At 56.3% G+C, this 54,810-nt stretch carries 67 protein-coding genes, 1 tRNA gene and 1 pseudogene (1 of these 69 only partly in view); 54 read left to right on the top strand and 15 right to left on the bottom strand.

The window, feature by feature from the left end:
- A partial coding sequence (locus tag ACR0BD_RS18525) for an EF-Tu C-terminal domain-related protein (protein WP_480829390.1) occupies window positions 1–137 on the top strand: 137 nt, incomplete at its 5' end.
- Window positions 138–302: 165 nt separating this feature from the next.
- Here ACR0BD_RS18525 and ACR0BD_RS18530 read toward each other — a convergent pair.
- Complete coding sequence (locus tag ACR0BD_RS18530; protein WP_480832674.1) at window positions 303–1,115, bottom strand: hypothetical protein; 813 nt, start codon at window positions 1,113–1,115, stop codon at window positions 303–305.
- Window positions 1,116–1,402: 287 nt separating this feature from the next.
- Here ACR0BD_RS18530 and rpsJ point away from each other — a divergent pair, with 287 nt between their 5' ends.
- The 13 genes from rpsJ (at window position 1,403) to rplP (ending at window position 10,478) form a co-directional block, all read left to right on the top strand.
- Window positions 1,403–1,717, top strand: a complete 315-nt coding sequence (gene rpsJ / locus ACR0BD_RS18535) for a 30S ribosomal protein S10 (protein ID WP_008756422.1) — start codon at window positions 1,403–1,405, stop codon at window positions 1,715–1,717.
- Window positions 1,718–1,732: 15 nt separating this feature from the next.
- Window positions 1,733–2,458 carry a 50S ribosomal protein L3 gene (gene rplC / locus ACR0BD_RS18540; protein WP_008758167.1) on the top strand — a complete coding sequence of 242 codons (726 nt, stop codon included), beginning with the start codon at window positions 1,733–1,735 and terminating at the stop codon, window positions 2,456–2,458.
- Window positions 2,455–3,072 carry a 50S ribosomal protein L4 gene (gene rplD / locus ACR0BD_RS18545; protein ID WP_170429267.1) on the top strand — a complete coding sequence of 206 codons (618 nt, stop codon included), beginning with the start codon at window positions 2,455–2,457 and terminating at the stop codon, window positions 3,070–3,072. Before rplC ends, rplD begins: the two co-directional genes overlap by 4 nt.
- Window positions 3,069–3,365 (top strand): 50S ribosomal protein L23, encoded by a 297-nt coding sequence (locus tag ACR0BD_RS18550; protein WP_008757532.1) that lies wholly within the window; start codon window positions 3,069–3,071, stop codon window positions 3,363–3,365. Before rplD ends, ACR0BD_RS18550 begins: the two co-directional genes overlap by 4 nt.
- A 170-nt stretch (window positions 3,366–3,535) precedes the next feature.
- A complete protein-coding gene (locus ACR0BD_RS18555; protein WP_480832676.1) occupies window positions 3,536–4,564 on the top strand; it encodes a fatty acid desaturase in 1,029 nt (342 codons plus the stop codon).
- 112 nt (window positions 4,565–4,676) lie between these two features.
- Window positions 4,677–5,696: an aldose epimerase family protein gene (locus tag ACR0BD_RS18560; RefSeq protein WP_480832678.1), complete on the top strand. Its 1,020-nt coding sequence runs from the start codon at window positions 4,677–4,679 to the stop codon at window positions 5,694–5,696.
- A 338-nt stretch (window positions 5,697–6,034) separates the two neighbouring features.
- Window positions 6,035–6,583 (top strand): ImmA/IrrE family metallo-endopeptidase, encoded by a 549-nt coding sequence (locus ACR0BD_RS18565; protein ID WP_480756074.1) that lies wholly within the window; start codon window positions 6,035–6,037, stop codon window positions 6,581–6,583.
- 12 nt (window positions 6,584–6,595) lie between these two features.
- On the top strand, window positions 6,596–7,648 hold the full coding sequence (locus tag ACR0BD_RS18570) for a hypothetical protein (protein WP_480832680.1): 1,053 nt from the start codon (window positions 6,596–6,598) through the stop codon (window positions 7,646–7,648).
- A 185-nt stretch (window positions 7,649–7,833) separates the two neighbouring features.
- Window positions 7,834–8,676 (top strand): 50S ribosomal protein L2, encoded by an 843-nt coding sequence (gene rplB, locus ACR0BD_RS18575; RefSeq protein ID WP_480699734.1) that lies wholly within the window; start codon window positions 7,834–7,836, stop codon window positions 8,674–8,676.
- A 3-nt stretch (window positions 8,677–8,679) separates the two neighbouring features.
- Window positions 8,680–8,958 (top strand): 30S ribosomal protein S19, encoded by a 279-nt coding sequence (rpsS, locus tag ACR0BD_RS18580; protein ID WP_005980699.1) that lies wholly within the window; start codon window positions 8,680–8,682, stop codon window positions 8,956–8,958.
- A 3-nt stretch (window positions 8,959–8,961) separates the two neighbouring features.
- The gene (gene rplV / locus ACR0BD_RS18585; protein ID WP_039538267.1) at window positions 8,962–9,342 is read left to right on the top strand and encodes a 50S ribosomal protein L22; all 381 of its coding nucleotides are present in this window, start codon (window positions 8,962–8,964) and stop codon (window positions 9,340–9,342) included.
- The gene (gene rpsC, locus ACR0BD_RS18590) at window positions 9,342–10,052 is read left to right on the top strand and encodes a 30S ribosomal protein S3 (RefSeq protein ID WP_008758042.1); all 711 of its coding nucleotides are present in this window, start codon (window positions 9,342–9,344) and stop codon (window positions 10,050–10,052) included. Before rplV ends, rpsC begins: the two co-directional genes overlap by 1 nt.
- Window positions 10,053–10,064: 12 nt before the next feature.
- A complete protein-coding gene (rplP, locus tag ACR0BD_RS18595) occupies window positions 10,065–10,478 on the top strand; it encodes a 50S ribosomal protein L16 (protein WP_058283513.1) in 414 nt (137 codons plus the stop codon).
- Window positions 10,479–10,562: 84 nt separating this feature from the next.
- Here the strand turns inward: rplP and ACR0BD_RS18600 are convergent, their stop codons facing one another.
- Window positions 10,563–11,027, bottom strand: a complete 465-nt coding sequence (locus ACR0BD_RS18600; protein ID WP_480832682.1) for a hypothetical protein — start codon at window positions 11,025–11,027, stop codon at window positions 10,563–10,565.
- A 170-nt stretch (window positions 11,028–11,197) separates the two neighbouring features.
- Here ACR0BD_RS18600 and ACR0BD_RS18605 point away from each other — a divergent pair, with 170 nt between their 5' ends.
- From ACR0BD_RS18605 to ACR0BD_RS18775, 35 genes and pseudogenes are all read left to right on the top strand, one after another.
- A complete protein-coding gene (locus ACR0BD_RS18605) occupies window positions 11,198–11,746 on the top strand; it encodes an amino acid synthesis family protein (protein WP_480832684.1) in 549 nt (182 codons plus the stop codon).
- Between the two features lie 40 nt (window positions 11,747–11,786).
- Entirely contained in the window at window positions 11,787–12,407 is a 621-nt protein-coding gene (locus ACR0BD_RS18610; RefSeq protein WP_480832686.1) for a 2OG-Fe(II) oxygenase family protein, read from the top strand.
- Between the two features lie 635 nt (window positions 12,408–13,042).
- Window positions 13,043–13,249 (top strand): 50S ribosomal protein L29, encoded by a 207-nt coding sequence (gene rpmC / locus ACR0BD_RS18615; protein ID WP_010437082.1) that lies wholly within the window; start codon window positions 13,043–13,045, stop codon window positions 13,247–13,249.
- 4 nt (window positions 13,250–13,253) lie between these two features.
- Window positions 13,254–13,484 (top strand): 30S ribosomal protein S17, encoded by a 231-nt coding sequence (rpsQ, locus tag ACR0BD_RS18620; RefSeq protein WP_170356682.1) that lies wholly within the window; start codon window positions 13,254–13,256, stop codon window positions 13,482–13,484.
- Between the two features lie 76 nt (window positions 13,485–13,560).
- A complete protein-coding gene (gene rplN, locus ACR0BD_RS18625) occupies window positions 13,561–13,929 on the top strand; it encodes a 50S ribosomal protein L14 (RefSeq protein ID WP_008757934.1) in 369 nt (122 codons plus the stop codon).
- A 2-nt stretch (window positions 13,930–13,931) separates the two neighbouring features.
- The gene (gene rplX, locus ACR0BD_RS18630; RefSeq protein ID WP_170356681.1) at window positions 13,932–14,243 is read left to right on the top strand and encodes a 50S ribosomal protein L24; all 312 of its coding nucleotides are present in this window, start codon (window positions 13,932–13,934) and stop codon (window positions 14,241–14,243) included.
- Window positions 14,236–14,796 carry a 50S ribosomal protein L5 gene (gene rplE, locus ACR0BD_RS18635; protein ID WP_480699729.1) on the top strand — a complete coding sequence of 187 codons (561 nt, stop codon included), beginning with the start codon at window positions 14,236–14,238 and terminating at the stop codon, window positions 14,794–14,796. Before rplX ends, rplE begins: the two co-directional genes overlap by 8 nt.
- Before the next feature lie 19 nt (window positions 14,797–14,815).
- Window positions 14,816–15,121 (top strand): 30S ribosomal protein S14, encoded by a 306-nt coding sequence (rpsN, locus tag ACR0BD_RS18640; RefSeq protein ID WP_068340744.1) that lies wholly within the window; start codon window positions 14,816–14,818, stop codon window positions 15,119–15,121.
- Between the two features lie 13 nt (window positions 15,122–15,134).
- Entirely contained in the window at window positions 15,135–15,527 is a 393-nt protein-coding gene (rpsH, locus tag ACR0BD_RS18645; protein ID WP_068340741.1) for a 30S ribosomal protein S8, read from the top strand.
- An 11-nt stretch (window positions 15,528–15,538) separates the two neighbouring features.
- Window positions 15,539–16,072 carry a 50S ribosomal protein L6 gene (gene rplF / locus ACR0BD_RS18650; protein WP_170456135.1) on the top strand — a complete coding sequence of 178 codons (534 nt, stop codon included), beginning with the start codon at window positions 15,539–15,541 and terminating at the stop codon, window positions 16,070–16,072.
- 11 nt (window positions 16,073–16,083) lie between these two features.
- The gene (gene rplR, locus ACR0BD_RS18655; RefSeq protein WP_170356678.1) at window positions 16,084–16,443 is read left to right on the top strand and encodes a 50S ribosomal protein L18; all 360 of its coding nucleotides are present in this window, start codon (window positions 16,084–16,086) and stop codon (window positions 16,441–16,443) included.
- Window positions 16,444–16,559: 116 nt separating this feature from the next.
- On the top strand, window positions 16,560–17,129 hold the full coding sequence (rpsE, locus tag ACR0BD_RS18660) for a 30S ribosomal protein S5 (protein WP_155148691.1): 570 nt from the start codon (window positions 16,560–16,562) through the stop codon (window positions 17,127–17,129).
- A 13-nt stretch (window positions 17,130–17,142) separates the two neighbouring features.
- Entirely contained in the window at window positions 17,143–17,331 is a 189-nt protein-coding gene (gene rpmD, locus ACR0BD_RS18665) for a 50S ribosomal protein L30 (RefSeq protein ID WP_008757946.1), read from the top strand.
- 196 nt (window positions 17,332–17,527) lie between these two features.
- Entirely contained in the window at window positions 17,528–18,232 is a 705-nt protein-coding gene (locus tag ACR0BD_RS18670) for a TylF/MycF/NovP-related O-methyltransferase (protein ID WP_480832689.1), read from the top strand.
- Between the two features lie 299 nt (window positions 18,233–18,531).
- Window positions 18,532–18,747, top strand: coding sequence for a DUF1127 domain-containing protein (locus ACR0BD_RS18675; RefSeq protein WP_480832690.1), 216 nt, complete (start codon window positions 18,532–18,534; stop codon window positions 18,745–18,747).
- Window positions 18,748–18,930: 183 nt separating this feature from the next.
- Entirely contained in the window at window positions 18,931–19,758 is an 828-nt protein-coding gene (locus tag ACR0BD_RS18680; protein WP_480832691.1) for a hypothetical protein, read from the top strand.
- A gap of 153 nt (window positions 19,759–19,911) precedes the next feature.
- The gene (gene rplO / locus ACR0BD_RS18685) at window positions 19,912–20,385 is read left to right on the top strand and encodes a 50S ribosomal protein L15 (protein ID WP_480699725.1); all 474 of its coding nucleotides are present in this window, start codon (window positions 19,912–19,914) and stop codon (window positions 20,383–20,385) included.
- Between the two features lie 109 nt (window positions 20,386–20,494).
- Window positions 20,495–21,859 (top strand): preprotein translocase subunit SecY, encoded by a 1,365-nt coding sequence (gene secY / locus ACR0BD_RS18690; RefSeq protein ID WP_480699724.1) that lies wholly within the window; start codon window positions 20,495–20,497, stop codon window positions 21,857–21,859.
- Window positions 21,856–22,500, top strand: coding sequence for an adenylate kinase (locus tag ACR0BD_RS18695; protein WP_480699722.1), 645 nt, complete (start codon window positions 21,856–21,858; stop codon window positions 22,498–22,500). The genes secY and ACR0BD_RS18695 overlap by 4 nt, the downstream gene beginning before the upstream one ends.
- A 79-nt stretch (window positions 22,501–22,579) precedes the next feature.
- Window positions 22,580–23,596, top strand: coding sequence for a DUF1254 domain-containing protein (locus ACR0BD_RS18700; protein ID WP_480832693.1), 1,017 nt, complete (start codon window positions 22,580–22,582; stop codon window positions 23,594–23,596).
- A gap of 208 nt (window positions 23,597–23,804) precedes the next feature.
- On the top strand, window positions 23,805–24,173 hold the full coding sequence (gene rpsM, locus ACR0BD_RS18705; protein WP_170332212.1) for a 30S ribosomal protein S13: 369 nt from the start codon (window positions 23,805–23,807) through the stop codon (window positions 24,171–24,173).
- Window positions 24,174–24,188: 15 nt separating this feature from the next.
- Window positions 24,189–24,578 carry a 30S ribosomal protein S11 gene (gene rpsK / locus ACR0BD_RS18710; protein WP_008757289.1) on the top strand — a complete coding sequence of 130 codons (390 nt, stop codon included), beginning with the start codon at window positions 24,189–24,191 and terminating at the stop codon, window positions 24,576–24,578.
- 115 nt (window positions 24,579–24,693) lie between these two features.
- Complete coding sequence (locus ACR0BD_RS18715) at window positions 24,694–25,710, top strand: DNA-directed RNA polymerase subunit alpha (RefSeq protein WP_058276312.1); 1,017 nt, start codon at window positions 24,694–24,696, stop codon at window positions 25,708–25,710.
- Window positions 25,711–25,828: 118 nt separating this feature from the next.
- Complete coding sequence (rplQ, locus tag ACR0BD_RS18720; protein ID WP_480832694.1) at window positions 25,829–26,251, top strand: 50S ribosomal protein L17; 423 nt, start codon at window positions 25,829–25,831, stop codon at window positions 26,249–26,251.
- Window positions 26,252–26,369: 118 nt separating this feature from the next.
- Window positions 26,370–27,665, top strand: a pseudogene (locus ACR0BD_RS18725) (DUF3300 domain-containing protein).
- A 1-nt stretch (window position 27,666) separates the two neighbouring features.
- Complete coding sequence (locus ACR0BD_RS18730; protein WP_480832696.1) at window positions 27,667–28,557, top strand: DUF2950 family protein; 891 nt, start codon at window positions 27,667–27,669, stop codon at window positions 28,555–28,557.
- 171 nt (window positions 28,558–28,728) lie between these two features.
- Window positions 28,729–30,114: a trypsin-like peptidase domain-containing protein gene (locus ACR0BD_RS18735; protein ID WP_480832698.1), complete on the top strand. Its 1,386-nt coding sequence runs from the start codon at window positions 28,729–28,731 to the stop codon at window positions 30,112–30,114.
- Complete coding sequence (locus tag ACR0BD_RS18740) at window positions 30,111–31,421, top strand: replication-associated recombination protein A (protein WP_480832700.1); 1,311 nt, start codon at window positions 30,111–30,113, stop codon at window positions 31,419–31,421. Before ACR0BD_RS18735 ends, ACR0BD_RS18740 begins: the two co-directional genes overlap by 4 nt.
- Window positions 31,422–31,543: 122 nt before the next feature.
- Window positions 31,544–32,587, top strand: a complete 1,044-nt coding sequence (locus tag ACR0BD_RS18745; protein WP_480832702.1) for an RluA family pseudouridine synthase — start codon at window positions 31,544–31,546, stop codon at window positions 32,585–32,587.
- Window positions 32,584–33,255 carry an HAD-IA family hydrolase gene (locus tag ACR0BD_RS18750; RefSeq protein WP_480832704.1) on the top strand — a complete coding sequence of 224 codons (672 nt, stop codon included), beginning with the start codon at window positions 32,584–32,586 and terminating at the stop codon, window positions 33,253–33,255. Before ACR0BD_RS18745 ends, ACR0BD_RS18750 begins: the two co-directional genes overlap by 4 nt.
- 4 nt (window positions 33,256–33,259) lie before the next feature.
- A complete protein-coding gene (locus ACR0BD_RS18755; protein WP_480832705.1) occupies window positions 33,260–33,967 on the top strand; it encodes an ATP12 family chaperone protein in 708 nt (235 codons plus the stop codon).
- A 207-nt stretch (window positions 33,968–34,174) separates the two neighbouring features.
- Window positions 34,175–35,191, top strand: a complete 1,017-nt coding sequence (locus ACR0BD_RS18760) for an amino acid ABC transporter substrate-binding protein (protein WP_480699704.1) — start codon at window positions 34,175–34,177, stop codon at window positions 35,189–35,191.
- Window positions 35,192–35,316: 125 nt separating this feature from the next.
- Entirely contained in the window at window positions 35,317–36,552 is a 1,236-nt protein-coding gene (locus tag ACR0BD_RS18765; protein WP_480832707.1) for an amino acid ABC transporter permease, read from the top strand.
- A gap of 3 nt (window positions 36,553–36,555) precedes the next feature.
- Window positions 36,556–37,854, top strand: a complete 1,299-nt coding sequence (locus tag ACR0BD_RS18770) for an amino acid ABC transporter permease (RefSeq protein WP_480832709.1) — start codon at window positions 36,556–36,558, stop codon at window positions 37,852–37,854.
- A gap of 12 nt (window positions 37,855–37,866) precedes the next feature.
- Complete coding sequence (locus tag ACR0BD_RS18775) at window positions 37,867–38,658, top strand: amino acid ABC transporter ATP-binding protein (RefSeq protein ID WP_480699698.1); 792 nt, start codon at window positions 37,867–37,869, stop codon at window positions 38,656–38,658.
- 48 nt (window positions 38,659–38,706) lie between these two features.
- Here the strand turns inward: ACR0BD_RS18775 and ACR0BD_RS18780 are convergent, their stop codons facing one another.
- The 12 genes from ACR0BD_RS18780 to rpmH form a co-directional block, all read right to left on the bottom strand.
- Window positions 38,707–39,204: a SixA phosphatase family protein gene (locus ACR0BD_RS18780; RefSeq protein WP_480832711.1), complete on the bottom strand. Its 498-nt coding sequence runs from the start codon at window positions 39,202–39,204 to the stop codon at window positions 38,707–38,709.
- Window positions 39,201–39,857 carry a ferredoxin gene (locus tag ACR0BD_RS18785; protein WP_480832713.1) on the bottom strand — a complete coding sequence of 219 codons (657 nt, stop codon included), beginning with the start codon at window positions 39,855–39,857 and terminating at the stop codon, window positions 39,201–39,203. Before ACR0BD_RS18785 ends, ACR0BD_RS18780 begins: the two co-directional genes overlap by 4 nt.
- Before the next feature lie 48 nt (window positions 39,858–39,905).
- Window positions 39,906–40,769 carry an acetylglutamate kinase gene (gene argB, locus ACR0BD_RS18790; RefSeq protein WP_480832715.1) on the bottom strand — a complete coding sequence of 288 codons (864 nt, stop codon included), beginning with the start codon at window positions 40,767–40,769 and terminating at the stop codon, window positions 39,906–39,908.
- A gap of 59 nt (window positions 40,770–40,828) precedes the next feature.
- A complete protein-coding gene (gene yihA, locus ACR0BD_RS18795) occupies window positions 40,829–41,482 on the bottom strand; it encodes a ribosome biogenesis GTP-binding protein YihA/YsxC (RefSeq protein WP_480832717.1) in 654 nt (217 codons plus the stop codon).
- On the bottom strand, window positions 41,479–42,216 hold the full coding sequence (locus ACR0BD_RS18800; protein ID WP_480832719.1) for an MOSC domain-containing protein: 738 nt from the start codon (window positions 42,214–42,216) through the stop codon (window positions 41,479–41,481). Before ACR0BD_RS18800 ends, yihA begins: the two co-directional genes overlap by 4 nt.
- Window positions 42,213–44,042, bottom strand: a complete 1,830-nt coding sequence (gene yidC, locus ACR0BD_RS18805; protein WP_480832720.1) for a membrane protein insertase YidC — start codon at window positions 44,040–44,042, stop codon at window positions 42,213–42,215. The genes ACR0BD_RS18800 and yidC overlap by 4 nt, the downstream gene beginning before the upstream one ends.
- 123 nt (window positions 44,043–44,165) lie before the next feature.
- Window positions 44,166–45,707, bottom strand: a complete 1,542-nt coding sequence (locus tag ACR0BD_RS18810; protein ID WP_480832722.1) for a putative bifunctional diguanylate cyclase/phosphodiesterase — start codon at window positions 45,705–45,707, stop codon at window positions 44,166–44,168.
- Between the two features lie 70 nt (window positions 45,708–45,777).
- On the bottom strand, window positions 45,778–46,671 hold the full coding sequence (ttcA, locus tag ACR0BD_RS18815) for a tRNA 2-thiocytidine(32) synthetase TtcA (RefSeq protein WP_480832724.1): 894 nt from the start codon (window positions 46,669–46,671) through the stop codon (window positions 45,778–45,780).
- Window positions 46,672–46,694: 23 nt separating this feature from the next.
- Window positions 46,695–48,332, bottom strand: a complete 1,638-nt coding sequence (locus ACR0BD_RS18820) for an acyl-CoA dehydrogenase family protein (RefSeq protein ID WP_480832725.1) — start codon at window positions 48,330–48,332, stop codon at window positions 46,695–46,697.
- Window positions 48,333–48,380: 48 nt separating this feature from the next.
- Window positions 48,381–48,620: a membrane protein insertion efficiency factor YidD gene (yidD, locus tag ACR0BD_RS18825; RefSeq protein WP_480832727.1), complete on the bottom strand. Its 240-nt coding sequence runs from the start codon at window positions 48,618–48,620 to the stop codon at window positions 48,381–48,383.
- Window positions 48,617–49,042 carry a ribonuclease P protein component gene (rnpA, locus tag ACR0BD_RS18830; RefSeq protein ID WP_480832729.1) on the bottom strand — a complete coding sequence of 142 codons (426 nt, stop codon included), beginning with the start codon at window positions 49,040–49,042 and terminating at the stop codon, window positions 48,617–48,619. Before rnpA ends, yidD begins: the two co-directional genes overlap by 4 nt.
- Before the next feature lie 26 nt (window positions 49,043–49,068).
- On the bottom strand, window positions 49,069–49,203 hold the full coding sequence (rpmH, locus tag ACR0BD_RS18835) for a 50S ribosomal protein L34 (RefSeq protein WP_005980833.1): 135 nt from the start codon (window positions 49,201–49,203) through the stop codon (window positions 49,069–49,071).
- A 296-nt stretch (window positions 49,204–49,499) separates the two neighbouring features.
- Here rpmH and ACR0BD_RS18840 point away from each other — a divergent pair, with 296 nt between their 5' ends.
- From ACR0BD_RS18840 to ACR0BD_RS18855, 4 genes are all read left to right on the top strand, one after another.
- Entirely contained in the window at window positions 49,500–50,231 is a 732-nt protein-coding gene (locus tag ACR0BD_RS18840; RefSeq protein WP_480832750.1) for a TVP38/TMEM64 family protein, read from the top strand.
- A 4-nt stretch (window positions 50,232–50,235) separates the two neighbouring features.
- Entirely contained in the window at window positions 50,236–51,654 is a 1,419-nt protein-coding gene (locus tag ACR0BD_RS18845) for a dihydrolipoyl dehydrogenase family protein (protein ID WP_480832731.1), read from the top strand.
- An 18-nt stretch (window positions 51,655–51,672) separates the two neighbouring features.
- Window positions 51,673–53,055 carry a sensor histidine kinase gene (locus ACR0BD_RS18850; RefSeq protein WP_480832733.1) on the top strand — a complete coding sequence of 461 codons (1,383 nt, stop codon included), beginning with the start codon at window positions 51,673–51,675 and terminating at the stop codon, window positions 53,053–53,055.
- A 64-nt stretch (window positions 53,056–53,119) separates the two neighbouring features.
- Window positions 53,120–53,196, top strand: a tRNA-Arg gene (locus tag ACR0BD_RS18855).
- 222 nt (window positions 53,197–53,418) lie between these two features.
- Here the strand turns inward: ACR0BD_RS18855 and ACR0BD_RS18860 are convergent.
- A complete protein-coding gene (locus tag ACR0BD_RS18860) occupies window positions 53,419–54,300 on the bottom strand; it encodes a LysR family transcriptional regulator (protein WP_170379999.1) in 882 nt (293 codons plus the stop codon).
- Window positions 54,301–54,404: 104 nt separating this feature from the next.
- Between ACR0BD_RS18860 and ACR0BD_RS18865 the strand changes: the two genes are divergently transcribed.
- On the top strand, window positions 54,405–54,810 hold the 5' portion of the coding sequence (locus ACR0BD_RS18865; protein ID WP_480832735.1) for a VOC family protein. It continues 389 nt past the right edge of the window; only the first 406 of its 795 coding nucleotides appear in the window; the start codon lies at window positions 54,405–54,407; the stop codon falls past the right edge of the window.

A 54,810-nucleotide genomic window follows, 5' to 3' on the forward strand; every position in this document is an offset into this window, starting at 1 on the left:
TGGTCATGCCTGGCGACAACGTGTCGTTCGGCGTTGAGCTGATCGCACCGATCGCGATGGAAAACGGTCTGCGCTTCGCGATCCGCGAAGGCGGCCGCACCGTCGGCGCCGGCGTTGTGTCGAAAATCATCGAGTAATCGGCGACGGTGCTGAGATTATTCGTCGAATAATCTCGGACCCAACCGGTTGAACTAAAGAAGGCCGTCCCACATGGGGCGGCCTTCTTTCATTTCCAGGCGGATGTGGCTCGTATACATCTAACTTTCAGCATGCATTCGTTGCTTCTCAAGAAAGTGCACAATTCATTTCGTTTCATTTGTTCCATTAAGCATGCGATCAACCTCGTCAAATCGTATGGCAGCGCCTGATCTGCCTGGTAGCGTCGCGACATTCTGAAGATAGTTCAGATAAACTCCGCAATACTTAGGATCTCTCCAAGCGTCTGTGTACAGTGGTTCTAGCTCTAGATCAGTTGCGCCGTCGTCCTTTATTCTCGTTATCAACCGATCGTAATCCTCATCGGTCGGCGGAATAGGTGCATCTGCCTCGTTGGATTCTGCCGCACGTGCATCAAGGAGGTGCGAGGTCATTGCTGCCATAAACTGATCGAGTTCTAAATATACGAGCGAAAGCTGATCATAACTAAGTTGAACCGCGCCATGACGCGCTACAAGTGAGCAAGTCGCTGGGTTCTCGAAAGTCTGTAGAAATCGGATACGAGCGCTTATGATGTCGGCTCTTTGCTTGTCTGAAAGTGCCTTCGAGTATTTTGCCAATCGCAGTCTGTATGCCAGCAACTCGCGGTCCAGTTTGTTTCGTACATCTTCGCTTGTTCGAAGACTCGATCTTACCTCGAAAAAGCGGTTGATGACGTAATCCAGATCTTCCGGAGCCTTTTCGTCAACGACTTGCCAGAACGTCGCCAGTTTACCACGCAGCATCAATTCACGCGTTTCGGGTGCGCCGACGGGTATATCTCGTATGTCTGCCATAGCTGTGCCGCTGCTACGAGCATCCGGAACATTCTCACTCGCGGCACCTCCACGAAGTAGCATGAAGACCGCCAGCGAAGCACAGATCGTAGCTGCACCAAAAGTAAAGAACTGCATTTTCATTGTGGCTGCTTCCAGAGTCTGCTTATTCTACCTATGGTGGAAGATGGTCTATGTGTCCTCAGATGTCGATGGGGGTTGCGCAACACTGGACTGGAGAAAACCCACCCAATACTCTCTTTCGCAGGGCAAGCATTTCCCCCTTGCCAAACCCCACCAACCCCACTAATACGCGCGGGTTCTCAACAAGAACGTCAAGGCGGGGTGATTCCCGCCTTTTGGGTTCGAAGAGGGTTGGCGATGCGCGTCTGTCCTCCTCTCAACCTCAACGCCTAAAAAAGGCTGTTAATATGCAAAGCCAAAACATCCGTATTCGGCTGAAGGCATTTGACTATCGCGTTCTGGATGCCAGCACGCAAGAGATCGTCAACACTGCCAAGCGGACCGGCGCGAACGTGCGCGGCCCGATCCCGCTGCCGAACAAGATTGAGAAGTTCACGGTTCTCCGTGGCCCTCACGTTGACAAGAAATCCCGCGACCAGTTCGAGATCCGCACGCATAAGCGTCTGCTCGACATCGTTGATCCGACCCCCCAGACCGTTGACGCGCTGATGAAGCTCGACCTCGCTGCTGGTGTGGACGTCGAGATCAAGTTGCAGTCGTAATCGGAGGGTATGAGAATGCGCTCTGGTATTATCGCAAAAAAAGTTGGCATGACCCGCCTGTTCATGGAAGACGGCAAGCAGATTCCTGTGACCGTTCTTCACCTGGACAACTTGCAGGTTGTTGCACAGCGCACCGCTGACAAAGACGGCTACACCGCCGTTCAGCTGGGCGCCGGTGCAGCCAAGGCAAAACGCACCTCGAAAGCCATGCGCGGGCACTATGCCGCTGCAAAGGTTGAGCCCAAGCGTAAGCTGGCCGAGTTCCGTGTCTCCGAAGATGGCCTGATCGATGTGGGCGCCGAGATTTCGGCAGAACACTTCCTGGAAGGTCAGAAGGTTGACGTTTCGGGCACCTCGATCGGTAAAGGCTTTGCCGGTGCTATGAAGCGTTGGAACTTTGGTGGTCTGCGCGCCTCGCACGGTGTTTCGATCAGCCACCGTTCGCACGGTTCGACCGGTCAGTGTCAGGACCCGGGCAAGGTGTTCAAAGGCAAGAAGATGGCCGGTCACATGGGTGCTGCCCGTGTAACCACCCAGAACCTGGAAGTCGTCAAAACCGACGCTGACCGGAACCTGGTCTTCATCAAAGGCGCCGTTCCCGGACCGAAATCGGGCTGGGTCACCGTCAAGGACGCCGTGAAGAAGAAAGCACCGGAAGGCCTGCCTTTCCCGGCTGCTGTGAAATCGGCTGCAACCGAAGCACCTGCGGAAGAAGCGCCCGCGGAAGGTGGTGAAGCATGAAACTTGATGTAATCAAACTGGACGGCGGTAAAGCCGGCGACATCGAGCTGAACGCCGATCTGTTCGGCCTTGAGCCGCGTGCGGACATCCTGCACCGTGTGGTCCGTTGGCAGCGCAACAACGCGCAGGCCGGCACCCACAAGGTCAAGACCCGCTCGGAAACCAGCTACTCGACCAAGAAGATCTATCGCCAGAAGGGCACCGGTGGCGCACGCCATGGTGACCGCAACGCGCCGATCTTCCGTGGTGGTGGTATCTACAAAGGCCCCGTCGTGCGTTCGCACGGCCACGACCTGCCCAAGAAGTTCCGCAAGCTTGGCCTGCGCCACGCTCTGTCGGCCAAAGCCAAGGCAGGTGAGCTGGTCGTGATCGAGAGTGCCGAAGCCGAAGGCAAGACCGCCGCTCTGGCCAAACAGGTTGCAAACCTGGGCTGGAAACGCGCTCTGGTCATCGACGGCGCGACCGTGAACGAAGGGTTCCTTAAAGCGTCCAAGAACATCGAAGGTCTGGATATCCTGCCGTCGATGGGCGCAAACGTCTATGACATCCTCAAGCGTGACACCCTGGTGCTCACCAAAGCGGCTGTCGAAGCACTGGAGGCTCGTCTGAAATGAGCGCGAAGGCAGAACATTACGACGTGATCCGCAAGCCGATCATCACCGAGAAGTCGACCATGGCGTCCGAAAACGGCGCGGTTGTCTTTGAAGTGGCGATCGACAGCAACAAACCGCAGATCAAAGAGGCCGTTGAGGCGCTGTTTGGTGTGAAGGTCAAAGCGGTGAACACCACCGTGACCAAAGGTAAGGTCAAGCGGTTCCGCGGCCAGCTGGGCCGTCGGAAAGACGTCAAAAAAGCATATGTGACCCTGGAAGAGGGTAACACCATCGACGTGAGCACCGGTCTCTGATCGAACCCGTCTTTGGAGAGAATGGCAGAACCCCCGCGAAAGCGGGGGTTTTTCTTTGCAGGCGACACTGAAAATTGAACGTGAAAAATACGTTCTGGCCAGAATTCGCTTGCTATGACCGGGGGGTAGTCTATCCGGGTTGAAACAAACAAAAACGACGTGGCAGGTGCATGGCGGAACCTTCTCTATTGAACCAGGACGGCGCGACGGCGGCGCGCGACTGGGTGTCGACGCTTGCCAAGTATCGCGAGCCGAACCAATGGCGCAGCCTGTTTGAGCTTGGCGTGAGCATTGTCCCCTTCTTCTTGCTATGGGCTTTGTCCTGGTGGTCGCTTTCTATCAGCTACTGGTTGGCGTTTGCGATTTCCGTTTTGAACGCGGGTTTTCTTTTGCGGTTATTCGCGATCCAACATGATTGCGGACATGGGGCGTTTTTCAAAAACCGCGCATTGAGCGACTGGGTGGGACGATTGATTGGCGTGCTTACCCTGACCCCTTATGACGTCTGGCGTCGTACGCATTCCACGCATCACAACAGCTCGGGCAATTTGGACAAGCGCGGGATGGGTGATGTTCACACCCTTACCGTGGCCGAATACCAGTCGATGTCACCAGCCAATCGCTTTTGGTACCGTGTCTACCGGCATCCGATTACGCTTTTTGGCTTTGGGCCCGGGTATCTTTTTCTGTTTCAGAACCGTCTGCCACTTGGCCTGACCGACAGTTTTAAGTTCTGGGTCAGCGCGATGGTCACCAACGCGGCTATTCTGGGTGCACTCATGGCCGTCTATTACTTTGACGGCATAATGCCGGTTTTGCTTGTATTCCTGCCTTCCACATTGATCGCCGCGACAGCTGGCGTTTGGCTGTTCTACGTGCAGCATCAGTTCGAGGACACACATTGGGACACAGACAGCAACTGGCAATTGCACGAAGCGGCATTGCATGGAAGCTCACATTACGTTCTGCCGAAAGTATTGAATTGGTTCAGTGCCAATATCGGAATTCATCATGTACATCATCTGTACAGCCGCATTCCGTTTTATCGCCTGCCAGAAGTGCTGCGGGATCACGATGAGCTGGCAAACAGCAACCAAATGACAATCCGCCAAAGCTTAGCCAACGCGAAACTCCATCTTTGGGATGAAAAGACCCGCCGGTTGCTGTCCTTCTCTGAAGCACGTGCTCTTTATGGCTGAAAAGCCAGTCATCGATCCGTGACCACGTGGGCTAGCAATTGCTTTGCCGTTTACGTGTAAAGTTGTGTCTAAGTCGGTTATCCCTGTTGAAAGCTTCGATAGTGGAGAGCCAATGACGGGCCAAAAATCAATAGAGCCGCAAATTCGCGAATTTGGCGAAACTAACGCAGGGCAGCAAGTACACAGCATTGACCTCGCGCGCGGGGGTCTCTCTGCCAGTGTGCTGACCTATGGTGCAGCGCTGCAGGATCTGAGATTGGCCGCCCATGCGCATCCGTTGGTACTGGGGTGGACGCATCTGCAAGGATATGAACGCAGCGCGTGCTATCTGGGCGTTCTGGCCGGGCGGGTGGCCAACCGGATCGCAGGTGGGACCTACCAATTAGGCGGCCAGACTTTCCACACCGATCGCAACTTTCTGGGTAAGCATACCTTGCACGGTGGTCGCGATGGAATGGACAGACAGGTTTGGGAAATCGTGGATTGCGCTGGCGACGCGGTGACACTGGGGCTCAGCCTGCCGGACGGGCATATGGGGTTTGAAGGGGATTTGGACACCACCGCGACCTTTCGAATTGAACCCGACGCCACGCTGAGTATTGAGATCAAAGCCCAAACCAAAACGCGCAGTCTTTGCAATGTGACACCGCATATCTATTTTAACCTTGATGGTTCGGGTGACATTTCACAGCACAGCCTGACAGTTCACGCTGATCATTATACGCCCGTGGACGATGAGGGTATCCCGACCGGAGAAGTAAGCGCGGTGGCGGATACACCGATGGGCCTCAGGTCACCGAGGCTATTGGGCCGACAGGGTTTCGATCACAATTACTGTGTGTCTGATCGCAGAGAGGATTGCCGGGAAATCGCGGTCTTAACGGGAGCGAAATCCGGGATATCGATGCATCTGGCAACGACCGAACCAGGGCTGCAAGTTTATTCAGGCGCTTATCTGGACGAAGATGGGGAGTGTCACACAGGCACATCTTATCGACCATTCGATGGGGTCGCCTTAGAGCCTCAGGTGTGGCCCGATGCCCCGAACCATCCGAATTTCCCCAGTGCTGTGCTGCATAAAGGTGAGGTGTATCACCACATCTCGAGATATTCGTTTCGACTTGGAAATTGAGAGGTCCAGAGGACTGACTTGCAAAACGATACTAGACAAGAGACTTCTGACCCAGCGGTCGTATCGGAGTGGAAGTATGATCGTACGGGAGCCGACATGATCCCCCGGCGTGCGTATCACCATCGACGTGTCCACCGGTCTCTGATCGGACCCGTCTTTGGAGTAAGATAAGGGCCCCCGCGCAAGCGGGGGTTTTTTGTGGGTTGTGCGACCTAAATTACATACAGGCACATTATGTTGGGTGGATAACGTGACGCAGGGCAATATAATGCTATATTAACTTGTTTCGGCGATGTTTTACGTGCTAAATTTGCTCTGCAAATGTCTAACGTTTGCAAATGGAGGGTATTTTGAAAGATAATTTTTACGCTCCCAAGGCGCTGGGTGCTTCCAAAGCTGGTGTCGAAAAATATGCAGAGGATTTGGCCAAAAAGATCGGTTTTGGCCCGGGAGATAGTATTGAGGAGCTCGTTCAGAAAAGTGGTGGCAAGCTTGTCGTTGGAACAAGTGGGTTCGGCGACGAAGATAGTGGTTCGATCGTCGCGCGAGCAGTCAATGATTTCGAGATATATGTTTCACGCCACACTTCTTTGAAGCGTGATCGATTTACGATTGCACACGAGTTGGGCCATCTTCTCCTACATTTTGGAGCAATTAAGAAGGTCAACGAAAACGCGGTTATGCGTGCAACTCGTTATGTAGACCAAAGTGATCAAGATCAGCAGAGAGCTGAATGGGAAGCAAATTGGTTCGCCGCAGCGTTCTTGATGCCTTCTGAGGAGTTTACGGAAGCTTATCGCTCAGGTGGAGCTTCAAATGCAGCATCGGTGTGTGGGGTGAGTCTGCATGCTGCAAAAATTCGTGCGGATAATCTAAAAATTTCCTAACCGAGAAAAGCAATGGAAGAACTATCTGTTCCCGATTATCGGGTTCGCCTCTTTTTGTCCGTAGACCTAACTGGGTCTACGGCCTTCAAGTCAAAGAATAACAGTTTCCGATGGCTTAAAGCGTTCCAGCTTTTTTATGATCAATTTCCGAGTTTGTACTCGGAGCACTTCACCGAAGTTTGTGGCGAAATCGACGGAATCGGTGCAGAGGAGAAAGAATGCCTGCCGCAAATCTGGAAGACAATCGGGGACGAAATCCTCTTTGTTAACCGCGTAGAGAGTGTCACGCATTTGGGTGCATATGTGACAGCATTTTCTCAGACACTTCACGCTTTTGGTGAAAAGGTGGCGGCCTACGAGGGTCTCAATACAAAAGGAAATGGCTGGATTGCGGCGTTCCCCAGCCCTAACTGTAGCATCGGTATTGGGAAAGGTGAGTCCGAAGATCCTTATGCTGGCTTGAATGAGCTTAGGACCGAGGGGTTCGAGAGGAAGGTTGATAAGAATCCGAGAGGTTTTGATTTCCTGGGTAAAGGAATTGACGGTGGTTTTCGCATTTCGCGCAATTCCACCGTAAATACGTTTACCATTTCTCCTGCTCTGGCTTTCCTGTTGGCGAAGGCCAAGGGAAACCCAGACGCAACGGGTTTTGAAGCAGACTTCAGGTTCCATGAAACACAGTCATTTAAAGGTGTTCTAGATGGCGAACCGTACCCAATCATTTCGATCAATACAGTTCGAAATCCCGGAGAGCGAGAGCTTCAAAGACTGGAAGCAGAGCTGTTGCAGCGGCCTGCGATTGTAGATGACTGCAAGGTTCTGAAGGAATATTTAGAGAAATTCATCGAGCTCAACAAAATTGAAATGCCGGTTCTAAAGCTAACCCATGCCGAGGGAGAACAACCAACGCCTAGCCATTACGATGACTACGTGAAGGAGTGGGAGGCGGAGAGAAAGAAAAGCGTGAGTGATGACGCTTCGTTTTCGGAAGATGGCAATTCGGAGTTAGACAAGGAAATTCCTTCGGTGGACAGCTCAATAGAGAAACTAGAGCCCCGGGATTAGAACTTCCACTATAGACACCCACCCCCAACACTGCTACACGCTCCCAATCTTGCGGCCTCGGATTCGTTCCGGGGCCTCTGATATTTGTAACCGGGGACCTTCGGGGCCCTATACCCTTGGCACCTACGGGGGCCTATCACATAGCAGGGAAACCCCCTGCACTTGCTAAACGGAAGACAGAAAGCATGGCACTCAAGTCGTACAAGCCGACGACGCCGGGCCAGCGCGGGCTGGTGCTGATCGACCGTTCGGAGCTTTGGAAAGGACGTCCGGTCAAGTCTCTCACTGAGGGTTTGACCAAATCGGGCGGCCGGAACAACACCGGACGGATCACTTCACGCCGCCGCGGCGGTGGCGCAAAGCGTCTCTACCGGATCGTTGACTTCAAACGGAACAAATTTGATGTCGCGGCAACCGTCGAGCGGATCGAATATGACCCGAACCGGACCGCATTCATCGCACTGGTAAAATACGAAGACGGCGAGCAGGCCTATATCCTGGCTCCGCAGCGTCTGGCTGTTGGTGATCAGGTCGTGGCATCCGCCAAAGCCGACATCAAGCCGGGCAACGCAATGCCGTTCTCGGGCATGCCCATCGGTACCATCGTCCACAACATCGAGATGAAGCCCGGCAAGGGCGGTCAGATCGCGCGTGCGGCTGGTACTTACGCTCAGTTCGTTGGTCGCGATGGCGGCTACGCTCAGATCCGTCTGAGTTCGGGCGAGCTGCGCATGGTCCGTCAGGAATGCATGGCCACCGTTGGTGCCGTGTCCAACCCCGACAACAGCAACCAAAACCTCGGTAAAGCCGGTCGTATGCGCCACAAGGGCGTTCGTCCGTCGGTTCGTGGTGTTGCAATGAACCCGATCGATCACCCGCACGGTGGTGGTGAAGGTCGTACCTCGGGTGGCCGTACACCGGTTACACCGTGGGGTAAGGACACCAAGGGTAAGCGTACCCGCAACAAGAACAAAGCGTCCCAGAAGCTGATCATCCGCTCGCGGCACGCCAAGAAGAAGGGACGTTAATCCATGTCTCGCTCTGTTTGGAAGGGTCCTTTCGTCGATGCTTACGTGCTGAAAAAAGCCGAAGCAGCGCGCGAGTCGGGCCGCAACGAAGTCATCAAAATCTGGTCGCGTCGTTCCACCATTCTGCCCCAGTTCGTGGGTCTGACCTTTGGTGTGTACAACGGCCAGAAGCATATCCCCGTAAACGTCTCGGAAGACATGATCGGTCAGAAGTTCGGTGAGTATTCGCCGACCCGCACCTATTATGGCCACGCCGCAGACAAAAAAGCGAAGCGGAAGTAAGTCATGGGCAAGGAAAAGAACCCCCGCCGCGTGGCTGAAAACGAAGCAATGGCGAAAACCCGCATGCTTCGCACCAGCCCGCAGAAACTGAACCTGGTTGCGCAAATGATCCGCGGCAAGAAAGTTGAGAAGGCTCTGACCGACCTGACTTTCAGCAACAAGCGTGTCGCGCAGGACGTCAAAAAGTGCCTGCAGTCCGCAATCGCGAATGCCGAAAACAACCACAACCTGGACGTTGACGAGCTGATCGTCGCCGAAGCATGGGTTGGCAAGAACCTGGTCATGAAGCGCGGTCGTCCGCGTGCCCGTGGCCGTTTCGGCAAGATCATGAAGCCGTTCTCGGAGATCACCATCAAGGTGCGTCAAGTTGAGGAGCAAGCCTAATGGGTCATAAAGTAAATCCGATCGGCATGCGCCTGCAGGTCAACCGCACCTGGGACAGCCGCTGGTACGCCGACACCAAGGACTACGGTGATCTTCTGCTGGAAGACCTCAAGATCCGTGAGTTCATCAACAAAGAGTGCAAGCAGGCCGGTGTTGCCCGTGTGATCATCGAACGTCCGCACAAGAAGTGCCGCGTTACGATCCACACAGCACGTCCCGGTGTCATCATCGGCAAGAAAGGTGCAGACATCGAAGTTCTGCGCAAAAAGCTTGCTCGCATGACCGACAGCGAACTGCACCTGAACATCGTCGAAGTACGCAAGCCCGAGCTTGACGCGCAGCTGGTTGCCGAGTCCATCGCTCAGCAGCTGGAACGTCGTGTTTCGTTCCGTCGCGCCATGAAGCGCTCTGTTCAGAACGCCATGCGCATGGGCGCCCTAGGTATCCGGGTGAACGTCGCTGGTCGTCTGGGCGGCGCCGAAATCGCACGGACCGAGTGGTACCGCGAAGGCCGCGTGCCTCTGCACACCCTGCGTGCCGACATCGATTACGCACATGCCGAAGCGATGACCCCTTACGGGATCATCGGGATCAAGGTCTGGATCTTCAAAGGTGAGATCATGGAGCACGATCCGCAGGCACGTGACCGTAAAGCACAGGAACTCCAGGACGGCCCTGCACCTCGTGGTGCTGGTGGCGGTCGTCGCTAAGGAGGGAAAGATATGCTTCAACCAAAGCGTACTAAATTCCGCAAGATGCACAAAGGCCGGATCAAGGGTCTCGCCAAGGGCGGCTCTGATCTGAACTTTGGCACCTACGGCCTGAAAGCTCTTGAGCCTGAGCGTGTAACTGCGCGTCAGATCGAAGCTGCACGTCGTGCCATGACGCGCCACATGAAGCGTCAGGGCCGTGTCTGGATCCGCATCTTCCCCGACACTCCGGTCACTGCAAAGCCGATCGAAGTTCGTATGGGTAAAGGTAAAGGTTCGGTCGACCGCTGGGCATGCAAAGTCAAGCCTGGCCGCGTGATGTTCGAGATCGACGGCGTCAATGACGACATCGCCCGCGAGGCCCTGCGCCTGGCCGCGATGAAGCTGCCGATCAAGACCCGCGTTGTGGTTCGCGAAGACTGGTAAGAAACTCGGGGGAAACCCCGGTTTGATAAAGGGCCCCCGGCGTGATCGCGCCGGGGGCCTTTGTTTTTTCAGGTTCAGGTCGTCTTAAGTTGGGTCGGGTTCGGCTGAACTGCGCGTTGCCAGGGTTTGCCACACCCATGCCAGGATCAGTGTCATCCCGACATGCGCAACAAACGAGGATTGGGTGTAGGCACCGAACCCCATCATGAAGCTGCGGCCAACCGTCGGCGCCAAGATGCCTTGCGCAACAAACCACAGCGCAATTCCTGCGATTGTGCCTGAAACGATATAGCCCAATCCGGTAACTTTCTTGGTGGCCCAGACAACCCCAGCAAAGCCAACAGCGCCGATGAGGAAATGTATCGCAAAAGCCATCCCGTATGGCAGGGCGAGGCCAGTGAACTTGGCGGTGAGCGCGATGACCAAATTGGCTGGCTGAAGCGTGACGCCAAACACAAGCGGCGATACCAGCCAGGCATAGAACTCAAAGGCAAGCTCGCCGATCAGCCCGGCAATGAGAAGGGGAATGACTAAGGGACGCTGGGGCAAGGGGAATAATCCGATAATGAGCAAACGTAAGCAGCAAGCGATCTATTCATCCGACCGTGGATTACCAGCGCGAAACAGGCTGAAATTAGCCCAAGTAACGCATGTCTGAAGTGCCCTTGCCTAATCTGAACCATTACTTAGGCTCTGCAGCAGATCTGAGGGAGGGTCCAATGGTTCAGCTACGCAAAAAGATGTTCATTAAGGAAGTCATAACAACCGACCAACTGGGCCAAGCGTGTGATCCGATCAGCCGGGTTGCTGCGCTCGCGGTGTTCCCAAATCCACTGGCCGGACGGTTCTCTGAGGATCTTTCAGAGTTGTTTGAGATTGGTGGTGCCCTGGGTCTTGAGCTGGCCGCCGAAGCAATTGCCCATTTGGAGGGTGCTCCGATTTCATACGGCAAGGCCGCAATTGTCGGCGTAAACGGTGATCTCGAGCAGGCAGGGGCGGTGATCCATCCCAAACTTGGTGCGCCCATGCGCGCCGCGGCCGGTGGCGGAGAGGCGGTGATACCCTCGAACGCCAAGCTGGGTGCGCCGGGCTGTGCGATTGATTTGCCGCTTGGGCATAAGGACAATCCGTGGTCGTTTGATCATTTCGACACGATGACGCTGAATATTCCGGACGCGCCCAAACCGGATGAGATCGTGCTGTGTCTCGCTTATGCCGATGGTGGCCGTCCAATCCCGCGCTGTGGCAAAGGGCCCGCCAAAAGCTAATCGGCTGGTCTTGCCGAAAACACTGCGGTATGCCCGGCCCATGGCACAGATTGAATCACTCTTCGTTACCCGTCTTTATCGCGCGTCTCTGTCCGAATTCGATCCCAAGATCGATGCGGAAGAGCTTGAAAGCTCGTGCCTTGTCATCGCCGAGGATGATGAGGCCGGGCAGGAATGGTGCGAGGAAAACGGCTATCCCGGCTATACCAGCTATGCTTCGTTGACCGACCTACCGTGGCGGTTTCCGATTTTTGCCGATCTGGTGACGGCACTGGACCAACACGTCGCGGCTTTTGCCAAGGATCTGGAGTTCGATCTGGGCGAGGGCGCGTTGAAGCTGGAAGACCTGTGGATCAACATCCTTCCCGAAGGCGGAATGCACTCAAGCCACCTGCACCCCCATAGTGTGATATCCGGCACGACCTACGTGGCGATGCCCGAAGGGGCGAGCGCGTTGAAACTGGAAGACCCGCGTTCGGGCCGCATGATGGCGGCGCCGACGCGGATCAAAGGCGGACGTCGAGATTTGCAGCCCTTCATCTATATGAAGCCGCAGGTTGGGGATGTTCTGCTGTGGGAAAGCTGGTTGCGACACGAGGTGCCGATGAACATGGCCGAGGACGAGCGGATCAGTGTCAGCTTTAACTACAAGTGGGAGTGAAGAGGGTCGCTATCTGTGCCTTTTAGCTCAATCCGCATTTTCTTTTGGACAACCGGACCGTCTTTCTCAATTGGCTTTCGGTTTTCCTGACGGACTGGCTTAGATTTTCCATTTCCTTCATCCGAGATTCACCAAAGTACATCGCTTCTGCCCAAAAAACGTATAGTTCCGGGGAAAGGTTCTGTTGTGCGACACCAGCCAGGCACATGCATTGATCAGAAGACATGCCGTTGAGGCGATTTTCAGCGCCAGCCTTCTTGCAGACATCTTGACTAGAAATGGCATCTGCTTGAGCAGCACTCGATATTAGGGCAAACGAAAGAGCGGAAATGAACGTCCTCATGGTAGTTGGTACTCAATTTGTTGACACAGATGTTATTGAGTAAATGCTCCGATAATGCCGCGCACAAGCTTAGCGTGAATTGAGTGAAGTTTTTCGCGTGCATCGTGGCTATTTGGTCGAGGGCGATCCAAGTCCAAACTTTCCCTTGCCACCCACCCCCTAAACCCTTATACGGCGGCATCCTGCGATCACCCGGCCGAGTCGGGGGATTCGCATGTCTATCATTCATCCACCAGGTCCAAGGTGACCCTGTCAGGGGGCCTTCTGGTGTTTTGAGCAAAGGAAAAAGGCGATGAACGCCCAAGAACTGCGTGACAAGACCCCGGACCAGCTCCGTGAGGAACTGGCCAACCTGAAGAAAGAAAGCTTTAACCTGCGCTTTCAACAGGCAACCGGTCAGCTGGAAAACACTGCTGGTATCAAAGCGGCCCGCCGCAATGCTGCCCGTGTCAAAACCATTCTGAACGAAAAGGCCGCTGCCGCGGCATCCGAGGAGTAATCAGATGCCCAAGCGTATCCTGCAAGGCACCGTGACCAGCGACGCCAACGAACAGACCGTAACCGTTCAGGTAGAGCGCCGCTTTACACATCCGGTTCTGAAGAAAACCATCCGTAAGTCCAAGAAATACCGGGCTCACGATGAAAAGAACGCCTTCAAGGTCGGCGATACAGTCCGCATCATCGAATGCGCGCCGAAATCGAAGACGAAACGTTGGGAAGTTCTGGAAGCATAAGTTTCCGGGATTTTTCCATTTGTCGAAACCCTGGGGGATTTAACAAGACCAGCCCCCACAGGTCGGGAGAAACCACATGATCCAGATGCAGACCAATCTGGATGTCGCTGACAACTCCGGCGCACGCCGAGTTCAGTGCATCAAGGTCCTGGGTGGTTCCAAGCGTAAATACGCCTCCGTTGGCGACATCATTGTCGTCTCGGTGAAGGAAGCCATCCCGCGCGGCCGCGTAAAGAAAGGTGACGTCCGTAAGGCCGTCGTCGTACGCACCGCCAAAGAAGTCCGTCGCGAAGACGGCACCGCGATCCGTTTCGATCGCAACGCCGCCGTCATCCTGAACAACAACAACGAGCCCGTCGGTACCCGTATCTTTGGCCCCGTTGTTCGTGAACTGCGCGGCAAGAACTTCATGAAAATCATCTCGCTGGCTCCGGAGGTGCTGTAATCATGGCTGCTAAACTCCGCAAAGGCGACAAGGTCGTCGTGCTGGCCGGCAAGGACAAGGGCAAAGAAGGAACCATTTCCTCGGTTGACCCCAAAGCCGGTAAAGCTGTTGTCGAAGGCATCAACATTGCCATCCGTCACACCCGTCAGTCGCAAACTTCGCAAGGTGGTCGTCTGCCCCAGGCAAACCCGATCCAACTGTCGAACCTGGCGCTGCTGGACAAAAACGGCAAAGCAACCCGCGTTGGCTTCCGCATGGAAGGCGACAAGAAGGTCCGCTTCGCCAAGACCACAGGGGACGTGATCGATGCTTGATACCGCAACCTACACCCCGCGTCTGAAAGCTCAGTACGTTGAAACCATCCGTGCCGCTCTGAAAGAAGAGTTCGGCTACAAGAACGACATGCAGCTGCCCAAGCTGGACAAAATCGTTCTGAACATCGGTTGTGGTGCTGAGGCGGTCAAAGACTCGAAGAAAGCGAAAGCTGCTGTCGAAGATCTGACTGCGATTGCTGGTCAACAGGCCGTTGCAACCAAGGCGAAGAAGTCGATCGCGGGTTTCCGCGTCCGTGAAGACATGCCGCTGGGCGCGAAAGTGACCCTGCGCGGTGACCGGATGTACGAATTCCTGGATCGTCTGATCACAATCGCGATGCCGCGTATTCGTGACTTCCGCGGTGTTAAGCCGTCTTTCGATGGTCAGGGCAACTTTGCCATGGGCATGAAAGAGCACATCGTGTTCCCGGAAATTGACTTCGATAAAGTCGACGAGGTCTGGGGCTTGGATATCGTAATTGCCACCACAGCGAAAACCGATGCTGAAGCAAAGGCACTGTTGAAAGCGTTCAACATGCCGTTCAACGCGTAAGCGCCGGAAGGATAGAGACATGGCTAAAAAAGCAATGATCGAACGCGAAAAGAAGCGCGAACGCCTGGTGGCCAAATATGCCGCAAAGCGTGCCGAGCTGAAAGAAATCGCGAATGACGAGAGCCGCCCGATGGAAGAGCGTTTCAAAGCGCGTCTGAAACTGGCAAAACTGCCGCGCAACAGCTCGGCAACCCGTCTGCACAACCGTTGTCAGCTGACCGGTCGTCCCCACGCTTACTACCGTAAGCTGAAGGTCAGCCGTATCGCGCTGCGCGAGCTGGGTTCTGCTGGTCAGATCCCCGGCATGGTGAAATCGAGCTGGTAAGGGAGACATAGATATGAATGATCCTATCGGCGATATGCTCACCCGTATCCGCAACGCGCAAATGCGCGGCAAGTCCACCGTTTCCACCCCCGCATCCAAGCTGCGCGGTTGGGTTCTGGACGTGCTGGCGGACGAAGGTTATATCCGTGGCTATGAAAAGACGACCGGTGAAAACGGTCATCCGGCCATCGAAATCAGCCTGAAATACTACGAAGGCACCCCTGTCATTCGCGAACTGAAGCGGGTTTCGAAACCCGGTCGTCGCGTCTACATGGGCGTCAATGACATCCCGCAGGTCCGTCAGGGTCTCGGCGTGTCGATTGTCAGCACTCCGAAAGGTGTGATGTCGGACGCAAACGCTCGCTCCAACAATGTTGGCGGCGAAGTGCTCTGCACCGTCTTCTAAGGAGGTCTGCAATGTCTCGTATTGGTAAAAAACCGGTCGAGCTGCCCAGCGGCGTTACCGCCTCTGTGTCGGGTCAGACCATCGAAGTCAAAGGTCCGAAAGGCACCCGCAGCTTCACCGCCACCGACGACGTTACGCTGTCGGTTGAAGACAACGTGGTCAAGATCGACCCCCGTGGCATGTCCAAGCGTGCCCGCCAGCAGTGGGGCATGAGCCGCACCATGGTTGCCAACTTGGTAACCGGTGTGACGACTGGCTTCAAAAAAGAGCTGGAGATCCAGGGTGTTGGTTACCGGGCTCAGATGCAGGGCAACACCCTGAAGCTGAACCTGGGCTACAGCCACGATGTTGATTTCACTGCTCCGGAAGGTGTCACCATCACCGCGCCGAAGCAGACCGAGATCGTTGTGGAAGGTATCGACCAGCAGCAGGTGGGCGAAGTCGCGGCCAAAATCCGCGAATGGCGCCGTCCCGAGCCGTACAAAGGCAAGGGCATCCGCTATAAGGGCGAGTTCATCTTCCGCAAGGAAGGCAAGAAGAAGTAAGGACGCAAACAATGGCAAACAGCAAAAGAACCCTGTTTCTGAAGCGCCGCCTGCGCGTTCGGAACAAACTTCGCAAGGTCAACGCGGGCCGTGTACGCCTGTCGGTTCACCGTTCGAACAAGAACATCAGCGTTCAGCTGATCGACGACGTTCGTGGCGTGACCCTGGCTGCAGCCTCGACCCTGGAAAAAGATCTGGGTGTAGTTGGCAAGAACAACGTCGAAGCGGCCACGAAAGTGGGCGCGGCCATCGCCGAGCGTGCCAAGAAGGCAGGTGTCGAAGAGGCTTATTTCGATCGTGGTGGCTTCCTGTTCCACGGCAAGGTGAAGGCAGTTGCCGACGCCGCGCGTGAAGGTGGCCTGAAGATCTAAGACCTGCGGGCAGCTTGGCGGCTGCCCCGATGATCCGGGGGCCTCGGCAATAGTCGGGGCTCACTTGGATTGAAGAAAACGGCGCCGTATGCGCCACATGAGAAAAGGGATGCCAAATGGCAGAACGTGAAAACCGTCGGGGCCGTGGCCGCGACCGTGAAGAAGCACCGGAATTTGCAGACCGTCTGGTCGCAATCAACCGCGTGTCGAAAACCGTAAAAGGTGGTAAGCGCTTTGGCTTCGCCGCTCTGGTGGTTGTCGGCGATCAGAAAGGCCGCGTCGGCTTTGGCAAAGGTAAGGCGAAAGAAGTACCTGAGGCCATCCGCAAGGCGACTGAGCAAGCCAAGCGTCAGATGATCCGCGTGCAGCTGCGCGAAGGTCGGACCCTGCACCACGACATCGAGGGCCGTCACGGCGCTGGTAAAGTGGTTATGCGCACCGCACCTGAAGGTACTGGTATCATCGCCGGTGGTCCGATGCGTGCTGTGTTCGAAATGCTGGGCGTTAAGGACGTTGTGTCCAAGTCGCTGGGCTCGCAGAACCCGTACAACATGATCCGCGCCACCATCAACGGCCTGCAGAAAGAGCAGAGCCCGCGTTCGGTTGCCGCACGTCGTGGCAAAAAAGTTGCTGACATCCTGCCCAAGCGGGACGAAGCACCGGCTGCTGCTGAAGCCGAAGCGTAAGGAGTAGCGAACCATGGCAAAAACCATCGTCGTCAAGCAGATCGGTTCCCCGATCCGCCGCCCCGCCGAACAGCGCGCAACCCTGATCGGCCTGGGCCTGAACAAGATGCACAAGACCCGTGAGCTGGAGGATACGCCTTCGGTCCGCGGCATGGTCAACAAGATCCCGCATCTGGTTGAGATCATCGAAGAACGCGGCTAAGCGCGAATTCTATCAAAAGCTGAAACGCCCTCGACGATGTCGGGGGCGTTTTTTCGTGCGGCTTCCGCTATAATTTTGGTGGGCGTACTTAAGTCTATTAGGCTTTTCGAATACAGTGTTGTTCATCGCCAAAAAAAAGCATTAGAAGAACTCGAAATAGAAAACAGCCCTTCAATATCCTTGAGAGTGCTCCGCAATGCCAACTCCAGTCGAGGCGTCTGATCCAACGCTCAAACAACAAGTATTAAAGTTCATCAAGGGTGATCAACGCTATCGGTTCTTCTACCACGCGTTAACTTTTGTAAATTACGAGGATGTGCCCGGAGATATCTTGGATTTCGGGGTGTATGGTGGAAGAACTTCAACGATCCTATCAAAGCTACTTTCCGAAAGCATTTATGGCGGTAGGGATAGGCGCGTCATTGGCTTTGATAGTTTTGAAGGGCTGGCGGAAGAAACTGAAGATCATGCACGTTGGTCAAAAGGTGATTGTGCAGTAAACAACGACCCCGTGCATCCTATTTTAGCTGTGGGTGATCCGGTTACTCCTGAAGCGGTACAAAAATTGTCCCAATCGCTCGACGTTCCTATTCCAGAGATGGTTGTCGGATGGTTTGCTGATACCCTAGCAAAACGTCTGCAGACGATCGATGCTGCTTCGATTATTCATGTAGATTGCGATTTATATGAAGCGACTAAAGAGATTTTTGACATCATTGAGCCGGTACTTCAAACAGGAACGTTGATAGCGTTTGACGATTGGTTTCACTATCGCGGAGATCCCAACAAGGGCGAGGCAAGAGCATTTTATGAGTTTCTGGAAGCAAACCCAAAATGGGGTGCGCAACAATACAGAACATATGGGACTTTCTGCAATTCATTTATTATGTATAAGAAGTAGTTGCATACAATCCTTGTGAAAAATGCCTTTTAGTTGGCGCGCTAGAATTGTTGTGTGGTGAACGCACTGGAAGCTGCACAAGCGATTGACCGACAATGGGGTTTTGTAAAAAAGCCCACTCTGGATACATTAGTATCGGTTCAAATTGTGAAACCTTTTGCCATTCCCCAAACGCATACCGGCTAGACCGAAACATCCGTTGTTAGCGATACCTGTCACCCCTATCTGAGCCGTGTCCCAAACAGGAACACAATCAGGATCCTGAGGAATTCGCCTCGGGCTAAGAAAGGAATAGAAACATGGCTAACACAGCAACATTTACTCGCGAAGGTTTCGGCCTGAGCGCCCGCATCGCAACTCTCGTCGCTCGCGTCAAAGAGGCTTATGCCCTCCGTGCCGAGTACAACCGCACCTACGCGGAACTACAGAGCCTTTCGGATCGCGAACTGAATGACATCGGCGTACGCCGTTGCGACATCAAGGACATCGCTCGTGAGCACGCTTATTGCTCGTAAACCGGGTCACACCCGTTAGAAAAAAGAGGCGCCATTTGGCGTCTCTTTTTGTTTGAGGTTGTCGGTTCGACACAGTCAGGCGAATTTCACGCAGGTGCGTTGCGAGGAATTGGGAAATGGGTCACACACGCGATTGTCGTTGGCGCGAAAGCCACCGGGGCAGGGCGTGAAGGATCAAACCCAGTGAGCGAATACCAGATTGGCATGCTGTGGGTCGATGGCCCGTTGAGCTACCTTGAGCAGTTATGCATGAAGTCGTTTCTGGACGTGGGTCAGCATGTGCGCCTTTATACATACGGGGACGTAACGAACATTCCAGATGGGGTTGAGCAACGGGATGCCCGCGAGGTTTTGCCCGACACAGAGTTCATTACGCACAGCCGGACTGGTAGCCCCGCGCCGCATTCAGACAAGTTTAGGTATCGGATGCTGGCGTTGGAGCATGACCTGATTTGGGCGGATACGGACGCCTATTGCGTCAAACCGTTTTCAACAGATAACGGACACTATTACGGCTATCTTGAAGGCACAGTGGCAATCGGAGTGCTGGGTTTGCCACCGGACTGTGAGACACTGGGTCTTTTGAACGAGTTTACTCAGGACCCGTACCGCATTCCCCCCTGGCTGCCCAGACGACACAAGAGAACTCTGCAAGAGGCGATCGATAAGGGCACTCCGCTAAACGTGCCCGAAGCGTATTGGGGGGCTTGGGGGCCAGATGCGATTACTTGGGCGCTGCGTAAGACAGGTGAGATACGGTATACTCTGCCCGAGCACGTGTTTTACCCAGTGAACTACACACGCAGACGCGCTTTGGCGCGGCCGGGCACCAATCTTTCCCGGTTTATCAAAGATGACACCGTGTCGATCCATTTTTACGGTCGTCGAATGCGTTCGGTTCTGCTGTATAAATACGGTGGAGTGCCGGATCCCGATAGCCTGATTGGCGAACTCATCGAAAAACACGGGATAGACCCTGCGGCAGCGCCGATTTTCGCGCATGGGACCTGACGGTTTGCGCACAAGGTGCGATCAAAACTTGCATCCTTTGACACAACGCTGTATCGGGCTGCGGTGGCTTTGTTGCCATGAGAATCAAAACCAAGAAATGCCGTGGTTGATCCATCACGCTTCGGGGATCACATCCGGCTAAGGAGAAGCGAAATGAAACTGAACGAATTGCGCGACAATCCTGGCGCCAGCCAGAAACGCACCCGCGTTGGCCGTGGTCCGGGTTCCGGCAAAGGTAAAATGGGTGGCCGTGGTATCAAAGGCCAGAAATCCCGTTCGGGTGTGGCCATCAATGGCTACGAAGGCGGCCAGATGCCGCTCTATCAGCGTCTGCCCAAGCGTGGCTTCAACAAGCCGAACCGCAAGGCATTCGCGGTTATCAACCTGGGCTTGATCCAGAAATTTGTCGATGCAGGCAAGCTGGACGCCAAAGCCGCGATCACCGAGGACGCACTGGTTGCCTCTGGTCTGGTGCGCCGCAAGCTGGACGGTGTCCGCGTTCTGGCCAAGGGCGAAATCACCGCCAAAGTGAACCTTGAAGTGACGGGTGCTTCGAAATCTGCCGTCGAGGCAGTTGAGAAAGCGGGCGGTTCACTGACGGTCACAAAAGCTGCTGCGGCAGAGTAAGCGCTTGTGAGCGGGCCAAGACCCGCTTACATAGACCAATAAGTTTTCCCAGACGCCGCCCGAGCCGGAAAACGGTTCCGGGCGGCGTTTTCATAAGAGAGACCGATTTATGGTATCAGCAGCAGAACAAATGGCAGCCAACACAAGCTGGTCTGCCCTTGGTAAAGCCACCGATCTGCGCAACCGCATTCTGTTCACGCTGGGTTTGCTGATCGTCTATCGTCTGGGCACCTTTATTCCGGTGCCGGGGATTGACGGGCAAGCGCTGCGTGAATTCATGGAACAGGCGGGGCAAGGCATCGGCGGCATGGTTTCGATGTTCACCGGCGGGGCGCTGGGGCGAATGGGTATCTTTGCCCTTGGCATCATGCCCTACATCTCGGCCTCGATCATCGTGCAGCTGCTGACTTCCATGGTTCCCGCGCTCGAACAGCTCAAGAAAGAGGGTGAGCAGGGTCGCAAAAAGATCAACCAATATACGCGTTTCGGCACTGTGGCGCTGGCCACCGTTCAGGCCTATGGTCTGGCCGTTTCGCTTGAATCCGGTGATCTTGCGACCGATCCGGGCCTGTATTTCCGTCTGTCCACCATGATTACTCTGGTCGGCGGCACCATGTTCCTGATGTGGCTGGGTGAGCAGATCACCGCACGCGGCATCGGCAACGGTATCTCTTTGATTATCTTCGTGGGCATCATCGCCGAAGTTCCGGCCGCTCTGGCACAGTTCTTCGCCTCGGGCCGTTCGGGTGCAATCAGCCCTGCCGTGATCATTGGTGTGATCGTGATGGTGATTGCCGTGATTACCTTTGTGGTCTTCATGGAACGCGCCCTGCGTAAAATCCACATTCAATACCCGCGCCGTCAGGCCGGTATGAAGATCTACGAAGGCGGCTCTAGCCACCTGCCGGTCAAAGTGAACCCGGCGGGCGTTATCCCGGCGATCTTTGCCAGCTCGCTGCTGCTGTTGCCGGTGACGATCTCGACCTTCTCGTCGGGGGCTACCAATGGGCCGGTCATGTCGTGGCTGCTGGCCAACTTTGGACCCGGACAGCCGTTGTACCTGTTGTTCTTCGCCTCGATGATCGTGTTCTTTGCCTATTTCTATACGTTCAACGTGTCGTTCAAACCGGACGATGTGGCGGACAACCTGAAAAAGCAGAACGGCTTTGTGCCGGGTATCCGTCCGGGAAAGAAAACAGCCGAGTATCTGGAATACGTGGTCAACCGTGTTCTGGTTCTGGGTTCGGCCTATCTGGCGGCGGTCTGTCTGTTGCCTGAAATTCTACGGGGCCAGTTTGCCATCCCGTTCTATTTCGGCGGCACCTCGGTTCTGATTATCGTCTCGGTGACCATGGACACGATCCAGCAGGTCCAGAGCCATTTGCTGGCGCATCAATATGAAGGGTTGATCGAAAAGTCCCAACTGCGCGGCAAAGGTAAGAAACGCGGCAGAAAGGGAGCTGCTCGTCGATGAACATCATTCTTCTTGGCCCCCCGGGGGCAGGCAAAGGCACGCAAGCGCGTCACCTTGTTGAAACCCGCGGCATGGTTCAGCTGAGCACAGGTGACATGCTGCGTGAGGCCAAGGACAGCGGCACCGAAATGGGCAACCGCGTTGCTGAAGTGATGGCAAAGGGTCAGCTTGTGACGGATGAGATTGTCATCGGCCTGATCCGCGAAAAGCTGGATCAAGGCGCCGAAGGTGGTTTCATCTTTGACGGCTTCCCCCGTACGTTGGCGCAGGCGGATGCCTTGGGTGAGCTGCTTGAGAGCACAGGCAATAGCCTGGACGCTGTGATCGAGATGGAAGTCGACGACGCGGCTTTGGTCGAACGTATCACTGCGCGGTCCACATGTGGCGGATGTGGTGAGGTCTATAACGACATCACCAAGCCGATCCCTGCCGATGGAAAATGCACCAATTGCGGCAAAGAGAATGACTTCAAACGTCGTGCGGACGACAATGAGGAAAGCCTCAAAACCCGCTTGATGGAATACTACAAAAAGACCTCGCCGCTGATTGGCTATTATTACGCCAAGGGTCAGTTGACCAAAATCAATGGTCTGGGCGAGATTGAAGAGGTCCGGGACGCGATCAAGGCTGCCCTAAGGTAACATCTCTTAATAATTGAATGCGTGCGTGTGACGGGGTATCACTCCTTCGGACGCGCGCATTTTTTATTGGGAGATAGATATGAGCGTAGTGCTGAAAATGCTCGCGGTGGCGTCGGTTCTGACGGTGTCCGCGATCGGTGCAAGTGCGGATTCTACACCGGTGACGATCGACAACTTTGTCCGCGCGGCGACTGATATCGAGTTTCGGAAATACCTAGCGCAATCGGGCAGCGTAAACGCTCTGTTCCATGTGCGTGAGCCGACACCGCTGGACAGGCAGCCGACGATCCGAATGAACCGGGATACACTTTATAGTATGGCGGTGGTTGATATCTCGGAAGGTGCAGTTTTGACTGTGCCGGACACCGGCGATCGCTATGTTTCGGTTCAGGTGGTCAATCAGGATCACTACGTCAATGATGTGTTCTTGGGCGGCGGGACATATGAGCTGAGCGTTGATCAGTTCGATACACCCTATGTTGCGTTGCTGTTTCGGTACCTGGTCGACTCTGAAGACCCCGAGGACATAGCCAAAGTGACCGCGCTGCAGGATGAGGTAACGCTGCAGGCCAATTCCAACCGTCCTTTTGACGAAGCACATTACGACAAGGATGCTTTTGACGAGGTTCTGAGTGCAGTGTTGGAGCTTGCGCGATTCTCGCCCGACAGCACCGCCACGTTCGGGCCGCAGGATGCCGTTGACCCTGTGCGCCACCTGCTGGGCACGGGTTTTGGCTGGGGTGGTTTGCCCGAGGAGCAGGCGTTCTACCTGAACGTCGAACCGGGCCTCGGTCTTGGCGCGTTCAAGATTGAGGTTCCCGCCGAAGTTCCCGTAGGCGCGTTTTGGTCCGTGAGCCTGTATAATGCGGCTGGATTCTTTGAAGAGAATGATCTGGGCGTTTACGTGATCAACTCGGTCACGGGGGACAGAAACCCGAACGGGTCCATGACGGTGCATTTCGGAGCGTGCGAGGATGGTCGCCTGAATTGCGTGCCGATTATGGAGGGGTGGAACTATACCGTGCGTCTCTACCAACCCGCGCCCGACGTGATTGACGGGACATGGACGTTCCCTGAAATCGAGCCCGCAGGGTGAATTAATTATGAAAACGCGATCTGCGCTTGACGCGCGGGTCGCGCACCACTATTGGACGCTATCTCGGAAGAGAATCGAATTGTGCGCGGGTGAACCGTTCACATGATCATATCAGAAAATGCTGAACCCTCTGGCGACACTGCCACGGTAAAGCGTTGTGAAAAAAGGTTCTGGAGTTACGGAACCGCAACGAAAAGGAAAGTGACACGTGGCACGTATTGCCGGCGTAAACATCCCGACTGCAAAGCGGGTACCAATCGCCCTCACATATATCACCGGTATCGGCAACACCTCGGCCAAAGCGATCTGCGAAGCCGTGGGCATTGAAGCGACCCGTCGCGTCAACGAACTGTCCGACGCCGAAGTTCTGAAAATTCGCGAATACATCGACGAAAACTTCACCGTCGAAGGCGATCTGCGTCGCGAAGTTCAGATGAACGTCAAGCGCCTGATGGACTTGGGCTGCTATCGCGGTCTGCGTCACCGCCGCAACCTGCCGGTTCGCGGTCAGCGTACCCACACCAATGCTCGTACTCGCAAAGGCCCCGCAAAGGCCATTGCTGGTAAGAAGAAATAAGGGAGGGTCTGACCGATGGCACGTGATAAGACTCGCGTTAAGCGCAAAGAGCGTAAGAACATCGCATCGGGCGTTGCCCATGTGAACTCGACCTTCAACAACACCAAGATCCTGATCTCGGACGTACAGGGCAACGCCATCTCGTGGTCGTCTGCCGGTACCATGGGCTTCAAAGGTTCGCGGAAATCGACGCCTTATGCCGCTCAGATGGCTGCAGAAGACGCAGGCAAAAAGGCGCAGGAACATGGCGTCAAGACGCTGGAAGTCGAAGTTCAGGGCCCCGGTTCGGGTCGTGAATCGGCTCTGCGCGCGCTGGCTGCCGTGGGCTTCAACATCACGTCGATCCGCGACGTGACGCCGATTGCGCACAATGGCTGCCGCCCGCCGAAGCGCCGCCGCGTCTAAGCGATTTTGAATTGAGCTGGGGCCCGTGTTTTTGCACGGCCCCAGCACGTCATTTTGAACCTCGGGCGTCTGCACCTTGTTGGTCATGGGGCGCGGACAGGAATGGAGGGATTACATGATCCACAAGAATTGGGCAGAATTGATCAAGCCGACCCAGCTGGAAGGTAAGCCGGGCAACGATCCTGCGCGTCAGGCAACCCTGGTTGCTGAACCGCTTGAGCGTGGCTTTGGTCTGACTCTGGGTAACGCGCTGCGCCGCGTTCTGATGAGCTCGCTTCAAGGCGCGGCCATCACCAGCGTTCAGATCGACAACGTCCTGCACGAGTTCTCCTCGGTTGCAGGTGTCCGCGAAGACGTCACCGACATCATCCTGAACCTCAAGCAGGTTGCCCTGCGCATGGAAGTCGAAGGCCCCAAGCGTCTGTCGATCAATGCCAAAGGCCCCGCAGTCGTTACCGCTGGCGACATCAGCGAAAGCGCCGGTATCGAGGTTCTGAACCGCGATCACGTCATCTGCCACCTGGACGATGGTGCCGACCTGTTCATGGAGCTTACCGTCAACACCGGCAAAGGCTATGTCTCGGCTGAGAAGAACAAGCCGGAAGATGCACCTATCGGCCTGATCCCGATCGACGCGATCTATTCGCCGGTCAAAAAGGTTGCCTATGACGTTCAGCCGACCCGTGAAGGTCAGGTTCTGGACTATGACAAGCTGACCCTGAAGATCGAAACCGACGGTTCGATCACGCCGGAAGACGCGCTGGCCTTTGCCGCACGTATTCTGCAGGACCAGCTGTCGATCTTCGTCAACTTCGACGAGCCGGAATCGGCTGGCCGCCAGGACGAAGACGATGGTCTGGAGTTCAACCCGTTGCTGCTGAAGAAAGTGGACGAGCTGGAACTGTCGGTCCGTTCGGCAAACTGTCTGAAGAACGACAACATCGTTTACATCGGCGATCTGATCCAGAAGACCGAAGCCGAGATGCTGCGCACCCCGAACTTCGGCCGCAAGTCGCTGAACGAGATCAAAGAAGTGCTGTCCGGCATGGGTCTGCACCTCGGCATGGATGTCGAGGACTGGCCGCCCGACAACATCGAAGATCTGGCGAAGAAATTCGAAGACGCGTTCTAAACGCGTCTTCCTCAATGCCCGGGCTGCCGGGGAATACAAGGGCGATGATGCCCCAAGGAGAGCCGGTGACACGCATCGCCGGCCAGACAAAGCAAAACGCGAAAGAAGGAACTAGAAAATGCGTCACGCACGTGGTTACCGCCGCCTGAACCGTACTCATGAGCACCGCAAAGCTCTGTTTGCGAACATGGCTGGATCGCTCATCGAGCATGAGCAAATCAAAACAACTCTGCCCAAGGCAAAAGAACTGCGCCCGATCGTTGAAAAACTGATCACCCTGGGTAAGCGCGGCGACCTGCACGCCCGCCGTCAGGCCGCAGCACAGCTGAAAGAAGACAAAGACGTCGCGAAGCTGTTCGACGTTCTGGGCCCCCGCTATGCCGAGCGTCAGGGCGGCTACGTCCGTATCCTGAAAGCAGGCTTCCGCTATGGCGACATGGCACCGATGGCGATCATCGAATTCGTTGACCGTGACATCGATGCCAAAGGCGCGGCGGACAAAGCTCGCGTTGCAGCCGAAGAGGCCGCAGACGAAGAATAAGAAACGCTCAGCGTTTTTGATTGGAACCCCTGCGTCTTGGGCGCAGGGTTTTTTTTATGTGTTGAGTTGCGAGAATCGAAAACTTGGGTGATCCTTCAAGGAATTGAAGGATTGCAATATGTTTAGATTAACCGCTTTTGTTTTCGCTTTGTGCCTTTCGACTGCTCTGTCCGCACAGGAAGCATCTGAAGACGCCGAGGGCGCGCCCTCTGATCTTTTGACGGATGCGGAATTGCAAACGCTTGTAGCTCCGGTTGCGCTCTATCCTGATACCTTGTTGATCCAGATTTTTGTCGCGGCCACACAGCCCTTGGAAATCGTGAAAGCCGAGCGGTTTTTGCTGGATAATGCCGATCGTGACCCGGTCGAGCTGGAGCCCGAGATTGACGCGATGGGTTGGGACCCCTCGGTAACCGTTCTGGCGACTGCATTTCCCGAGGTTGTCGGGTAAATGGCCACGCATATCGACTGGACCGAAACGATGGGCACGGCAATGCTGGCGCAATCTGATGACGTTATGGATGCGGTGCAGGTCATGCGCGATCAGGCGATCAACAGTGGGGCCTTGGTGTCCGGGCCGGAACAAACCGTCGAAGTCAGCAACGATGACACCGTCGTAATCACACCGACAAACACGGAGACGGTTTACGTTCCGCAGTATAATCCGCAGACCGTTTATACTGGCCCGTCCACCGGAGATATTGTTGGCGCGGCTTTGATCACGTTCGGCACAGTTGCGCTTATCGACGAGATTTTTGACGATGACGACGACTGGTATGGTTATTGGGGATGCCGAAACTGTGGCGGATGGAATGGTCAGCCGATTATCAGGAACCCGGATATCGACATAGACATTGATGGCAACGTCAATATTGGCAACGAAATTGATTTGGGCGACCGGACGGAAATTGGTTGGCAGCCAGACCCCGATCGAAAAAATCAGGCGCGTGACAAGATCGCCGACCACAAGCGACCCGAAGGAGGGCGCGGGGATATTCCCATTAACCGGCCCGACGGTCGAACAGATGAATTGCGCGCCAAACTCAGCAAGGAATCCGGGGCGGTGGATATCAGCCGCGGTGGCGCGGCAGCTGCCGTTGGGGCCGGTGCTGTCGCCGGTGGTGCCCTGGCGGGTCGGAGCGGCCAGAACAAGCCATTGCCCAAGGTGAACCGCGGGGGCGTCGACGTGGATAAGGCAGCCGCGAAACAGCGCGCCGTTGATCGCACCAAGCAACCACCGACGACCGCAAAGAAACCTGTGAAGCAAAAGCCTCAGGTCCAGAAAAAGCCCACGACCACGCAGCGAAAAGCCAGTACCTCGAAAGGTAAGGCGATGAAGAAAAGCGCGTCGGGTGGCAGAACGCAAAAAGCATCCCAGCGCGGGCGTGCAGCCAAGGCAAAGCGGGGAAGATAACATGCGCAATTCATTTCTAGCCTTCTCTGTTCTGGTCGCCACAAGTGGATCTGCTTGGGCAGACGCCGCGCGATATGACACGCCACAAGCCGCGCTCGACGCTTTTGTCGGTGCGCTGGAGGCGGGGGATCAAAGCCAGCTGTTGCAAGTCTTTGGCCCGGACGCAGCCGATCTGATCGGGACAGGTGATCTGCGAGAGGACCGCCAACGGCGAGAAGAAGTACTGGGTCTCTATTCGGAAGGGTACCGCTTTCAGCCGCAGGACGATGGCGTCTTGCTGCTTTTGGGGGAAGACGCTTGGCCATTTCCAATCCCGATCGTACGTGATGGCGCGCAGTGGCAGTTTGATCTGGACGCCGGAATAGAGGAGCTTGCCGCGCGCGAGATTGGTCTGAATGAGTTGGAAGTTATCGAGCTGCTTGAGGCCTATGTCGATCTTCAGGCCGCTTTCCGGCTGGTCGATCACAACGACGACGGTGTGATGGAATTCGCGCGAACCATCATCTCAAGCCCCGGCCAACGTGATGGGCTGTTCTGGCCAGACGAGGACAGCTTCGTTGGCGCAGCTCTTGCGCGTGCTGCAGCAGCAGGGTGGAGCGACGGAGAAAGCGATTATGAGGCAGAGCCGTTTCTGGGGTATTATTACACCATTCTGGACGGGCAGGGACCAAATGCTGCGGGCGGTGCGTATTCCTATTTCATAGGCGATCATTTCGTCGGCGGACATGCGATGCTTGCAGTTCCCGCAGACTATGGTGAGACAGGCATACACTCGTTTCTGGTGGGTGAAAATGGCGTCGTATACGAAGCGGACCTTGGCCCCGAGACATTGGACCGTGCGGATCAGATCGGCGTTTATGACCCCGGCCCGGATTGGTCGCCGGTCGAGTAGCTCATAAGTCTTCCGTAGTTGCTAAGCCCCGTTTCGATATCGGCCACGAACGCTCAGGGCAAAAGCACTCTGACCATGCCAGTGTTACTAAGCGTTAGTACCGTGCCGACGCTTGCATTACATCGCCAGCAGCCGCATATCCAACGGCAACGACGCTTGCCGAGGTTATGCATGTTTCGCGCGACACTGATTGCCATTTTCATTGCTTGTTCTGCGCCCCTTTGGGCTGAAACACGCGTTCCACAATCCCAAGCCGAAATCTCCCTTGGATTTGCGCCGGTTGTCAAACAGGCCTCACCGGCGGTTGTGAACATCTATGCAAAGATCGTGCGGCAAGGGCGGGCAAATACGCTGTTCTCGGACCCATTCTTTCAGGATTTCTTTGGTCGGGGGTTCAACGAACCGCGTCAGCGCGTTCAGAACTCGCTGGGTTCCGGCGTGATCCTGTCGCAAGACGGTTATGTCGTGTCGAACTATCACGTCGTTGGATTGGCCACCGAAATACGCGTTGTGACGACGGACAGGCGGGAGTTTTCGGCGCAGGTTGTTCTGGGTGACAAGGAAAGCGATATCGCCATTCTGCGTCTGGATGACGCCGAGGACCTTCCGTTTTTGAAACTGCGCGATTCCGATCATGTAGAGGTTGGGGAATTGGCGCTGGCGATCGGCAACCCGTTTGGTGTCGGGCAGACGGTCTCTTCGGGCATCATCTCTGGTTTGGCGCGCACTGGCACGGCTACGGGTAATGCCCGTGGTTACTTTATTCAGACCGACGCCGCGATCAACCCGGGCAATTCGGGTGGTGCGTTGATTGACGTGAACGGCGATCTGATCGGTATCAACACATCCATCCTGACACGCTCGGGCGGATCAAACGGCATAGGTTTCGCTATCCCGGCCAATCTGGTGGCCGAGTTTTTGCGGCAAGCCAAAGCAGGCAACGATCGTTTTGTCAGCCCCTGGGCCGGTATGGGCGGTCAACACATGAGCGCTGATATCGCGGAGTCTTTGGGTCTGGTCATACCACTGGGCGTGGTCATTTCCGATCTGCATCCACTGAGCCCATTGGCCGAGGCCGGGTTGCGCGTGGGCGATGTTGTGACACATGTTGACGGGGATGAGGTGAACTCTCCGGCCGAGATGAAGTTCCGGATGTCGGTTGCCGGTGTCGGTGGAACATCCGAGTTGTCCCGCTTGCGCGGCGGGCAAAGTGACCAGGTCAAGGTTGCCTTGATCCCCCCGCCCGAGACGCCGCCCGCCGACGAAACGACGCTGGGCGAGCAAACGGTCATGCCGGGCCTGACCGTTTCGCGCATTAACCCGGCGGTTATTGCCCGATTGGGGTTAAGTCTGTCGCAGACAGGTGTCGTGGTGGTCGATGCGGGGCCGTATGGCGGGCGTTCCGGGCTGCGTGTGGGTGATGTGGTGAACGGTGTGAATGGAGTGAAAGTGGAACACCCGGATGATGTGACGAATGCGCTGACCGATCCGGGCCGCAGACTGCAATTCGACCTTTTGCGCGGCGGGCGATCTGTATCGCTTCGGTTTCGCCTGTGAGTGATCTGTTCGATACCGGGGAAACCCAACCTGCACCGTCCGGACATCGGCCGCTTGCCGACCGTCTGCGCCCGCGGGCCCTGTCCGAAGTGATTGGGCAAGAACAAGTGCTGGGTCCAGATGCGCCGTTGGGGGTGATGCTGGCGTCGGGAAGCTTATCCAGTCTGATTTTCTGGGGTCCGCCCGGTGTCGGTAAAACCACCATCGCACGTCTTTTGGCACAGGAAACCGATCTGCATTTCGTTCAGATCAGCGCGATTTTCACTGGTGTTCCAGATCTTAAAAAAGTGTTCGAGGCTGCAAAAATACGCCGCCAGAATGGGCAGGGTACTCTGCTGTTTGTTGACGAAATCCATCGCTTCAACAAGGCGCAGCAGGATGGGTTCCTGCCTCATATGGAAGACGGAACAATCCTTCTGGTCGGGGCCACCACAGAAAACCCATCCTTTGAACTGAATGCCGCGGTACTGAGCCGATCTCTGGTCCTGGTTCTGGAACGGCTCAGCCTTGTTGATCTTGAGCGTCTGACCCAGCGGGCCGAAAAAGAACTGGACCGCTCCTTGCCTTTGACAGGTCAGGCCCGTGACGCGCTACAGGAAATGGCGGATGGGGACGGGCGGGCGCTGTTGAACCTGATCGAACAGATCGCCGCGTGGAAGGTGGACGCTCCGCTTGATCCTGATGCTTTGTCGACCCGGTTGATGCGTCGGGCTGCCAAATACGACAAGTCCGGAGATGAACATTACAACCTGATCTCGGCCTTGCATAAATCAGTGCGGGGATCAGACCCTGACGCGGCGTTGTATTGGTTCGCGCGGATGCTGACAGGCGGCGAAGACCCCAGATATCTGGCGCGGCGCATAACGCGCATGGCCGTCGAGGATATCGGCTTGGCAGACCCGCAAGCACAGGCGATCTGCCTGCAATCATGGGAGACATATGAGCGGCTCGGCTCGCCAGAGGGAGAGTTGGCTTTGGCGCAGGCCTTGGTTTATCTGGCGCTCGCCCCTAAATCAAACGGCGCTTATGTGGGGTTCAAGTCTGCCATGCGACTGGCAAAACAATCCGGCAGCGCGCCACCGCCCAAGCATATTCTGAACGCGCCGACCTCGCTTATGAAGGATCAGGGGTACGGGGCAGGTTACGCCTATGACCACGATGCCGAAGATGCCTTTTCCGGACAGAATTACTTTCCCGATGGGATGGAACGCCCTGACCTCTACCAACCTGTTGAGCGTGGTTTCGAACGTGAGTTGAAGAAACGTCTGGATTATTTCGCCAAACTGCGCGCCCAGCGAAACCAATAGGCCACAGATACCAGACCTGCTTGACTCTTTGCCCGTCGCACGCCAGAGACGCGCATGTTTTCTTGGACACTTACTGACATGCAAGCCGGGCACCCGATGTGCGCGGCACAGGGGATACCGGTATGAGCGGCGTACAGATGATCACAGTGGCAGAGGGCGATGGCGACCAGCGCATTGACCGTTGGCTGCGCCGTCTGTTTCCCCATGTCAGCCAAGGCCGTATCGAGAAGATGTGCCGCAAGGGTGAGTTGCGGGTCGAAGGTGGCCGGGTCAAGGCGTCTACCCGGCTTGAGGTCGGTCAGGTAGTACGTGTTCCACCATTGCCGGATGCAGATCACAAACCGGCTGAGGTCAAGCGCCGTATCTCGGACGCGGACGCAAAGATGATCCAATCTTGCGTGATCTACCGCGATGATCATGTTCTGGCGCTCAACAAACCGCACGGTTTGCCGGTTCAAGGCGGCAGTGGTCAGACGCGGCATGTGGACAGCCTGTCTGAGGCTTTGCGGTTCGGATATGACGAAAACCCGCGTCTTGTGCATCGACTGGACAAAGACACGTCAGGCGTTCTTTTGTTGGCGCGCACGCGTGAGGCTGCCAAGGGTCTGACAGCCGCATTCCGCCACCGCGACACGCGCAAAATCTATTGGGCTTTGGTGGCCGGTGTCCCGACCCCCTATCTGGGAGAGATCAAGACCGGTCTGGTCAAAGCAGCTGGGCACGGCAAACAGGGGGAGGGCGAAAAAATGATCGCCGTGCACCTGAATGAAATCAACGACACGCCTGGCGCTAAACGAGCCCATACACTCTATGCCACACTTTATCGTGTTGCTGGTCGCGCTTCTTGGGTTGCGATGGAGCCGATCACTGGCCGGACGCATCAGCTGCGCGCGCATATGGCGGCTATCGGTCATCCGATCGTTGGTGACGGTAAGTATGGCGGGTCAGGGCAAGAGAACCTCGGCGATGGTTGGGGGGCTCAGTTGGGCGGGATCATCAGCAAAAAGCTGCATCTGCATGCCCGGCAGGCCTCGTTCCAGCACCCTGTGACGCGCAAGACAATCACGATCAAAGCGCCGCTGCCCGATCATATCAAGCACAGTTGGGATGCGTTCGGCTGGACCGAGGATCTTGCCGCAGAGGACCCGTTTGAGGAATTGCAATGAGCAAAGCTCTGCGTTTGGTGCTGTTTGATGTCGACGGTACGCTGGTTGACAGTCAGGGCAGTATCGTTGCGGCAATGACCGCCAGTTTTGATGCGCTCTCCTTGCAGGTTCCGGACCGCAAAACCGTTTTGTCCATTGTTGGTCTGTCTTTACCCGACGCGATGGCGAAACTGGTTCCCGACCAAAGCCAGAAAACGCAGCAACGGTTGGTCGAAGGGTATAAACAGGCTTACCACGCGCATCGGTTGGAACAGGGCGTGGCGAGTTCTCCGCTCTATCCCGGTGCACGGGAAGCTATTGAGGCTTTGCATGCGATCCCCGAGGTATTACTGGGTGTCGCGACCGGAAAATCTCAGCGTGGTTTGAATGCGCTTATCGAAGGGCACGGGCTAGAAGGGTATTTCGTGACCCGGCAGGTGGCAGATCATCACCCGTCCAAGCCGCACCCGTCGATGATAGACACTGCCCGCGCTGAAACCGGGGTTGAGGCGGCCGATACCGTGATGATCGGTGACACGCGCTTTGATATGGATATGGCGGCGGCTGCCGACGTAAGTGCGATTGGGGTAACCTGGGGCTATCATGATCGCCCGGCGCTGGATGGCGCGACGCATATTATCGAAACTTTCGACCAGCTGCCGGGCGCGCTGGAGCAAATCTGGACCTGAAGATATGAGCGAGTGGAAACCAAAGCGATTTTGGACCGATAGTGCCGTGGTTAAGACGGATGGCGGGTTTACGATCCAGCTGGACGGGCGTCCGGTCAAGACACCGGCCAAGGCGGGTCTGGTCGTGCCCACTCGCGAAATGGCACAAGAAATCGCTGCAGAGTGGGGCGCACAGGAAAAAGAGATCGACCCGTCCGTGATGCCGTTCACGCGGTCGGCGAATGCCGCAATCGACAAGGTTCAAAGCCAGCACGCTGAAGTTGCAGATATGCTGGCCGACTATGGCGATTCGGATCTGTTATGTTACCGGGCCACGCACCCGCAGGAGTTGCAGCACCGTCAGGCCACCCAATGGGACCCGGCACTGGATTGGGCGGCAGAGACACTTTCCGCGCGATTGGTGCCCGTTGCGGGTGTTCTACACCAGCCACAAGACGGTTCTGCCTTGGCGGTCCTGCGCCAACGAGTCCATGATTTCAACAACTTCCAGCTTGCAGCTTTTCACGATCTGGTCAGCCTGTCCGGCTCACTGATCCTTGGCTTTGCGGCCACAGAAGGGTGGCGCGACGCAGAGCAGATATGGGAAATCTCAAGGCTGGATGAGCTTTGGCAGATTGAACAATGGGGCCACGATGACGAAGCGCACGAGGCCGCTTTGGTCAAACAGGCGGCTTTTTTACACGCCAAACGGTTCTTTGATATCTCGGATTGAGCCCTGTTGCCGGAAATTGCACCGCTTGTGCAAACATCTGTCGATTGAACCATCGTTTTCGCTGATCCGACCCTTGACGTTTGTTTATGATTGCGACCAAACTCATGCCCACTAAAGGGGAGACACCTTTGGGGTAACCTTTCTGGTGCCAGAGGTGCCGGACAGAACCGTCCCTGGACCGGGGCGGAAAATCAGGAAGAGGTAAAAATGAAAAAATCCGTAATCTTGGGCGCGGCTACAGTTGCCGGTCTGGCCGCAGGTGCTGCCATGGCGGGCACAGTGGACGACGTCAAAGCCCGCGGTAAGCTGAACTGCGGTGTGACCACCGGTCTGGTTGGCTTTGCCGCACCCGACGCGAATGGCGAATGGCAAGGCTTTGACGTCTCGCTTTGCCGCGCAGTCGCTGCCGCCGTTCTGGGTGACGCAAGCGCTGTTGAATTTGTTCCGACGACCGGTAAAACACGCTTTACCGCGCTGGCTTCGGGCGAGATCGACATGCTGGCCCGTAACACCACCTGGACCTTCAGCCGCGACGTCGACCTGAAGTTCGAATTCGTGGGCGTGAACTACTATGACGGTCAGGGCTTCATGGTTCCCAAGGCACTGGGCGTAAGCTCGGCCAAAGAACTGGACGGCGCAACCGTTTGCATCCAGACCGGCACCACCACCGAGCTGAACCTAGCGGACTTCTTCCGCTCGAACAACATCAGCTACGAGCCGGTTCCGATCGAAACCAACGCTGAAGCGCAGCAGCAGTATCTGGCTGGCGCATGTGACGTCTACACCACAGACGCATCGGGCCTGGCCGCAACCCGCGCCACGTTCGAAGATCCGTCGGCGCACGTTCTGCTGCCCGAAATCATCTCGAAAGAGCCTCTGGGCCCGCTGGTCCGTCACGGCGACCACGAGTGGGGCGACGTTGTCCGCTGGACTCTGAACGCGCTGGTCTCGGCTGAAGAGCTGGGCGTAACCTCGGCCAACATCGACGAGATGGCAGCCGGCACCAACAACCCCGAAGTGAACCGCCTGCTGGGTACCGAAGGTACTCTGGGTGAGATGCTGGGTCTGGATGCTGACTGGGCGATGAAAGCGATCAAAGCCGGTGGTAACTACGGCGAAGTCTTTGCCAAGAACATCGGTGAAGAAACTCCGATCGGTCTTGCACGCGGCCTGAACGCACAGTGGACCGAAGGCGGCCTGCTGTACTCGCCGCCGTTCCGCTAATATCCATTGAAAAGGGCGTGGGGTAACCTGCGCCCTTTTTCCCAAACAGAATGCTACGGACTGCTCGGGAGCGGGGAAAACCCTGCCGGGAAGGAAGCGTCCGAGAAGCACGGGGATCCCATAATATGTCGACTATGACTGACCCACCGAAAGCTGACTTTCGGTTGTCTATGCTCATAAACGATACCCGCTATCGTTCACTTACTTTTCAGGTGATTGCGGCAATCGTTATTACGTTGAGCATCTGGTATCTAGGCAACAACCTGATCCAGAACCTTCGGGCCGCGGGCCTGAATATCTCTTATGAATTCCTAGGCGATCCAGCTGGTTACGATATCAACCAGCGCATGATTGAATACAATAGCCAATCGAGCCACGCTCGCGCTGCGCTTGTTGGGATTCTGAACACGCTGCTTGTTGCCTTTTTGGCTTGCATCACGGCAACGGTATTCGGTGTCATCGCCGGTGTGCTGCGCCTGTCAAATAACTGGCTCGTATCCAAGCTGATGGCGGTCTACGTTGAGATTTTCCGGAATATTCCGGTGTTGATCTGGATCCTCATCATTTTCTTCATCATAACCGCAGCGATGCCTGCACCCAGAGCATATCTGGGTGAGGACGCCGAGCGCGGATTGGCGCTTGGGCTTTTTGCTTTTACCAACCGTGGAATTTACGTTCCATTACCGTTTTTCACTGGCGGTTTCGGCAGCAGCGTTGCCAATTGGTTGCTGGTGGTTGTTGTGTTGGTCGCGTCCTATTTCGCTACGCGGTTTGTGAACAAGAACGCACAGATCAAGCAAGAGAAAACAGGTGACAGACCGAATACGCTGTTGGTGAACACGGGGATATGGTTCCTGCCGCTGATCATCGTGCTTTTTGTATTGGGTCTATCATGGGACTTGCCTGATCCGTTGGCGAACCGGTTCAACCTCCGTGGCGGTCTTCAGATTGGGGCTCCGCTGATTGCACTTTGGTTTGCACTGTCGATTTACACAGGTGCCTTCATCGCGGAAAACGTACGTGCAGGGATCCAGGCGATATCGAAAGGTCAGACAGAGGCCGCCGCCGCACTGGGTTTGCGTCAGGGTTGGATCATGAACCTCGTGATCCTGCCACAAGCGCTTCGAGTCATCATCCCGCCTTTGATCTCGCAATACCTTAACATCACCAAGAACTCGTCGCTGGCGATTGCTGTTGGATATGCCGACATCACCGCCACATTGGGTGGCATCACATTGAACCAGACAGGTCGTGCGATTGAATGCGTGTTGCTGCTGATGCTGTTTTATCTCACGGCTTCGCTGACGATCTCGATGGTGATGAACGTCTACAACGCATCCGTCAAGTTGAAGGAGCGCTGAGCCATGGCTGATCAAACCACAAATTCGATCGCCTTCGTTGCCGACGGAACGATCCCTCCCTCGCCGCCTCCAGCCAATCAAACCGGCATTGTAAAATGGATGCGTGACAACCTGTTCTCAGGTGTTTCGAACTCGATCCTGACAATCTTGTCGCTGATCCTGATCTATCTGCTGTTGAAAAACACGTTGCCATGGATTTTTAACGGGGTCTGGAATGCCAACTCTCTGGCTGAGTGCCGGGAAATACTTGCCGGGAAATCCGGTGCATGTTTTGCGGTTTTGGCCGAGCGTTGGCCCCAGTTGATCTACGGATTTAAATACCCGGAGGAGGCCTATTGGCGGCCCAACCTGGCTTTTGTCCTTATGTTAGTTGCCATTGCGCCGGTTCTGTTCTTTGACCTGCCACGCAAAATGCTGGTGTTCACAGCTCTTTACCCGTTCATTGCCTTTTGGCTGATCTGGGGCGGTTCGATCCTAGCGCCGCTTGTTGCTTTGGCTGGATGTGTCGCTGCCGGTTTCGTGTTCCAGAAATTCGGCAAAAACAGCTTCGCTGCGGGCTTCTTTGGCGCGATCGCCGTCGCCTTGGTTGTCTGGAATGTTGGTGCGGCGCTGATCCCCGAAGGCGCGTCGGAAAATGCGCTTCTGACGGCGGTGCCGAGCCGCGACTTGGGCGGTTTCATGCTGAATATGATGCTAGGCTTGACTTGCGTGTCGTTGTCTCTGCCTCTAGGCATTGCTTTGGCTCTGGGCAGACAATCAGACATGCCGCTGATCAAGTGGGTTTGCGTCATTTTCATCGAGTTCATCCGGGGCGTACCACTGATCACGTTACTGTTTGTGGCTTCGGTAATGCTGTCCTATTTCTTCCCGCCAGACAGCACAGTCGACCTGTTCCTGCGTGTGGTGATCATGATCACCATGTTTTCGGCCGCTTACATCGCCGAGGTGATCCGGGGCGGTCTGGCCGCGCTGCCGCGTGGGCAATACGAAGCAGCAGACAGTCTGGGTCTGGATTACCCGCAGGCGATGCGGCTGATCATTCTGCCACAGGCGTTGAAGATCTCCATCCCTGGTATCGTGAACGTGGCTGTTGGTCTGTTCAAGGACACCACACTGGTTTCGGTCATCTCGATGTTCGATTTGGTGGGCATGATCCGAGGCCCAATCCTGGCGTCGACTGAATGGCAGGGCATCTATTGGGAGCTCTTTGGCTTTGCCGCGCTTCTATTCTTCGTCGTCTGCTACGGCATCTCTCAATATTCTCAGTGGCTCGAGCGTCGCCTTGCCACCGATCATCGTTAAGGAGTTCAACACATGTCTGAACTTGCAATAGAACGCGAAATTGACCGCTCCAAGATGCAGGTGAGCGACGAGGTCGCCATCGAAATCAACGGTATGAACAAGTGGTACGGGTCTTTCCACGTGCTGCGCGACATCAATCTGACCGTCAACCGGGGCGAGCGGATTGTTATCGCGGGGCCGTCAGGGTCGGGCAAATCCACTCTGATCCGCTGCCTGAACGCGCTGGAAGAACACCAGCAGGGCAAGATCGTGGTGGACGGGACTGAGCTGTCGAATGACCTCAAGAACATCGACAAGATCCGGTCCGAGGTCGGCATGGTGTTCCAGCACTTCAACCTGTTCCCGCATCTGACCATTTTGGAGAATTGCACGCTGGCCCCGATTTGGGTGCGTAAAACGCCCAAGAAAGAGGCCGAAGAACGTGCGATGCACTTCCTGGAAAAGGTGAAGATCCCCGATCAGGCGCTGAAATATCCCGGTCAGCTTTCAGGTGGTCAGCAGCAGCGCGTGGCGATTGCCCGGTCGCTCTGCATGATGCCGCGGATCATGTTGTTTGACGAACCAACATCGGCGCTGGACCCTGAGATGATCAAAGAGGTGCTCGACACCATGATCGAGCTGGCCGAGGAAGGCATGACCATGCTGTGCGTTACGCACGAGATGGGCTTTGCCCGCCAGGTCGCCAACCGCGTGATATTCATGGATGCCGGGCAGATCGTGGAACAAAATGAACCGGAAGAGTTCTTCAATAACCCGAAGAGCGAGCGGACCAAGTTGTTCCTGAGCCAAATTCTGGGTCACTGACACGCGTTTAATAAGCAGGGAAAGGCGGGGCTTTGGCCTCGCCTTTTTCTATGCCATCAACTCGCGAGGGATGGTGAAGTCCAGAACCTCTCCGATATGCCATTGAACGTCCGACCACTGGGCAATCGGCATGCGGATCACCGTGGTCGCGCAAGTGGGATAGTCGTAGAACCGTGCATGGTTTGGGGTGTCGCGCACGATTTGGCTGGCAAAAGCGGCGATGCCTGGGTTGTGACCCAGCAACAGCACAACTGGTTCAGTCGCCCCTGACAATTCGATCAGCATGTCTTCGGGCGTTGCATGGTACAGGGTGCGGTGAAAACAAATCTTCTCGGCTTGCAAGCCCATCTGATCCCAGGTCTCCCGTGTCCGCGCAGAGGTTGAGCTGAGCACTTCATCTGGAATCCAGCCGTTCTGGCGCAACCAACCCGCTATTGCCTGCGCCGACTTTCGCCCGCGTTTGTTCAGGGGACGGTCATGGTCTTCAAGGTTTGGGTCGTCCCAACTGGACTTGGCGTGGCGGGTCAGGATTAAGGTCAGGCTCATGATGGGTGGAAGGCCTTCATGTGATGCGCAGATTGCTCCGGGTCGCGACCCGCTCCGCTGCTGATCGGGCAGGACAGGCGCGCAAGGCAGCCGCTGGTCATACAGGTCTGCCCCTGATCGGTGGACAAGTGGTCATGGCAAGTTGCGACGTCATAGAAGCTATGCGCGTTGAGCGCCTGGACCGGACAAGCTGTGGTGCAGGGGGCCGGGCAGTTTGTACAAGGGGACTCGGCTGTGTTTGACGGGATGTCAAACTCACCGCTGAAATGCAGGGCGCCCCTGTATGAGATTAGCATCCCCACGGTGTCATGCACCAAGGCGCCAACCGGGCTGCTGAATGTCCGACCAGACTTTAACGCCCAATCTATGAACGGTGCGTAGGGCGGGCCGCCAAATGGGAAATGCGGAGTTGCCCCGAGATCCTGTGCCATCTGGCCAATGACGCGGGTGGACCATCGGTCCACCGGGTCTGGTCCACCCCATTCCGGTGATGCTTTAAGCACCCGCCAGAACGCGCCAGCGGCCCCTAATAGAACGAGAGTTCCGTTTTCCAGTTGCTTGGCGTCAGTAACGCGCGGGTGTAGCGCGCCCATGACGATCAGACCGGCGGCTTCGGCTGCCCGCACAACGTTGGAATATTCGAGGCTGGGCATATCCGCGGAGGTCTTTGAATGTTCCACTGCGCCCTCTCTGATGGTCTCTTAGTCCGGCCGGATCAGCGATCCTGCCCCATGTTCGGTGAAAAGCTCAAGCAGCACAGCGTTGGGTGCTCGCCCGTCCAGAATAACCACCGCGCGAACACCGCTGTGCAGCGCATCAAGCGCGGTTTCGGTTTTTGGGATCATGCCACCCGCGATGGTGCCTTCCAACGTCATTTCCCGGATCTGACCTGCCTTGAGCTCGGTCACGACCTCACCAGCGGCGTTTTTGACGCCCGAGACATCGGTCAGCAAAAGTAGACGATCCGCCTTCAGAGCGGATGCAATCGCGCCAGCGGCAGTGTCGCCGTTCACGTTGAATGTTTCACCCTCACGACCCGCACCCAGCGGGGCAATCACGGGGATCACATCATGTGAAAACAGGTCATGCAGAACCTTTGGGTTCATCTGCGAGGGTGAGCCGACAAATCCAAGTGACGGGTCGGTCTGATCGCAGATCATCAGGTTCGCGTCCTTTCCTGAAAGACCAACCGCTGAACCGCCCTGACCGTTTATCGCCTGTACAATCCGCTTGTTCACAAGGCCCGACAGCACCATTTCAACGACTTCAACGGTGGCTTTGTCCGTGACACGCTTGCCGCCCACAAACTCGGACTGGATATCCAGCTTGTCGAGCATCGCGTTGATCATCGGGCCACCGCCATGCACGATGACCGGGTTCACGCCAACCTGGCGCATGAGCACCACGTCACGGGCAAAGCTTTCCATCGCTTCATCACTGCCCATGGCGTGACCACCCAGCTTGATGACCACAATTGCCCCGTCATAACGTTGCAGGTAAGGCAAGGCGCTGTTCAAGGTTGCAGCGGTAGCGATCCAGTCCCGGTTCATATCTCGTGTCTTCATGGCTAAGTCCCTCTGACGTCCCGTGTTAGGGCCTTTGCACGGTGCTGCCAAGAGCTTAGCTATTCCAGATGCGCAATGATCGAGCGGAGCGTTGGGATACCGTCGCCTTTTTCAGACGAGGTCAGAACGATTTCCGGAAAAGCAGCCGGGTGTTTGGACAAGGCACCACGCACCTGTTCAAGAACCTGGGCACGTTCCTTGGCTTTGACCTTGTCCGATTTGGTCAGCACGCACTGGAATGTAACGGCGCTGGTATCCAGCAACTTCATGATTTCGGCATCCACCGGCTTTACACCATGGCGTGCGTCGATCAGGACAAAGGCCCGGCGAAGGGTTTGTCGGCCGCTGAGGTACTGCTTGAGAAGGCGCTGCCATTTTTCCACGACCTTGACCGGTGCGTTCGCATAGCCATAGCCGGGCAGGTCAACCAGATAAAGCTCAGGGCCTTGGGTGAAAAAATTGATTTCCTGTGTGCGGCCGGGCGTGTTTGACGCGCGCGCAAGCCCCTTTGTTCCGGTCAGGGCGTTTATGAGGCTCGATTTCCCGACATTTGAACGCCCCGCAAAACAGACTTCCAGCCGGTCTGGCGCTGGCAGACCGTTCATGGCGACGACGCCCTTAACAAACTCGGATGGTCCCGCGAACAGCTTGCGGCCGCGTTCCATCGCAAATTCATCCGGGTCTTCGGCCAAAGGGAAGGGCAGGGTGGTCATAAGACATGCACCTTGTCGCCAATTTCGATAGTGCCGCCGCGCAGCACTTCGGCATAGACACCGAAATCCTGATGGCCCCATGTATCCAGCGCGCCCAGCGTATCGGCATCGCGCGCACCGGTTTCTGGGTTCGCCGTCGTTGCAAGGCACCGCGTAATGCGTTCGCGCACAACGAACACCGCTTCACCGATCTGAACCTCGCGGTCCAGCCATTCAAACTCTTCCCACAAAGGCAGGCCATCAAACCAGATGTTGCCCCGCCAACGTTTTATCGACAGCTGCGTCCCCAATTTCTGTTCTACCGCCCGATGCGACGCCATGTTGAACAGACTGACGGATGGATAATCGCTGTCGGTCATGCCGCGCCCCGGCACACGGACAATGCGGGCCGAGGCCGCACGGTCAGCGGGCATCAGAGGTTTGACCCAATCCAGGAACGCATCCTGCTCTGTATCTGGCTGAAAGCAGATGTCCTTGAGATCTGGATGCCGGAGCGTGACCATGTCCCCGTCCGTTTCCGCGGATATTGCCATCAGACCGGGCGCTTTTGAACCTCGGCTGAAATTCTGACAGGGTGCCCATTCTGATCCATCCGCTTTAGATGCCTCATGCGCAACCGCCCAAATGCGATCCCCGGGCATGGTCTGTCCGGGGGTCATTGTTACGGTCTGCACAGCTTCGCGGCCATGGCTTTTGATAGGGTGCCGCCAGAGGCTGGTCACTTTACCTGTCATTTGTCATCCGTCTTTGGCGTACGCTTGAACCCGGATTTGATGTTGCCAAATACGTCCGGTTTGTAGCCCTGGCTGCGCATGATCAGGTATTGCTGCGTAAAGGTGATCGTGTTGTTTGCAATCCAGTAGACGACCAGACCGCTGGCAAAGCTGCCCAGCATGAACATGAATACCCATGGCATCCAAGCAAAGATCATCGCTTGCGTCGGGTCGGTTGGCGCCGGGTTCAGTTTCTGCTGCAGCCACATTGAGATACCCAGCAACAGCGGCAAGATACCAATAAAGATCAGCGCCAAGAACGTTTCCGGCTGCGGCCCTGCAAAAGGCAGCAGGCCGAACAGGTTCATGATCGAGGTCGGGTCAGGTGCGCTCAGGTCCTGGAAAGGGCCGAACCAAGGGGCCTGACGCAGTTCGATCGTGACAAAGATCACCTTGTAGAGTGAGAAGAAGATCGGGATTTGCATCAAGATCGGAAGGCAGCCCGCGGCGGGGTTCACCTTTTCTTTCTTATACAATTCCATCATGCCTTGCTGCATCTTCTGGCGATCGTCGCCCGCGGCTTCTTTCAAAGCCTCCATCTGCGGCTGCAGTTCCTTCATCTTGGCCATCGAGACGTAGGATTTGAAAGCCAACGGGAACAGGATCGCCTTGATGATCAAAGTCAGGCCGATGATGGACCAGCCCATGTTGCCGATCAGGGCGTTGATGTTGTGCAGCAACCAGAAAATCGGCTTGGTCAGGAAATAGAACCAACCCCAGTCAATGCTGTCGATGAACTTCTGAACGCCTTCTCCCTGGTATTCGCGGATGGTTTCCCATTCCTTGGCACCAGCGAACAGACGTGTCGTGACTTCTTCGGTGGTGCCCGGCGCAACGCTGAGCGTCGGCAGAACCGTTTCGGTCTGATAAATCTTGCGCCGCGCGTCGTATTTCGCGGCGGCTTTAAAGGCGGACCCTTCCTCGGGGATCAGGGTGGTCATCCAATAGTGATCGGTGAACCCGACCCAGCCGCCTTCTTTGACTTGGAACACTTCGGCCTGCGCGCGTTCGTTCGGGTCGATGTCAAAATCACGGACGTCGCCATAATCGATCTCGTCCAGAACGCCGTCGGCCATGACCATCACGCCTTCATGCAGGATGAAGAAGTTCTTCAGGTCTGGCAGATCGCCATCTTCACCGATGCCGTGACGGGCAAGAATCCCGTATGGGGCCATTCCGACTTCGGACTGCGTGTTGTTTTCAACAGATTGGGTGACGTCGAACATGTAGTTCTCATCAACCGTAATCGTCCGGCGAAATGTCAGTCCGTTGCCATTTTCCCAGACCAGTGTGATGGGTGTGTCCACACCCAATGTCTCACCATCTTCCAGCGTCCACAGAGTATTCGGACCGGGCACGTCCTCACCGGCTACGCCAGCACCGGGGGCCCAGCCGTACAATGCGTAATAGGCAGATTCCGAGCCGACCGGTGAAAGCAATTCGACAATCGGCGCGCCTTCCTCGATTGAGACCTTGTAGTCTTTCAGGAACAGCTCATCGATCCGGCCGCCGGACAAGGACAGGCTGCCTTTCAGGCGGGGGGTATCGATTTCAACCCGTGGGGCTTCGGCGTCAGGCAGTGTTTCCTCGGCCGCAGCCGTCGCTTCGCCGGTCGCGCCTGTGCTGGTTGCACTGGGCGTTTGAACCTCGTTGGCTCCGGTGGCGCTGATTTCGGCCTGATCGGTGACTGCAGTTTGCTCGGGCGGTGGGAACAGCACGAACCAAACCAGGATCACGAGAAAGCTGAGCGCGGTTGCGAGGATGAGGTTCTTATTCTGATCGTCCATCTGGGACAGCCACCTTAAGCAGTGAAACACACTCGGTGGGTTCAACAGAGTGCAGCCCCAAAGGTCAAGCGGATTCGCCTGTCAAACCGTCGCGGATGGGCCTTTTGTGACGGATTCCGGCGATTATCGGCCCGCCTTCCGCCCAATTTCAGGAACACCCTGAACCTTGTTCTGATGCGCGGCGATCCAGTCGAGGGTCTTTTCAAACGGCATCGGCTTACCGATCCCGAACCCTTGCACATGGTCGCAGCCAAGTTGCGCCATCAGGGCATGTTCGCCTGGCGTCTCTACGCCTTCGGCCAGCGTTTCGACATTCAACCGTTCTGCCATTGTCAGAATGGCGCTGACCAGTTGCTGTTGGCTGGCATCCCGGTCCGCTTTTGCGACGAAAGACCGGTCTATCTTGATGCGCGAGACATCGAAGCGTTTGATCGACGCAATCGAAGCGTGACCTGTGCCGAAATCATCGAGGTCAATGCAACATCCCAGTTCCGACAAGCTGGTGACATTCCGGGTGATGACATCATCTGGACGGCGCGAAAACACGGTCTCAAGCACCTCGACAGCCAATCGGTCCGGGGTCAGGTCGTTTTGGTCCAGTTCCCATTTCAGCCGGTCGATCAGAGCGGGATCGCGCAACTCATCAGATGAAAAGTTCACGCCAATTCTGGGGACAACGACCCCTGCGCGATCCCATGCGCGCATTGCCGCGAAAGCATGGTGCCGCATGGCCTGTCCCAGTCGCTCCATCAACTCGGCCTGTTCAGCGAAAGGCAGAAAAATGTGTGGGCCCAGAACGCCTTTTTGCGGATGTTCCCAGCGGGCCAAAGCCTCGAACCCTGTGACCCGACCCGTATCCGTTGATATCTGAGGCTGAAACCAAGGCCGGATTTCCCCGCTGTCCAAAGCGGCGTCAAAGTCTTTGCGTAAATTTGCGCGAATGCGCGAACGCCTCTTCGTTTCGCTGGAATAGGCGCGAATGGTTGATGGTCCGGTACGCTGCGCCTCGGACAACGCGGCTGTGGCGGCATCTATCCATGCTTGAAACCCCTCGTCGCGGACACTTGTGAGCAGGCTGAACCCGACGGAACAAGACACATAAGTGCCGCTACCGTTAAGATTTACCGGCTCCTCAACCGCGGTCTGTATGCGCCCTGACATTTGAATACACGCCTCAAGATCCAGGTGTTTTGAGGGGTGCAAGCCAATCGCAATCTTGTCCTGATCCAAACGTGCAGCAATGTCGTTGGATCGAACGGCTGATTGAACGCGGCCGCAAAACTGGTCGGCAAGATGATTGGCCGCGGCATTCCCATGCAATTCCAGAAACGCATCAAAATTGTCTATGGCAACAATCATGCAGGCGGCTTCCTCGCGCAGATTGCAGCCCGCTTTGAAAAAGACCTCCATCTCGCTCGCGAAAGCGCCAAGGGTTTTCAAACCGCCTGTTTCAGTGTGACCGTTAGCTGAGGAGAGCCGTTCAGACAGTGTGGACGCGATTGCCACGATCACGGGCAGCGTCAGGGCCACGACTGCCAAAGCGATTTCGCCCCCGGTCCAGAAAGCAGCGAGGGTTATAGCAGGAACGAAAGCCAAGGCTTGCGGGCCACTGAACGTGGTGGTCAGAATGTCAAGAACTCTGTTGGCCGAGATTTTTTTCCGCATCAGATTACAGACCTTTCCCTTGGGCGTCGCGCGCTTGGGGTAACCCTAGGAAACCAATCTGAGTCAGACGTTAACGCAGCTGTGGAATTTCACCCGCATTTTTGTCTTTTTCCTGCGGATCCAGCGAGAGGCCTGCAAAATCGAACAGTTTGGGGTCCAAAAGATGCGAGGGACGGGCATTGGTCAACGCGCGGAACATGACCTGACGCCGCCCTGGGCTGTTCTTTTCCCACTGATCCAGAATCTGCTTTACCTGCTGACGTTGCAGCCCGTCCTGGCTGCCACAAAGATCGCAAGGAATAATAGGATAGTTCATGGTCTTCGCGAATTTTTCGCAATCGGCCTCGGCCACGTGGGCAAGAGGGCGATAGACGAACAGATCGCCTTCTTCGTTCACCAGCTTTGGAGGCATCGTTGCCAGACGCCCGCCATGGAAGAGGTTCATAAAGAACGTCTCGAGGATATCGTCGCGGTGATGGCCCAACACAACTGCCGAACAGCCTTCTTCCCGCGCGATCCGGTACAGATTCCCGCGGCGCAGGCGAGAGCACAGCGCACAATAGGTTCTTCCCTGCGGAACTTTGTCCATTACGACCGAGTATGTATCCTGATACTCGATGCGATGGGGTACGCGCATGCGCTCCAGAAATTCAGGCAGAACGGTCGCCGGAAAACCCGGTTGCCCCTGGTCCAGATTGCAGGCCAGAAGATCGACGGGCAGCAATCCACGCCATTTCAGCTCGTACAACACAGCCAACAGAGTGTAGCTGTCTTTGCCGCCTGACAGGCAGACCAGCCAGCGGGGCGTCTTGCCGCCCTTTTCATGAACAGACGCGTCCACCATCCCGTACTGCTCAATCGCTTCACGGGTCTGGCGCACGATGCGTTTCCGCAGTTTCTTGAACTCGGTAGAGGAAGGTGCGCCAGCAAAAAGCGGGTGGATATCGTCAGCTTCGTCAAACATGGGCAGCCCCTACAATAGTTGGCTCAAACGGGCAAGGGCGCGGCTTGGCCCAGACGCCCCAGCAGGGCGTCTGTGTGCAGCCTGGTGACTGACCCGGGAATGCGGCCGCTGTCTTGCGTGAGTCTGGTTGCGATAAACCCGTCCGCTACTGCATTCGGGGCTTTCCGCAGTAAAAGTGATGCGGACAGTAACAACGCAGTGCGCTCGGCAAACCAGCGCGCCTCAGCCTCGATTGGAAGGGTGGACCAGCGATCACGGTAGGCGCGTAACGCTGCATCATACCTGCGGTCTGCACCCTTGGCGGCATCCAGTTCGGCCTGCAGAACGTCGTTTGCCATCGGTTCCCGGCTGAGGGTGCGAAGGATATCCAGACAAATCACGTTCCCCGATCCCTCCCAGATGCCGTTCAGAGGCGCCTCGCGATAGATTAGCGGCATCGGAGTGTCCTCAACGTAGCCCATTCCGCCAAGGATCTCCATCGCCTCGGCGGCAACGACGTGGCAGCGTTTGTTGTTTGAAAACTTCGCCAACGCAACGCTGATCCGGGCAAAGGCCCGGTCTTCGGCGGATTGCCCGTCGAATGCCTGGGCCACACGTAGCCCCAATGTCAGGGCGCTTTCCCAATCCAAAACCAAATCCGCCAGAACGGATCGCATCAACGGCTGATCAATCAAACGCCGCTGAAAAGCGCTGCGGTGAGTTACCCAATGATGCGCTTCGACCAAAGCTGCACGCATCAATCCGGCGGGGGCCATGGCCGTGTCGAGGCGTGTGTGATGCACCATCTCAAGGATTGTGCGGACGCCTGCGCCTTCGTCACCCAATTGAAAGGCCATTGCATCGTGATACTCAATCTCGGCAGAGGCGTTGGACTTGTTGCCAAGTTTGTCTTTCAATCGCATGAGGTGGATTGGATTACGCTCGCCTTCCAGCCAGCGCGGCACCAGAAAACAAGTCAGACCACCCGGAGCCTGCGCAAGGGTTAGAAAGCCATCAGACATTGGGGCTGAGCAGAACCACTTATGCCCCCGCAAACGCCAGTGCGCGCCGTCCTTCGTGGCAATTGTCGTGTTCGTCCGCACGTCCGAGCCACCTTGCTTTTCGGTCATTGCCATGCCGAGTGTGGCGCTTTTCTTAGTTGCGATGGGCGTCTGTGACGGGTCGTAGTCAAAAGCTGTCAGCTTTGGACCCCAAGTTTCCGCGATTTCCGGGTTTGCCGACAAAGCGGGCACTGCCGCATAAGTCATTGTCAACGGGCAGCAGTGGCCCGGCTCGACCTGACTGGCCAGATAGACCATCGCGGCGTGGGTTGTGTGACCTCCAGGTTGGCCATCCCACGGCAGGGCGGCATAACCGGCGGTCTGACTGAGGCGCATCATCTGATGGTAGGCCGGGTGAAACCGCACTTGGTCCAGCCGCCGCCCGCTGCGGTCAAACGTCTGCAATTCCGGAGGATGAGTGTTGGCGGTGAGCCCAGCCTGACGCGTTACATGCAATCCCAAGGTTTTGCCGTATTGGGCCAATGGGGTCGTGCGGCCTTGGGTATGCTTGACGCTGCCTTGCAGCACCGGATCCGATAGCCAAAGATCTATCGCGCCACGTTCCGGCGGCTGATTGAAGACTTCGTGTGTGGAAAGGGTGTGCTTGCCGTTGACTGTCATGGATTGAGTGTCCAGCGGCCTTTGTTTCTGGTCAAGCCTAAGCGAGGCCTACGGCAGGTCGTCCGGTTTATCTGGAACGGGGTCGTAACCATCGCCCCCCCACGGATGGCAGCGGCCGATACGTCTGGCGGTCAGCAGCGCGCCCTTAAACGCGCCATGCTTTTCCAGTGCTTCCAGCGCATAGGCAGAGCAGGTGGGCTGATAGCGGCAGTTATGTCCGACCCAAGGGCTGAAAAGCAGCCGATAGGCTTGAACGGGCAGGGCAAAGATGCGCGCCAGCAAAGTCACTTGCTGTCGCCGTGCAATTTACGAACGGCATAGCGAAGGTCGTTCAAAAGGGCCTCAAATTGGCGCGCGGCAGTTACCTCGGCGCGACCAATCAGGACGTAGTCCCAGCCAACGCGACCGCATTCAGGCAATACCGCGCGGGCCGCTTCGCGCAGACGCCGCTTGGCGCGGTTGCGTGCCACGGCATTGCCGACCTTCTTTGAGCAGGTAAAGCCGACCCGAATGCCATCGGCCTCATCGGCAGAGCGTTTGCGTGCCTGTACCATCATCGACGATGTTCCCTGCCTGCGCGCGCGTGCTGCTTTCAGGAAATCCGATCGTTTCTTAAGAATGGTCAGCGTTTGAGGCGCACAAACGGACGCCGCCGGGGGCTTTACCCTCGGCTGGTGTTTACCATCCTCAGGGGCCTCCGGCGGCGTCATGTTCATAACCTGAAAGGTCGAGCGGCTTACGCGCTCAACGATTTGCGGCCACGTGCACGGCGCGCATTCAGGATTTTGCGGCCGGCCTTGGTGGCCATGCGCGCGCGGAAACCGTGGCGGCGTTTGCGAACCAGGTTCGAAGGCTGATAGGTGCGTTTCATCGCTCCGTCTCCAATCTATAGCGGTCGGGTGCGGCGCGGATTCGCCTTGCCCTAGTGTTCGAAGCCCGTCCTCTACTGGGTGGCGGGGGGTAAGTCAAACCCCTAGGTGGGGGTTTTGTCTCCTTTTGCAACAATTCTGTAACCGGACCGGCTCAAAAGTTTCAAAATGAGGGCTTTATCCCCGTACACCCTCACTTTACCCGATGTGAAGATCAACGCGGCGTGAGGCCCCTGTTGCTGCGCGGCCTGACGTCGCATGTTGTGAATAGATGAAACGTACGAAACCGGACAGCCACATGAGCGATACAACTCAGGCCCCGCGCAACGGCCTTGCGCGGCACATCCCCTTGCTGGTGATTCTCGCGGTCGCCACCCTGGGGTTCTTTACACTGGGCGATTACCTGACCTTCGAAACACTGCGCGACAACCGCGAAGCGCTTTTGGCGTGGCGGGATGCCAACTATTGGGCGATGGCCGGCGCGTTTGTCGGAATATACATCGTGATTGTGGCCTTCTCGTTGCCCGGGGCTGCCGTCGCCTCGATGACTGGGGGGTTTCTCTTTGGTCTTTTCGCCGGAACCGTGTTCAACGTATTTGCGGCCACGATCGGGGCATCGGCGATCTTTCTCGCCGCCCGCTGGGGATTGGGCGAATCCCTGACCGCCAAGCTGGAGTCATCCGAAGGGACGGTCAAAAAGCTCAAGGATGGGTTGCGTGAAAACGAAATCTCAGTCCTCTTCCTGCTGCGTCTTGTCCCGGTGGTCCCTTTCTTTGTGGCCAATCTGGTGCCCGCGCTTGTCGGGGTTAAGTTCCGCAACTTTCTGTTCACGACCGCTTTGGGCATAATTCCGGGCGGCATCGTTTACACTTGGATCGGCGTGGGGCTGGGCGGCGTGTTCGATCGCGGAGAAACGCCGGATGTCTCGCTTTTGTGGGAACCTTTTGTCATTGGTCCGATCATTGGCCTGTGCATCCTGGCGGCGTTACCGATCGTGATTAAATCCCTGCGTGGCCGAAAGGACGGCTGAAATCATGCAAGAACTGAAGACCGATATCCTGGTGATTGGCGCCGGGTCAGGTGGCTTGTCCGTCGCTGCCGGAGCTAGCCAGATGGGTGCCGACGTGGTCCTGCTGGAGGGTCACAAGATGGGTGGTGACTGTCTGAATTTTGGCTGTGTGCCCTCAAAGGCCCTGATCGCCAGCGGCAAAGCGGCCTATGGTCAGGCGCATTCATCTGCACTTGGTGTGGCGGATGTGGTGCCGCAGATCGACTACGCGGCGGCTAAGGATCACGTGCATGACGTCATCGCCCAGATCGAACCAATGGACAGCCAAGAGCGGTTTGAAGGGTTCGGCGTCAAGGTAATCCGCGAATACGGTAGCTTTGTATCCCCCACACAGGTGCAGGCGGGGGATACGACGATAACCGCGCGACGCGTGGTCATTGCGACGGGATCGTCACCGCTGGTCCCGCCGATCCCCGGTTTAGATCAGGTGCCGTATTATACAAACGAGACGATCTTTGATCTGCGCGAAAAGCCTGACCACCTTTTGATCATCGGCGGCGGCCCCATTGGTATGGAAATGGCACAGGCTCATATCCGCTTGGGTTGCAAAGTTACTGTGATCGAAGGCCTCAAGGCGCTGGGTAAGGATGATCCCGAGGCCGCAGCCATCGTGCTGGATACGCTTCGCGCTGAGGGTGTCGAGATCCATGAACAGGCGATGGTCGCGCAAATCCGCCGTTCGGGCGACAAAGTCGAAGTGGTGACCGAGACGGGCCAGATTTATTCCGGCTCGCATCTTTTGCTGGCGGCAGGGCGCAAGGCCAATGTCGACCGTCTGAACCTTGCTGCGGCGGGGATCGACCGCACGCGAACCGGGATACAGGTCGACGACTCGCTGCGGACCACAAACAGCAAAGTCTACGCGATCGGAGATGTTGCCGGCGGCCTGCAGTTCACCCACGTGGCAGGATATCATGCGGGCGTCATTATCCGGTCGGCGCTGTTCGGATTGCCGTCCAAGGCAAAAACCGCCCATATCCCATGGGTAACCTACACTGACCCTGAATTGGCCCAGGTGGGGCTGACCGAAGCTGAAGCGCGCGCGCAACACGGAGACAAGCTTGAGGTTGCGCGCTTTGATTACCATCACAATGACCGTGCGATTTCGGAACGGAAAACAAAGGGCTTTATCAAGGTAATGGTCTTAAAAGGCCGCCCCGTTGGCGCTACAATCGTGGGGCATCAGGCCGGAGAATTGATCAACTTGTGGTCGCTTGCGTTGGCGAATAACCTGAAGATGGGACAGATCGCCGCGATGGTTTCGCCCTATCCGACGATCGGAGAGCTTAACAAACGGGTGGCGGGTGCCTATTTCTCGCCAAGGCTGTTTGATAATCAGACGGTTAAACGAGTGGTCAGGTTCGTCCAGCGCTGGATGCCCTGACGGGGAGGAGAGTGCAAAGTGAACTCGCTGTCGGGCCGATTTCTGATCCTGACCACGGTCTTCGTCATGTTGGCCGAGATCCTGATCTTTGTCCCTTCGATCGCGCGTTTTCGTGAAGATTTCCTGCTGAACAGGCTCGAGCGCGCCCAAATCGCGTCACTGGCACTGCTGGCCGATGACATGCTGGCCGACGACCTTGAGGCCGAGCTGCTGGCCAACGCGGGTGTTTACAATGTCGTCCTGCGTCGGGATGAGGTGCGTCAGCTTATGCTTTCGTCCCCAATCCCAGAGCAGATTACGAAAACATACGACTTGCGCGACGCCAGCCCTTGGATTCTGATCCGCGACGCCATCGCGCGCATGTTCACGCCCGAAAACGAAGTGATCCGCGTTATTGGGGAACCTGTCAAAGGTGCTGGCCTGCTGATCGAGGTGACGACAGATAGCATGCCGTTGCGTGTCGCCATGACGGAATACGGTTTGCGTATCCTGGGTCTGTCGTTTGTGATCTCCATCATAACCGCCTTCTTCCTGTTCCTTGCTGTTCGTGTGGTTTTGGTGAAACCGATCAAGGGAGTGGTTGGGTATATGCAGCGCTACGCCAGCGCCCCCGAAGACGCGCGCGGCATCATTTCGCCAAACTCCAAAGTATCCGAACTGCGCGAAGCCGAAGAGGCGTTGCAGCAGTTGCAGACGGAACTGACACAGGCGCTGAAACAACGCGAGCGGCTTGCCCAGCTGGGCGGTGCCGTCGCCAAGGTCAGTCACGATCTGCGTAACATCCTGACATCCGCGCAGCTGTTCACCGACCGGATCGAGTCCAGTGATGATCCGTTGGTCGGACGATTGGCGCCCAAGCTGGTGAACTCGATCACGCGGGCGGTTTCTCTGTGCGAAAGCACCCTGGCCTTTGGGCGGGCCGAGGAGCCAGCGCCAACCCTTACCATGGTGCCACTGCGCAATGTGGCCGAAGACGTCGTAGCCAGTGAGCAGCTTGCAGTTGCAGATGCCTGTGTCGAGATCAGAAACGAAGTACCCGAGGATCTGGTGGCGCGTGCTGATCCAGAACAGGTTTTCCGCGTTCTTATGAACCTTGTAAGAAACGCCAGGCAGGCATTGGTCGCGGCGGGCAAGCCCGGGAAAATCACGATCGCAGGCTGTGAACACGAAAACAACTGGTGCATCGAGGTCAAAGATACCGGACCCGGTCTGCCACCCAAAGCACGGGACAATTTGTTCACGCCTTTTCAGGGCGGGGTGCGCAAAGGGGGCTCGGGTCTTGGGCTTGCCATTTCTCAGGAACTGGTGCGTGGGCATGGAGGGGATCTGGTTCTTGCGGAAACCGGACCGATGGGCACAACCTTTGAAATCCGGCTGCCCAGAGGCGACGTGACTTTTTAAAACATTTTTGCAGAATCGGCTTGCGCCTCCTGCGGACCGGGTCTACATAGCGCCACACCAACGCGGACCGATAGCTCAGCTGGATAGAGTACTTGACTACGAATCAAGGGGTCGGGGGTTCGAATCCTCCTCGGTCCGCCACTTGGTGCTCTTGAACGTCACACGAACCTGACCCAACCGTCACAGTGCGACCAGGACAGGGCGAACGCTCAACATCGGATGGCGCACCAAGCCGAAAACTACTTTTGCAATGAAATTAGCAACAAGCTGCCGATCCGCACGATGACGCGCTGCAGAAAAGGTCGGCTATGAGCCCATACCTACCAAATGCTGCGCATAGCGCGAGTGACTGCTTTGGACTTCCTACGCTCGAATCTCTTCACGCATAAACTCGACAAAGGACTTAACACGCGGCTTTCGAAAGGCCGAAGGCAACTGCACGCTTTGGATCGGCAAAGTGCGGGAATGGAACTCCGGAAAGAGTTGCACAAGACGTCCGGTTTCAAGGTCGTCCCCCAAAAACACATCTGGGCATATGAAGATGCCGCTCCCTGCGCGCGTCGGAACGAGGCAGGCGGGAGGACTGTTTGCGAGAAATGGGCCAGAGACAGGCACCTGCACGGTTTGCCCTTCGATCTGGAAGGGCCAGCGGTTTGGATCCGGGTTGTTCGCATCTCGAATGCAAATGTGGTCCGAGAGTTCCGCAGGATGTGAAGGTGCGCCATGTTCTTCAAGGTAGGAAGGGGTCGCGACGACTTTCATATGCGTTTCACCAAGCTTGCGAACGACCAAACTGGAGTCACTGAGCGCGCCGATCCGTATTGCGATATCGAAACCGCCCTTGGCCAGATCGGCATAATGATCCGACAAGTCCAATTCGACCGTGACGTTCGGGTGTTGCTCTACGAAGCGGCTTGCTGCTTTAGCCACCGCCGTGTCGCCATAGGTAAGGGGCGCGGCCACACGAACGATGCCCTTCAAGCCCTCTGAAGCGTCAAACTCAGTCTCCAACTGCTCCATCTCAGCCAGCACTCGTCGCGCTCCTTCCAGATATCGCTCCCCCTCGTGGGTCAGCGACATAGACCTGGTGGTGCGATGGAGAAGATTCAGCCCAACCATGTTTTCGAGCTGTGCGACACGCTTGCTGACCAGCTTGTTTGAAATGCCAAGCCGTTGTCCGGCGGCGGCAAAAGAACCGGATTCCACAACAGCCACGAAGCTCTGCATCCCGTCGATCCGGTCCATAGAATTGTCTCCATTTGCGCGATACACACTCGCTCTTATCGCCATTTTATGGAGAAAAGACCATCGCTAAGTTCCTCTCAAGCTTAATCGCAGGAGAAAAGAACATGGCAGCGTCAGACGCCCCCATCTCAATAGGTCAGGTCGCCCTGACGGTGCGCGATCTGGATAAGACCGCCACCTTCTATGAAGACGTGATTGGCCTCGGCCTGATCGAACGCGACGGTGAAAGCGCCTACCTCGGCACCGAGGCTGGAACGCTGATCGAGCTGCGCCAGGACCGAAACGCCAAACCCTTTCCTAAAGAGGCGGGGCTGTTTCACACGGCATTTCTGTTGCCTTCCAAACAAGACCTCGGCGCATGGCTGATCTACGCGGATGAGCGCGGTGTTCGCCTGGACGGGGCATCCCACCACGGTGTCAGCGAGGCGCTTTATCTGAACGATCCCGAAGGAAACGGCATCGAAATCTATCGTGACCTGCCTCGCAAAATGTGGAAACGCGAGGGCGATA

This window comes from Ruegeria sp. G5, from assembly GCF_056533365.1.

Coding starts and splice junctions, on each gene's coding strand:
- ACR0BD_RS18530 (WP_480832674.1), bottom strand. CDS start 1,115: ATGAAAATGCAGTTCTTTACTTTTGGTGCAGCTACGATCTGTGCTTCG.
- rpsJ (WP_008756422.1), top strand. CDS start 1,403: ATGCAAAGCCAAAACATCCGTATTCGGCTGAAGGCATTTGACTATCGC.
- rplC (WP_008758167.1), top strand. CDS start 1,733: ATGCGCTCTGGTATTATCGCAAAAAAAGTTGGCATGACCCGCCTGTTC.
- rplD (WP_170429267.1), top strand. CDS start 2,455: ATGAAACTTGATGTAATCAAACTGGACGGCGGTAAAGCCGGCGACATC.
- ACR0BD_RS18550 (WP_008757532.1), top strand. CDS start 3,069: ATGAGCGCGAAGGCAGAACATTACGACGTGATCCGCAAGCCGATCATC.
- ACR0BD_RS18555 (WP_480832676.1), top strand. CDS start 3,536: ATGGCGGAACCTTCTCTATTGAACCAGGACGGCGCGACGGCGGCGCGC.
- ACR0BD_RS18560 (WP_480832678.1), top strand. CDS start 4,677: ATGACGGGCCAAAAATCAATAGAGCCGCAAATTCGCGAATTTGGCGAA.
- ACR0BD_RS18565 (WP_480756074.1), top strand. CDS start 6,035: ATGGAGGGTATTTTGAAAGATAATTTTTACGCTCCCAAGGCGCTGGGT.
- ACR0BD_RS18570 (WP_480832680.1), top strand. CDS start 6,596: ATGGAAGAACTATCTGTTCCCGATTATCGGGTTCGCCTCTTTTTGTCC.
- rplB (WP_480699734.1), top strand. CDS start 7,834: ATGGCACTCAAGTCGTACAAGCCGACGACGCCGGGCCAGCGCGGGCTG.
- rpsS (WP_005980699.1), top strand. CDS start 8,680: ATGTCTCGCTCTGTTTGGAAGGGTCCTTTCGTCGATGCTTACGTGCTG.
- rplV (WP_039538267.1), top strand. CDS start 8,962: ATGGGCAAGGAAAAGAACCCCCGCCGCGTGGCTGAAAACGAAGCAATG.
- rpsC (WP_008758042.1), top strand. CDS start 9,342: ATGGGTCATAAAGTAAATCCGATCGGCATGCGCCTGCAGGTCAACCGC.
- rplP (WP_058283513.1), top strand. CDS start 10,065: ATGCTTCAACCAAAGCGTACTAAATTCCGCAAGATGCACAAAGGCCGG.
- ACR0BD_RS18605 (WP_480832684.1), top strand. CDS start 11,198: ATGGTTCAGCTACGCAAAAAGATGTTCATTAAGGAAGTCATAACAACC.
- ACR0BD_RS18610 (WP_480832686.1), top strand. CDS start 11,787: ATGGCACAGATTGAATCACTCTTCGTTACCCGTCTTTATCGCGCGTCT.
- rpmC (WP_010437082.1), top strand. CDS start 13,043: ATGAACGCCCAAGAACTGCGTGACAAGACCCCGGACCAGCTCCGTGAG.
- rpsQ (WP_170356682.1), top strand. CDS start 13,254: ATGCCCAAGCGTATCCTGCAAGGCACCGTGACCAGCGACGCCAACGAA.
- rplN (WP_008757934.1), top strand. CDS start 13,561: ATGATCCAGATGCAGACCAATCTGGATGTCGCTGACAACTCCGGCGCA.
- rplX (WP_170356681.1), top strand. CDS start 13,932: ATGGCTGCTAAACTCCGCAAAGGCGACAAGGTCGTCGTGCTGGCCGGC.
- rplE (WP_480699729.1), top strand. CDS start 14,236: ATGCTTGATACCGCAACCTACACCCCGCGTCTGAAAGCTCAGTACGTT.
- rpsN (WP_068340744.1), top strand. CDS start 14,816: ATGGCTAAAAAAGCAATGATCGAACGCGAAAAGAAGCGCGAACGCCTG.
- rpsH (WP_068340741.1), top strand. CDS start 15,135: ATGAATGATCCTATCGGCGATATGCTCACCCGTATCCGCAACGCGCAA.
- rplF (WP_170456135.1), top strand. CDS start 15,539: ATGTCTCGTATTGGTAAAAAACCGGTCGAGCTGCCCAGCGGCGTTACC.
- rplR (WP_170356678.1), top strand. CDS start 16,084: ATGGCAAACAGCAAAAGAACCCTGTTTCTGAAGCGCCGCCTGCGCGTT.
- rpsE (WP_155148691.1), top strand. CDS start 16,560: ATGGCAGAACGTGAAAACCGTCGGGGCCGTGGCCGCGACCGTGAAGAA.
- rpmD (WP_008757946.1), top strand. CDS start 17,143: ATGGCAAAAACCATCGTCGTCAAGCAGATCGGTTCCCCGATCCGCCGC.
- ACR0BD_RS18670 (WP_480832689.1), top strand. CDS start 17,528: ATGCCAACTCCAGTCGAGGCGTCTGATCCAACGCTCAAACAACAAGTA.
- ACR0BD_RS18675 (WP_480832690.1), top strand. CDS start 18,532: ATGGCTAACACAGCAACATTTACTCGCGAAGGTTTCGGCCTGAGCGCC.
- rplO (WP_480699725.1), top strand. CDS start 19,912: ATGAAACTGAACGAATTGCGCGACAATCCTGGCGCCAGCCAGAAACGC.
- secY (WP_480699724.1), top strand. CDS start 20,495: ATGGTATCAGCAGCAGAACAAATGGCAGCCAACACAAGCTGGTCTGCC.
- ACR0BD_RS18695 (WP_480699722.1), top strand. CDS start 21,856: ATGAACATCATTCTTCTTGGCCCCCCGGGGGCAGGCAAAGGCACGCAA.
- ACR0BD_RS18700 (WP_480832693.1), top strand. CDS start 22,580: ATGAGCGTAGTGCTGAAAATGCTCGCGGTGGCGTCGGTTCTGACGGTG.
- rpsK (WP_008757289.1), top strand. CDS start 24,189: ATGGCACGTGATAAGACTCGCGTTAAGCGCAAAGAGCGTAAGAACATC.
- ACR0BD_RS18715 (WP_058276312.1), top strand. CDS start 24,694: ATGATCCACAAGAATTGGGCAGAATTGATCAAGCCGACCCAGCTGGAA.
- rplQ (WP_480832694.1), top strand. CDS start 25,829: ATGCGTCACGCACGTGGTTACCGCCGCCTGAACCGTACTCATGAGCAC.
- ACR0BD_RS18730 (WP_480832696.1), top strand. CDS start 27,667: ATGCGCAATTCATTTCTAGCCTTCTCTGTTCTGGTCGCCACAAGTGGA.
- ACR0BD_RS18735 (WP_480832698.1), top strand. CDS start 28,729: ATGTTTCGCGCGACACTGATTGCCATTTTCATTGCTTGTTCTGCGCCC.
- ACR0BD_RS18745 (WP_480832702.1), top strand. CDS start 31,544: ATGAGCGGCGTACAGATGATCACAGTGGCAGAGGGCGATGGCGACCAG.
- ACR0BD_RS18750 (WP_480832704.1), top strand. CDS start 32,584: ATGAGCAAAGCTCTGCGTTTGGTGCTGTTTGATGTCGACGGTACGCTG.
- ACR0BD_RS18755 (WP_480832705.1), top strand. CDS start 33,260: ATGAGCGAGTGGAAACCAAAGCGATTTTGGACCGATAGTGCCGTGGTT.
- ACR0BD_RS18760 (WP_480699704.1), top strand. CDS start 34,175: ATGAAAAAATCCGTAATCTTGGGCGCGGCTACAGTTGCCGGTCTGGCC.
- ACR0BD_RS18765 (WP_480832707.1), top strand. CDS start 35,317: ATGTCGACTATGACTGACCCACCGAAAGCTGACTTTCGGTTGTCTATG.
- ACR0BD_RS18770 (WP_480832709.1), top strand. CDS start 36,556: ATGGCTGATCAAACCACAAATTCGATCGCCTTCGTTGCCGACGGAACG.
- ACR0BD_RS18775 (WP_480699698.1), top strand. CDS start 37,867: ATGTCTGAACTTGCAATAGAACGCGAAATTGACCGCTCCAAGATGCAG.
- ACR0BD_RS18780 (WP_480832711.1), bottom strand. CDS start 39,204: ATGAGCCTGACCTTAATCCTGACCCGCCACGCCAAGTCCAGTTGGGAC.
- ACR0BD_RS18785 (WP_480832713.1), bottom strand. CDS start 39,857: ATGCCCAGCCTCGAATATTCCAACGTTGTGCGGGCAGCCGAAGCCGCC.
- argB (WP_480832715.1), bottom strand. CDS start 40,769: ATGAAGACACGAGATATGAACCGGGACTGGATCGCTACCGCTGCAACC.
- yihA (WP_480832717.1), bottom strand. CDS start 41,482: ATGACCACCCTGCCCTTCCCTTTGGCCGAAGACCCGGATGAATTTGCG.
- ACR0BD_RS18800 (WP_480832719.1), bottom strand. CDS start 42,216: ATGACAGGTAAAGTGACCAGCCTCTGGCGGCACCCTATCAAAAGCCAT.
- yidC (WP_480832720.1), bottom strand. CDS start 44,042: ATGGACGATCAGAATAAGAACCTCATCCTCGCAACCGCGCTCAGCTTT.
- ACR0BD_RS18810 (WP_480832722.1), bottom strand. CDS start 45,707: ATGCGGAAAAAAATCTCGGCCAACAGAGTTCTTGACATTCTGACCACC.
- ttcA (WP_480832724.1), bottom strand. CDS start 46,671: ATGTTTGACGAAGCTGACGATATCCACCCGCTTTTTGCTGGCGCACCT.
- ACR0BD_RS18820 (WP_480832725.1), bottom strand. CDS start 48,332: ATGACAGTCAACGGCAAGCACACCCTTTCCACACACGAAGTCTTCAAT.
- rnpA (WP_480832729.1), bottom strand. CDS start 49,042: ATGACGCCGCCGGAGGCCCCTGAGGATGGTAAACACCAGCCGAGGGTA.
- rpmH (WP_005980833.1), bottom strand. CDS start 49,203: ATGAAACGCACCTATCAGCCTTCGAACCTGGTTCGCAAACGCCGCCAC.
- ACR0BD_RS18840 (WP_480832750.1), top strand. CDS start 49,500: ATGAGCGATACAACTCAGGCCCCGCGCAACGGCCTTGCGCGGCACATC.
- ACR0BD_RS18845 (WP_480832731.1), top strand. CDS start 50,236: ATGCAAGAACTGAAGACCGATATCCTGGTGATTGGCGCCGGGTCAGGT.
- ACR0BD_RS18860 (WP_170379999.1), bottom strand. CDS start 54,300: ATGGACCGGATCGACGGGATGCAGAGCTTCGTGGCTGTTGTGGAATCC.